Origin of the sequence: Streptomyces sp. NPDC014882, assembly GCF_043081325.1 — a bacterium.
GTDB lineage: Bacteria > Actinomycetota > Actinomycetes > Streptomycetales > Streptomycetaceae > Streptomyces.
Window position 1 is genome coordinate 1 of sequence record NZ_JBIBWL010000020.1, and the last position, 57671, is coordinate 57671.

The window sequence follows — 57671 nt, forward strand, 5'->3', positions numbered from 1 at the left end:
GGCGCGCGGGGCGGGCCGGGGGCGCCGTCCCCGTGCGCGGGGGGCGGGGCGCGCCCGCGCGGCGCCCGCCCGGGGCCGGCCCCCCCCCCCCCGCCCCCCCCCCCCCCGCCCCGCCCCCCCCCCACGCCGGTGAACGTTCCCGGAGCCGATTCACCACCTGTACCAGCGGCCCCGGCCTCCCGCCGAGGTGGTTCCGCGCATCAGGAATCCCAGGAGCCAGATGACCAGAACCGCGATCGCGATCCACCAGAGCACTTTCACCGCGAATCCGGCACCGAAGAGAATCAGCACCAGAAGCAGTACCAGCAGGATGGGAACCATAGTCTCGAACCTCCTGCTGTCCGGGTTTCCCGGAATGACCGGTTCAGGCGTCCTTTTTGCACAGAATCTCCCCGTGCAGGACGGCGAACCAGCCGTCGTCGCGCCGTCCCCATTCCCGCCAGGCCTCGGACACGGCCCTCAGCCGTTCCGCGTCGGCGTGCCCGCCCCCGACGGCCCGTTCCGCGTAGGCGGAGGCCAGGGTGCGGTCGGCCCACAGGCCGCTCCACCAGGCCCGCTCCCCGGCGGTGCTGAACGTCCAGGTGGCGGAGGTGGCCGTGACGTCCGTGAAGCCCGCCTCCCGCGCCCAGGCCTTCAGCCGGCGTCCGGCGTCGGGTTCCCCGCCGTTGGCGCGGGCCACCGTGCGGTAGAGGTCCAGCCAGTCGTCCATCCCGGCCGAGGCCGGATACCAGGTCATGGCCGCGTAGTCCGCGTCGCGGACGGCGACGTACCCGCCCGGCCTGGTCACCCGCCGCATCTCGCGCAGCGCCCGCACGGGGTCGCCGACGTGCTGGAGCACCTGATGGGCGTGGACCACGCAGAACGTGTCGTCCGGGTGGTCCAGGGCGTGCACGTCGGCGACCGCGAAGTCGACGTTGGTCAGACCGCGGCCGGCGGCCGTGGCCCGCGCCTGCTCCAGGACGCCGGCCGCGTGGTCGACGCCGGTGACGTGGCCGTCGGGGACGAGGGCGGCCAGGTCGGCGGTGATGGTGCCCGGACCGCAGCCGACGTCCAGGATCCTCATGTGCGGCTTCAGTGAACCGAGCAGGTACGCCGCGGAGTTGGCGGCGGTCCGCCAGGTGTGCGACCGCAGCACCGACTCGTGGTGTCCGTGCGTGTAGACGGCGGTCTCCCGGGCTTCCGGCATGGCTCGGCCCTTTCCTCACGGTCCGGTCCCCGGGCTCCGCGGAGCCCGGGGGCTGATGCGTGTCACCGTACGCCCGCAACCGCATGGTGAGACAGTTCGTTCCGAATGATGGACTGACCTGTCGTCGTGGAAGCGCGGCGGTCCGGTCCCGGCCCCCTGGGGCGGACCCCGGGCGCGGCCTCCGGGCGGGCGGGGTGCCGCCGCCGGCCCGCGGGGGCGGCGCCGGCGGGGAAGCGATACGGGTTTGCCGCATCCCGCGGACGGCCAGCACAATGCACCCCCATGGGACATCTGGAAGCCGCGCACCTCGAGTACTACCTCCCCGACGGGAGGGCGTTGCTCGGCGACGTGTCCTTCCGGGTGGGCGAAGGGGCCGTCGTGGCCCTGGTCGGACCCAACGGCGCCGGCAAGACGACCCTGCTGCGGCTGATCTCCGGCGAGCTGAAACCGCACGGCGGCACCGTCACCGTCGGCGGCGGGCTCGGCGTGATGCGCCAGTTCGTGGGCTCCGTACGGGACGAGACGACCGTACGGGACCTGCTGGTGTCGGTGTCCTCACCGCGCATCCGGGAGGCCGCGAAGGCCGTCGACGCGGCGGAGCACGCGATCATGACCGTGGACGACGAGGCCGCGCAGATGAACTACGCGCAGGCCCTGTCCGACTGGGCCGAGGCGCACGGGTACGAGGCCGAGACGCTGTGGGACATCTGCACCACGGCCGCCCTCGGCGTGCCCTACGACAAGGCCCAGTTCCGCCAGGTGCGCACCCTGTCCGGCGGCGAGCAGAAGCGTCTGGTGCTGGAGGCGCTGCTGCGCGGCACCGACGAGGTGCTGCTGCTCGACGAACCCGACAACTACCTCGACGTGCCGGGCAAGCGGTGGCTGGAGGAGCGGCTGAAGGAGACCCGCAAGACGGTCCTGTTCGTCTCCCACGACCGCGAACTCCTCTCCCGCGCCGCGGAGAAGATCGTCTCCGTGGAGCCGGGACCGGCCGGCGCCGACGCCTGGGTGCACGGCGGCGGCTTCGCCACCTACCACGAGGCCCGCCGCGAACGCTTCGCCCGTTTCGAGGAACTGCGCCGCCGCTGGGACGAGAAGCACGCCCAGCTGAAGAAGCTCGTCCTGAACCTGCGGCAGGCGGCCTCCGTCAGCCACGAGATGGCCTCCCGCTACGCGGCCGCCCAGACCCGTCTGCGCAAGTTCGAGGAGGCGGGCCCGCCGCCCGAGCCGCCGCGCGAGCAGGACATCACCATGCGCCTCAGGGGCGGCCGCACCGGCGTGCGGGCCGTCACCTGCAAGGGCCTCGAACTGACCGGCCTGATGAAGCCCTTCGACCTGGAGGTCTTCTACGGCGAGCGGGTCGCCGTCCTCGGCTCCAACGGCTCCGGCAAGTCGCACTTCCTGCGCCTGCTGGCCGGCGACACCGTCGCCCACACGGGGGAGTGGAGACTGGGGGCGCGGGTCGTCCCCGGCCACTTCGCCCAGACCCACGCCCACCCGGAGCTGCTGGGCCGCACGCTCCTGGACATCCTGTGGCAGGAGCACTCCCAGGACCGCGGCGCCGCCATGTCCCGGCTGCGCCGCTACGAGCTGACCCAGCAGGCCGAGCAGGCCTTCGAGCGGCTGTCCGGCGGGCAGCAGGCCCGCTTCCAGATCCTGCTGCTGGAACTGGAGGGGGTCACCGCCCTCCTCCTCGACGAGCCGACCGACAACCTCGACCTGGATTCCGCCGAAGCGCTCCAGGAGGGGCTCGAGGCCTTCGAGGGCACGGTCCTCGCCGTCACCCACGACCGCTGGTTCGCCCGCTCCTTCGACCGCTACCTGGTCTTCGGCAGCGACGGCCGGGTCCGCGAGACCCCGGAGCCGGTGTGGGACGAGCGCCGCGTGGAGCGCGTCCGGTAGCGGCCGGGGCCTGCCGCCACCCGGGAAGGGCCGGCGAAGGCCGGAGGGCGGGCCCGGGCGGGCCGGCGAGGGTCGGAGGGCGGGCCCGGGCGGGCCGGGGAAGGTCCGCACGCCCGCCGCAGCCGGAGGCCCGGGAGCCGGATTGTTCGTACAGTGGACTCAAGGACGCGAGATCCATGGCCCCTCCCGGATTGCCGGCCGGACGTCCGTGCCGCGCGGGCGGGTACCCGGACCCCATGGACGCACACGACGAGTGGGGTACCACGATGACCGGAGTCGACCCCGACCGGCTGGACGACCAGCAGCTCATGAAAGAGCTGGAGACGATCCACCGCACCCGCCACGACACCCTGCTGTACGGCTCGAACGACGCCCTGCGCGCCCACAACGACCGGATGGCGAAGCTGGAGGGCGAGTACCTGCGCCGCAACCCGCGCCGCTTCGTCTCGCCCGGCCGCACCCGCGACGGCGCCCGGGAGCGCGCCGGCCGGGCCGACGGCACCGAACGCCCGGGCACGTCCGTCGGCAACCCCGGCACCCCCGTCGGCAAGTGGGGCCCCGGCACGGCGAACGGCCCCGGCCGGGTCTGAACCCGCCGGGGCCGCGGTGCGCGGAGCCGCTCAGGCGGCCTCCCGGGCGAACACCTCCAGGAAGGTCTCGCAGAACGCCTTCAGGTCGTCCGGCTTGCGGCTGGTCACGAGCTTGTTCGGGCCGTGGTCGCAGACCTTGACCTGCTCGTCGACCCAGTCGCCGCCGGCGTTGCGGACGTCGGTCCGCAGGCTCGGCCAGGAGGTCAGCACCCGGCCGCGGACGACGTCCGCCTCGATCAGCGTCCACGGGGCGTGGCAGATCGCGGCGACCGGCCGGCCCTGCTCGAAGAACGCCCTGACGAACGCCACCGCCTTGTCGTCGGCGCGCAGGAAGTCGGGGTTCGCGACCCCGCCCGGCAGGACCAGACCGCCGAAGGAGTCCGCCGAGGCCTCGCCGACCACCTCGTCGACGGGGAAGGTGTCCGCCTTGTCGAGGTGATCGAAGGCCTGGACCTCACCCGGCCCGGTCGACACCAGCACGGGCTCGTGTCCCGCGTCCACCGCCGCCTTCCAGGGGTCGGTCAGCTCCACCTGCTCGACCCCCTCGGGGGCCGTCAGAAACGCGATGCGCATGATCGTTCAACGTCCTTTCCTGGGTATGTCCGCTCCTGGTGCCCGCACTCCCGGTGTCCGCGCTCAGGCACCGCTCCCGGTCAGGGTCTCGGCCAGCTCCTGCACGGTGGCGTAGCGCTCCTTGTGCGGCAGCCGCCGCACCGCCTCGACGAGCGCGTCCGGCGCGTTCTTGCGGCGCAGGGTCCCCGCCAGCTCCTGAGGGCCCGCGGGGAACGAGCTGCGGCCCAGGATGCGCGCCAGTTCCAGCCGCACCGTCGCCAGCGACGCCCGCGCGTCCCCCGGCACCACCGGCCCGCCCCACACCTGCGGATCGTCCTCCGCGGACGGCTCGGGGTCGTGCCATTCCTCCGACCGCGTGGGGTGCCCGGACCTCAGCAGGCCCTGCAGCTCGTGCTTCATCTCGTCGTCCCGGTGGACACTCAGCCGGTCGCTGCCTCGCTGCATGTCTCCCTCCACTTCCTCGGATTTCTCGGATTTCTCGGGTCCCTGGAATTCCTCGGTCTTCTCGGGTTTCTCGGGTTTCTCGCGTGCAGGCCCTCCGCGTACCCGAGGGGCCGGAACCGACACGGGGCGTCCGCCGCCGAAGTCGCGGACGCGGTCACCTCCGCCCGCGCCCCGGCAGGAACTCCTGGATCTTCGCCATGACCCCCTGCCTGATCACCGCGCCCCCGTCCGCGTCGCCCCGCAGGACCGCCGCGGCCGTCGACTCCAGCTGCTCCCACGTCGCGTGCGGCGGCACCGGCGGCACCGCCGGGTCGGTGAGGAACTCCACGACCGCCGGCCCGTCCGCCTCCAGCGCCGTGCGCCAGGCCGCCGTCACGTCCTCCGGCCTCTCCACCCGCACCCCGGTCAGCCCGAGGCCGCGGGCGAACGCCGCGTACCCCACGTCCGGCAGCTCCTGCGACGGCAGGAACGACGGGGCGCCCCCCATGGCCCGCATCTCCCACGTCACCTGGTTGAGGTCCCGGTTGTTCCACACGGCGACCACCAGCCGCCGGTCGGCCCAGCGGTCCTGGTACTTCGCCGCCGTGATCAGCTCCGCCAGCCCGTTCATCTGCATCGCCCCGTCCCCGACCAGCGCGATCACCGGCCGGTCCGGATGGGCGAACTTCGCGCCGATCGCGTACGGCACCCCGCAGCCCATCGTCGCCAGCGTGCCGGACAGCGAGCCGCGCATGTCGCCGCGCATGGTCAGGTGCCGCGCGTACCAGTTCGCCACCGAACCCGAGTCGGAGGTGACGATCGCGTCGTCCGGCAGCAGCGGGTCCAGGGCCCGCGCCACGTACTCGGGGTTGACCGGGTCGGCCGGCACCCGCGCCCGCCGGTCCAGCACGTCCCGCCAGGTGCGGACGTTGTCGCACACCGTGTCGAACCACTCGCGGCCCCGCGTCTCCTCCGACGTCAGCATCGGGATCAGCCGCCGCAGTGTGTCCCGCGCGTCACCGACCAGGTTCACCTCGTACGGGTACCGCATCCCCACCATGTGCGGATCGAGGTCGATCTGCACACCCCGCGCCTTGCCGAACTCCGGCAGGAACTGCGAGTACGGGAAGGAGGACCCGATCGTCAGCAGCGTGTCGCAGTCCCGCATCAGCTCGTACGACGGACGCGTGCCGAGCAGGCCGATCGAGCCGGTGACGTAGGGGAGTTCGTCGCTGAGGACGTCCTTGCCGAGCAGCGCCTTGGCCACGCCCGCGCCGAGCAGTTCGGCGATCCGCTCCACCTCCGCGCGGGCCCCCGCCGCGCCCTGCCCGACCAGGATCGCCACCTTGTCGCCGGAGTCGAGGACCTCCGCCGCCCGCCGCAGCGACTCCTCCGAGGCGACGGTCGTCCACTCGCCGAGGTCCAGGCTGGAGGGCACCATCTTGAACTCGTGGGTGGGCGGCGCGTAGTCCAGCTCCTGCACGTCGCCGGGGATGATGACCGCGGTCGGGCAACGGCGGGCGTACGCGGTCCGGATCGCCCGGTCCAGGACGTTCGGCAACTGCTCGGGGACCGTCACCGTCTCCACGAAGTCCGAGGCGACGTCCTTGAAGAGGGAGTGCAGGTCGATCTCCTGCTGGTACGAGCCGCCCATCGCGCTGCGGTGCGTCTGGCCGACGATCGCCAGCACCGGGACGTGGTCGAGCTTCGCGTCGTACAGGCCGTTGAGCAGGTGGACGGCGCCCGGCCCCGAGGTCGCCGCGCACACGCCCAGCCGGCCGCTGAACTTGGCGTAGCCCACCGCCTGGAACGCGGACATCTCCTCGTGCCGGGACTGCACGAAACGCGGCTGGTCGTCGGCCCGTCCCCAGGCGGCGAGCAGCCCGTTGATCCCGTCACCGGGATAGCCGAAGACCTGCTCCACACCCCATTCGCGCAGCCGGCGCAGGACGTGGTCGGAGACCTTGGTGGTCATGGCGGGATCCTCCCCGGGGCGTGGGACGGCACGGAATCGTCCGGTCCCCTCCGGGTGACCCCGCACCCGGCCGGAAAACCTGGGCCGAAGCGTGCGGGGCCGCCCGCCGCGCCCGCCGCCTCCCCCGCGCCACGCCCCTCACCCGATCGGGTGCGGCCGTCCCGCCAATGGACCGCGGCCACGGGCGGTGGCGGACCGCGCGGGCTGTGATGGCCGGGAGGCACGGACATGTGCCTCGCAGCCGTCGGCCGAAGGAGCCGTCCCATGCGCCCCACCGCCCGTGTCCTGTCCGTCGCCGCCCTGGCCGGTGCCGTACTGGCCGGCGTCGCCCCGGCCGCGTCCGCGGACCCGGCGGCGGAGATCAGCCCGGCCACGGCCGCTCCGGGGGGCAGCGTCACCGTCACCGTCACCTGCGACCCCCTCGGCGCGCCCGCCCCCCGGACCATCGACGCCGCCTCGGACGCCTTCGAGGAAGGCACCGCCGAGCTGACCCTGGAGCCCGGCGGCGACGAACTGACCGGCCCCGCCTACCGGGGCACCGCCCGGATCGCCCCGGCCGCGGACCTCGACGTACCGGCCGACGCGGCCGGAGCGGACTCCGCCTGGACCGTCGACGGCACCTGCCCGGCACCGCCCGGCGGCCAGGGCAGCCCCTGGAGCGCCACCTACGACGTCCCCCGCACGGGCGGCGGTGCGGGTGGTGGCACGAGCGGCGGTGCAGGCGGTGCGGGCGGTGCAGGCGGTGCGGGTGGTGGCACGAGCGGCGGCGCGGGCGGTGACGCGGGCCCCGGCGTCCCGAGCTGCGCCCCCGCGCACCCCACGGCCTGCGCCACGCCCCCGTCCCCGCCGTGCGCCTCCGGCCACCCCGCTCCCTGCCCCACCCGCCCCGCGCCCCAGCCCTGCACCACCTCCCGCGACACCGCCCCCTGGGGCACCACGCCGCACGGTGCCGCCCCCCACGACAGCACGTCGCACGACACCGCCTCCCGCGACAGCGCGTCGCACGGTGCCGCCTGTCCCGGTGCCGCCGTCCAGCACGGCGTACGGGCCGGCGCCGGCGGCACCTTCACCGACTCCGTGCCCGCCCTGGTCACCGGCGGGCTGCTCATCGCCGGCGCACTCGGCGCGGCCGTCCACCGGCTGCGCCGCCGGGACCGTACGGCGGGCGTCTGACCCCGGCCGGCCCGCCGGGCGGGCGGCACGGCCCCGGCCCGCTGCCATGGGGCGACGGCACACGGGGTACTCGTCCCCCGAGGGCCCGCCCGGCCCCGGACGACCCGTCCCGCACCACCCGGACCACGGACGACGTCCCGCCGCCGCACCGCGGGTCCGGCGGCCTGCGGCACAGGGCACCAGGCACCGACGGCGCGGAGGACGGCATGCGGGGCACGGAACCGGAAGGGCACGGCCCCGTCCGCTTCGGGCCGGAGCTGCCCGCGGACGGCCTGCCCGTACTGCCCGACCTCGCCGCCGTCCTCGCCGCGGCGGCCGAACGCCCCGAGGGCGAACCCGTCGGCGGCGGCCGCGCCCTCCTGGACGCCGCCTGCGGCTACTGGGAACGGCGCGGCGCCCCCACCGGGCCGGAGCGGGTCGTGGCGGGACCCGGCGCCCCCGCCCTGCTGGTCGCGCTGACCGCCGCCCTCGGCGGCGACGTCCTCGTGCCGAGGCCCTGCGCGGCCTGGTGGGCGCCGTACGCCCGCCTGCTGGGGCGGCCCGTCTTCCACGTGCCCACCCCCGCCGAGTGCGGCGGCGTCCCCGACCCCTACGCCCTCCTGGAGACCGTGCGCCGGGTCCGCGCCGAGGGCGGCGACCCGCGACTGCTGGTGCTGTCCGTCGCCGACGACCCCACGGCCACCGTCGCCCCGCCCGAGGTGCTGCACGAGGCCGTGGAGGCCGCCGCCGGCGAGGGCCTGCACCTGATCAGCGACGAGACCTGGCGCGACACCCTGCACGCCCCGCACGAGACCGTCCTGGTCGGCCCCGCCGAGATGCTGCCCGACCGGGTCACCGTCGTCAGCGACCTCGCGGGCGCCCTGCTGCCCACCGGCTGGCCCGCCGCCGTCGCCCGCCTCCCCGCCACCGCCGGCGGGGACGACCTCCACGCGCGCGTGCTCGACGTCCTCACCGCGCTCGACGCGCGCGTCGCCGCCCCCGTCGCCGCGGCCGCCGCCTTCGCGCTGACCGAACCCGAGCCCGTCACCACGCGCGTCGAGACCGCCGTACGGCTGCACGCGCGCGTGGCCGCCGCCGCGCACGGCGCCGTCGTCGCCGCGGGCGCCCTCGCGCTGCCGCCGCGCGCCGGCCGCCACCTCTACGTCGACCTCGGGCCGCTGCGCGAGGAGTCGGCCGCGCGGGGCGCCGGCGACGCGCAGGACCTGGAGGACCTCCTCACCGCCCGGCTCGGCATGCCCGCGCCGGGCGGCCACCGCTTCGGCGACGACCTCGGCGCGCCGCGCGTACGGCTCTCCACGGGCATGCTGCTCGGCAGCACGCCCGCGCAGCGCACGGAATGCCTCACGTCCCCCGACCCGTTGGAACTGCCGCACGTGCAACGCGCCCTGGTCCGCCTGAAGTCGGTCCTCGACGACCTCCGTGACGACGCTCAGCGATGGGAGCCTCCTCGATGACGCAGCAGTCCGAGTCGACCACCCCCGCGCCCGTACGGGACACCGGCGCCCCGCCGGTCGAGTCCCCCGTGACCTCCCCCGTCCCGCCGCTCGCCGAGCCGCGCCCGCTCGGCGAACCCCGGGAGTGGCCGCGCACCTTCCACGACCGGCTGACCGCCCCGCTGCCCGGCCTCAGGGCCCTCGCCCGCTTCGCCCGCGAAGGCGCCGTGCGGCCCGGGAAGGAAGGCCTCGCCGACGTCCCGCTCCTGCCCTTCGAGCCCGGCCCGCTGCCCCGCGTCGACACCCGCACCGTCGCCGTCACCTGGGCGGGGCACGCCAGTTGGGTGGTGCGGATCGGCGGGCTGACCGTCCTGACCGACCCGGTCTGGTCCCGCCGCATCATCGGCACCCCGGCCCGCGTCACTCCCGTCGGCGTCCCCTGGGAGGACCTGCCGCCCGTTGACGCCGTCGTCATCAGCCACAACCACTACGACCACCTCGACGCCCCCACCCTGCGCCGACTCCCGCGCGACACCGCGGTGTTCGTGCCCGCCGGGCTCGGCCGCTGGTTCCGGCGCCGCCGGTTCACCCGCGTCACCGAGCTGGACTGGTGGGAGGCGGCCGAACTGTCCGGAGTGCGCTTCGACTTCGTGCCGGCCCACCACTGGTCCAAGCGCAGCCTCACCGACACCTGCCGCACCCTGTGGGGCGGCTGGGTGCTCACCGACGCCGACGGGCACCGCGTCCACTTCGCGGGCGACACGGGCTACGGCCACTGGTTCTCCCGCATCGGGCAGCGCTACCCCGGGATCGACCTCGCGCTGCTGCCCGTCGGCGCCTACGAACCCCGCTGGTGGCTCCGCGACGTCCACTGCGACCCGGAGGAGGCGGTACGGGCGGCGCGCGACCTGGGGGCACGCCGGATGGCACCCATGCACTGGGGCACCTTCGTCCTGTCCGCCGAACCCGTCCTCGAACCCCTCCTCCGCGTCCGCGCCGCCTGGGCCGAGGCCGGCCTGCCCCGCGAGGACCTGTGGGACCTGGCGGTGGGCGGCTCACGGGTGCTGTAGCGCCGCGCCGGGCTCGGGCGGGGAGACGGGAGGGGGAGGGGGAGGTGGAGGCGAGGAAACGGAGACGGGGGACGGGGGACGGGGGGCGGGGGGACGGGGGGAGAGAGCCGGGCGAGGGTGGGGGTGGGTGCGGCTCGGGCGTGCGGCCTGCGCCCCCGCGCCCCCGGTGCTCACCCCGTCGACCGCTCCCGCAGCCTGCGCCACAGACCCGGTACCGCGCCGATCACCAGTGTCAGGGCGACCGCCGCCACGACGCCCTCCCACGGCTCGGGGAACAGGGAACCGCCGAGGATGCCGATCAACTGGTAGGTCACCGCCCACGCCAGGCAGGCCGGCAGGTCGCCCCGGGCGAACCGGCGCAGCGGCCACTCGGCCATCAGGCAGGCCAGCATCACCGGGATGCGGCCCGCGGGCACCAGCCGGGACAGCACGAGGACGGCCGTGCTGTGGTCGGCGAGCTTCTCCTGGGCCCGCGCGAGCCGCTCCTCCGGCGCCCGCGACCGGATCGCCGCCAGCCAGCGCGAACCGTTCTTCGACCGCATCCCGCGCCGGCCCAGCCAGTACAGCCCGACGTCCCCGCAGAACGCGGCCAGCGACGCCGTCGCGAACACCAGGGCCAGCGCGAACGGCGCCGTCTGGTGGAAGGCGACCACGGCCGCCGAACTCACCAGCGCCCCCGTCGGCACCACCGGCACCAGCGCGCCGATCAGCACCAGCAGGAACAGGGACGGGTAGCCGAACGCCTGCTGCGTGGACTCCGTCGGTACGACCGTCGTGACGGTGGTCAGCGGCGTCACCGCGCGACCTCGGGGCGCACGCTCTCCCCGTGCCCGAGCCGGTGCACCACCACGTCCGGCGCGCGCTCGGCCGCCAGGCGCACGAACTCCTCGCCCGGCGCGTGGAACTCGTGGGGGCGCACGGCGTCCATCCCGATCGGCCAGTACGTGCCGTAGTGCACCGGCACCGCACTGCGCGGCGCCAGCCGGGCCAGCGCCTGCGCGGCCCGGCCCGCGTCCAGGTGCCCCTCACCGAGGTACGGGCCCCAGCCGCCCACCGGCAGCAGCGCCACCTCGACCGGCCCCACCTCCTCGGCCATCGAGTCGAACAGGCCGGTGTCCCCGGCGAAGTACGTCCGCGACTCGCCCTCCACGACGTACCCGAGCGCGGGGGAGCGGTGCCGGCCGACCGGCAGCCGCCGCCCGTCGTGCCGCGCGGACACGACCCGTACGCGCAGGTCACCGAGGGTCGTCTCGTCCCCGGGCGCCACCTCGGTCAGCCGCAGGTGGCGCAGGCGCCGCAGGCCCGGGACGGCGCGCGGCGCGCCCCGGGGCACCAGCAGGCGCGTGCCCGGCGCGAGGCGCGCCAGCGAGGGAACGTGCAGATGATCGGAGTGCAGGTGCGACACGAGCGCCACGTCCGCGCGCCAGGCGTCGGGCGGGGGCGGCGCCCCCCGGCGCCGGCGCAGATGCGCGAGCCGGCGGGCGAACAGGGGATCGGTCAGCACACGGACGTCCGAATCCGTGATCGTGCAGGTGGCGTGACCCCACCACGTGATCTCCACCGACACCTCTTCGCCCCCTTCGCGCGACTCCCCCGAAGCCTACGGGCAGGAGTAGGGTCGGCGGCGAAACCCGGAGGTGAGGGGGACGCCATGGGACCGGTGCGGGTCACGGCGATCGCGAGTCTGACGCCGCTGGAGGAATTGGACGCCGATCCCTTCCTGGTGGATTCCCGCGGTCAGCACGCGATGTGCGCGCGGTGGGCCGCGGAACGGGGTTACGTCGTCAGCCGCGAGCTGCTGGTGCGCGGGCTGCGGCCGGACCACTGCGTGCTGTGGGACGGGGTCAGACCCGGCGTCGACCTCTTCGTCGCGCCCAGCCGGCGGGTGCTGGAGAGCGCCCTGTCGTCCGTGGACGAGTTCGCCGAGGAGTGCGCGCGGCGGGGGGTGCGGGTGGAGACGGTGGGCGTCGCCGAACCCGCCTACGACGCGCAGATGAAGGCGCGGGTGCACCGCAGACTGTCGATGCCGACGGCCGGGTACGACGGACGCTGACCGCCCGCACCGTCCCCGCCCCGCACCGTCCCGCCCCGCACTGTCCCCGCCCCGGACGGCGGTGCGCCCCGCGGCTCCCGTCGGGGCGTCGCCGCCGACAGTCCGTGTGACAAGGTGATGGGGCAGAGGGCCGCGCCGACGACGGCCCGGGACGTGAGGTGTACGAGGCGTGGGTCAGGGGCGTTGGCGGCGGGCCGTCAGTCAGGCCGGGCGGAGCGTCGCGGTGTGGGGCGTCTCCACCGTCACGATGCTGGTGCTCGCGGGCATCCTGCCGGACTTCCGGCTCCAGTCGCCCGACGGCGACAGCGCCACCACCATCGCCGTCACCGCGGCCGTCGGGGCCGGTGTCTTCGGCGTGCTGTCGGCGCTCGCCTGGCCGCTGCTGGTCCGCCTGCTGCTGCTGGTGCCGGCGCTCGTCCTCGGCCTGCTGGTGTTCTTCCTCAACGGTTCGCTGCTGCTGCTCGCCCTGCGGCTCAACCCGTCGGGCCAGAGCGAGGCCGCCCCCGAGACCGCCGTCATCGTCGCCGCCGTGATGTCCGCCGTCGCCTCCGCCACCGGCGGCGCCCTCGCCGTCCGCGACGACGAGGCCTACCGGCGCCGGCTGTACCGGCTCGCCGACCGCCGCCGCGGCCGCCGTCCCGCCTGCCCCACCACCCACGGCACCGTCTTCATCCAGCTCGACGGCGTCGGCCACGACGTGCTGGACGCGGCCGTCCGCAAGGGCCTGATGCCGACCGTCGCCAGGTGGCTGGGCGCCGGACCGGGCGCGGCGGCCCGCCCCACCCACCGCCTCACCCCGTGGCGCACCGACTGGTCCAGCCAGACCGGGGCCAGCCAGCTCGGCATCCTGCACGGCAGCAACTTCGACGTGCCCGCCTTCCGCTGGTACGAGAAGGACAGCCGCGAGGTGATGGTCTGCAACCGCCCCACCAGCGCCGCCGAACTCCAGCGCCGCGCCGTGGAACGCACCGGCGACGGCGGGCTGCTCTCCGCCGACGGCGCCAGCCGCGGCAACCTCTTCGGCGGCGGCGCCGGCGAACAGGCCCTCGTCCTGTCCATCGCCACCCGCCGCAGCCGCGCGACCCGTTCCCGGGCCGGGTACTTCGCCTACTTCTCCGACCCCGCCAACGCCGTCCGCACCGCCCTGTCCTTCGTGGCCGAGGCCGGCCGGGAGATCGTCCAGTCCACCCGCGCCCGGCTGCGCAAGCAGCGGCCGCGGGTGGCCCGCGGCGGTCTGTACCCGTTCATCCGCGCCTTCGCGACCGTCGTCGAGCGCGACGTCGTCGTCGCCGCCGTGACCGGCGACATGCTGGCCGGCCGCAGCGCCGTCTACGCCGACCTGGTCGCCTACGACGAGGTGGCCCACCACTCCGGGCCGCTCGGCCGCGACACCGAGCAGGTCCTCGCCCGCCTCGACCGCTCGCTGGCGCTCGTCGAGAACGTCGCCGAGCACGCCCCGCGGCCGTACCGCATCGTCGTCCTGTCCGACCACGGGCAGAGCCCCGGCGAGACCTTCCGCGCCCGCTACGGCCTCACCCTCGCCGACCTGGTCCGGGCGGGCTGCGGGCTGCCCGTGCCGCGCCGGGCGCGGCGCACCCGCAGCGGCGCCGAGGCCCGCGCGGCCGTCCGGGCCGCACTGCACAGACCCGTCGAGGAGGGCGGCGAACAGCACCGCCCGGCCCCCCGCTCGGAACCGATCGTGCTCGCCTCCGGCAACCTCGGCCTGGTGTCCTTCCCCGACGTGCCGCACCGGATGAGCAAGGAGGAGATCGACGCCCGCCACCCCGCCCTGCTCACCACGCTCGCCAACCACCCCGGCATCGGCTTCCTCCTCGTCCGCAGCGAGGAGCACGGCGGAGTGGTCCTGGGCCCGTACGGCGCCGAGATCCCCGTCGACCGGCTCGACGAGGACCCCGGCCCGCTGGCCGGGTTCGGGCCGGGCGCCGTCGAGGCCGTGCGCCGCACCCACTCCTTCCCGCACACCGCCGACATCATGGTCAACTCCTTCCACGACCCCGCCGACGGCGAGGTCCTCGCCTTCGAGGAGCAGATCGGCTCCCACGGCGGCCTCGGCGGCGCCCAGTCGAAACCGTTCCTGCTGTCCCCGCTCGCCCTGTCCGCGCCGGCCGGGGACGGAGCCGACCTGACCGGCGCCGAGCAGGTCCACCGCGTCCTGCGCCGCTGGCTGCGCGAGTCGGACGGGCCCCAGGTGCCGCTGGAGACGGCCCCCGGGGAGCGCGCCGCCTGAAAAACCGGCTGCGACGACGGGCCCGTACGCACACACTGTCCGGGAACCGCGCATCCGCGCGCCCGCCCGGACCCCCTGGAGCCACTGCGTGCAGGCAGCCGTCACCGTCACGCCCTCCCGCATCCCGGACCTGCTGCTCGGCCTCGCCACCGTGCGGCCCGTGTTCCTCTGGGGCGCGCCCGGCATCGGGAAGTCCTCCCTGGTGCGGGACTTCGCCGAGTCCCTCGGCCTCGAGTGCGTGAGCCTGCTCGGCACCCAGCTCGCCCCCGAGGACCTGATCGGCGTGCCGCAGATCCGCGACGGGCGCTCGGTGTTCTGCCCGCCGGAGGCGATCGCCCGCGACGAGCCGTACTGCCTGTTCCTCGACGAACTGAACGCGGCCACCCCGGACGTGCAGAAGGCGTTCTACTCGCTGATCCTGGACCGCCGCATCGGCAGCTACGAACTGCCGAAGGGCTCGATCGTCATCGGCGCCGGCAACCGGGCCACCGACAACGCCCTCGCCCGCCCGATCGCCTCCGCGCTCGTCAACCGCCTCACCCACGTCCACCTGGAGGCCTCCGCCGCGGACTGGCTCACCTGGGCGGTGGACCACGGCATCCACCCGTGGGTCCTGGACCACCTCACCGACCGGCCCGACCACCTGTGGTCCAAGCCGCCGAAGACCGAGGAGCCCTTCTCCACGCCCCGCTCCTGGCACATGCTCTCCGACGCCCTGCACTCCTTCGGCCCGGACCTCGACGAGGACACCCTGCGGGTCCTCGCGCACGGCACGCTGACCCCCGCGCACGCCACCGCCTTCTGCGGCTACGTCAAGATCGTCCGCAGCCGGTACGGCATCGAGGCCGTCATCAAGGGCGACGCCCCCTGGCCCCACCGCCCGCAGGACCGCGACCTGCTGTACTACCTCGCCGAGTCGTTCCGCGGCCGGCTGGTCAAGGAGCTCCCCGCCGTCAAGGAGCACATGTCGGCGAACGGCCGGCAGACCGCCTACCGCGCCAAGTCGCTGCTCGTGCAGCTCGCCGAGATCTCCGTCGAGGTCGCCCAGAGCGTCATCGCCCCGGACGACGACGGCAACCCCGTGCTGCCCGCCTGGTTCCTGATCGAGGCGGCCCGGGACATGCCCCGCCTGGTGGAGGCGCGCCGGTGAGCCGCGGCCGGGGCCGCCGCGGCAAGCGCGACCTCGCCGGTGAGGCGTTCACGGAGGGCGTGCGGCTGCTGCGCGCCAACCCGGCGCTGGCCGCCGTCGACTTCGACACCTGCCGCCACGAGGACTGCCGTCTCGCGCCCCGCGCCGGCCTGCTGCGGGTCGACTCCGACGGCACGGTCCACGCCCGCCACGACCGGATCGCCGAGCCCGCCCGGTGGGCCTGGTCGCTCGCCCACGCCGCCCTCCACCTCGGCTTCGGGCACCTTCCGGCGGCCAAGGGCGAGCGGACCCCGCCCGACCGGTACGAGCTGGCCGCCCGCTGCACGGTCGTCAACCGCTTCCTGCTGACCTTCCCCGTCGGCACCGCCCCGGACGACCTGCCGACCGCCTACCCCGACGGCGACGAGGAGCAGCTCGCCGACCGCTGGCGGCGCACCGGCCTCCCGGCCGCCTACGCGCACTGCGGGACGGCGGGCGCGGAACCCGACCAGCTGCTGCTGACGTGGGACGCCTGGCGCTCCGCGCGGCCGCCCGACCGGCAGCTCGCGTTCGCCACCGCCCTCACCCGGACCGTGTCCGCCGCGATGGACGTGGCGGGCGGCCGCCGCGACGCCCTCGACGGGGAGGAGCCGGGCCGGCGCCCCTGGGAGAAGGCGCTGAGCTGGTTCGTCTCCTCGTACCCGCTGCTGGGCGGCATCGCGGCCGGCATCGAACTCGTCGCCGACGCGGAGCTCGCCCGCGCGCACGGCATCTCCGTCGCCGCCGTGAACGCGGAGGCCGGCGAGGTCTACGTCAACCCGCTGCGGACGCTGGAGGACGAGGAGTGGCGGTTCGTCCTCGCCCACGAGCTGCTGCACGCCGCCCTGCGCCACGGCGACCGCTGCGGCACCCGCGACCCCTACCTCTTCAACGTGGCCTGCGACTACGTCGTCAACGGCTGGCTGCGCGAGATGCGGGTCGGCACCATGCCCGACGGCCTGCTGCACGACCGGGAGCTGGCCGGCCTGTCCTCCGAGGAGGTCTACGACCGGATCGCGGGCGACCTGCGCCGGATGCGCCGCCTGGCCACCCCGCGCGGCAAGGGCGTCGGCGACGTGCTCGGCGCCCCGCTCGGCCCGCCCCGCGACCACGTCGACCTCGACGGCTTCTACCGGCGCGGCCTCGCCCACGGCCTCGACCTGCACGAGCGCCAGGAACGCGGGTACCTGCCCGGCGGCCTCGTCGAGGAGATCCGCGCGCTCAGCCACCCGCCCCTGCCCTGGGACGCGCGACTGGCCCGCTGGTTCGACGAGTTCGTGCCCCGCCCGGAGCCGCTGCGCTCCTTCGCCCGGCCCTCCCGCCGCCAGTCCGCCACCCCGGACATCCCGCGCGCGGGCCGCTGGTTCCCGCCGGAAGAGGTCCCCCGCTGCACCTTCGGCGTCGTCCTGGACACCTCCGGCTCGATGGACCGCACCCTCCTCGGCAAGGCGCTCGGCGCCATCGCCTCCTACGCCGAGGCCCGCGACGTGCCCGCCGCCCGGGTCGTCTTCTGCGACGCGGCCCCGCACGACGCGGGCTACCTGCCGGTCGCCGAGATCGCCGGCCGGGTCAGGGTGCACGGCCGCGGCGGCACCGTCCTCCAGCCCGGCATCGACCTCCTGCACCGGGCGGACGACTTCCCGCGCGACGCGCCGGTCCTCGTCGTCACCGACGGCTGGTGCGACGTGCTGCGGGTCCGGCGCGAGCACGCGTACCTCGTCCCGCAGGGCCGCCGGCTGCCGTTCACCCCGCGAGGGCCGGTCTTCCGGGTGCGGTGACCGGGAGTGTGATCGGATGGGCGCGGAAACCCGTCGTACCGTCGTACGGGAAACACGCGAAAGGAAGAACCGTGGCCACCACGCGCTCCGCACACACCGTCTGGGAAGGCAGCCTGACCGAGGGGAACGGCGTCGTCACCTTCGACACCTCCGGTGCCATCGACGAGCAGCCCGTGACGTGGGCCGCCCGCACCCAGGAGGCGAACGGGAAGACCAGCCCGGAGGAGCTGATCGCCGCCGCCCACTCCAGCTGCTTCTCCATGGCCTTCTCGCACGCCCTGACCGGCGCCGGCACCCCGCCCACCAAGCTGGTCACCTCCGCCGACGTCACCTTCCAGCCGGGCGAGGGCATCACGGGCGTCCACCTCACCGTGGAGGGCACCGTACCCGGCCTCGACAACGACGCGTTCGTCGCCGCCGCCGAGCAGGCCAAGGTCAACTGCCCGGTCTCGCAGGCCCTGAAGGCCGTACCGATCACCCTGTCCGCGAAGCTCGCCTGAGCCACCGGGCGCCCGGCCGGTCGCGCCGACCGCGCGACCGGCCGGGGTTCCGGGATCTCCGGGGGGTAGGCACGTCCGCCGTGCCCCCACCGCGTCCGCCGTATTCGCCATATTCGTCGCATCCGCCGCATCCGCCGCGTCCGCCGCGTCCGTGAGGAGGAGGGATGACACGACCCGCCGTCTCCGCCCACCGCGGCGGCAGCGAGCACCGGCCGGCCGCCGGCCTCGAGGCCTACGAGGACGCGCTCTCCTCGGGCGCCGAGTACGCCGAGTTCGACGTCCGGCGCACCGCCGACGGCGTGTTCGTCGTCCACCACGACCCGCGCGCCGCGGGCGACGGGCCCCTGCTCTCCCGCCTCACCTACGCCGAGCTGTGCGCGCGCACCGGACGCGCCGTCCCCCTCGCCGAGGAGGTCATGACGCTGGTGGCGGGCAGGCTGATCGGACACCTGGACCTCAAGGACACGGGCCACGAGCGGGAGTTGATCGACCTCGCCGTGACGCTGCTCGGCCGGGACGGGTTCGTCGCCACGACGCTGGAGGACCGCTCCGTCGCCGCGATCACCGGCGCCTTCCCCGGCGTGCGCACCGCCCTGTCGCTGGGGCGGGACCGCCGCGAGGTCACGACGGCCCGGCTGGCCGGGACCCGCGCGAGCGAACTGTTCCCGGCCCGGCGCCTGCGGGCCTGCGGGGCCCACGGCGTCGCCGTCCACCAGCGGCTGGCCCGCGCCACCGTGCTGCGCGGGGCGGCCCGGCGGGGCCTGTTCACCCTGGTGTGGACGGTCAACGACGACGCCGGACTGCGGGCCTTCCTCGCCGATCCCCGGGTGGACGTGCTGGTCACCGACCGGCCGCGGCACGCGGTGCGGCTGCGCGGCGAACTCCGCCGTGACCTTCCGGCGGCCGGCCCGCCCCGGTGAACCGCCGGCGGCGGCCCGTGCCCCCGGGCGGTGCCCGGACCGAAGCCACGTGCCCACGGTCCCGCGTGCCGCGGCCGGCAGCGTGGCGCACACGGCGTTCAGGACCGACGCGTACGGTGCACCGAAGCCGGTGAGCCGGGAGCGCAGCCGCTCCAGGCCGGCCCGGTGCCCGGCGTCCGGTGCCCGGCGTCCGGTGGTCTCAGGCCTTGCGGGCCACGCCCGCGTACACCGGCACGATGCCGTCCGCCTGCAGGGCGACGTCCTCGGGGTCGGGCCGCCAGCCGGAGACCGGGATCACGCCCGGACCCAGCAGCTCCAGGCCCTCGAAGAAGCGGGAGAACTCCGCCAGCGAGCGGGGGTGGAAGGGGGTGCCGCTGCGCCGGAAGTGGTTCGCGGCGTTCTCGATCGCCTCCGGGTTCAGATCGGGGGTGACCTGGGAGAGGATCAGGTGGCTGCCGGGTGCGAGCGCGTCGACGTAGCGCTTCAGCAGCCCGTACACGTCGTCGCCCGCCGGGTCCTCGTCCAGGTAGTGGGTCAGGGCGACCAGGGACAGCGCCACCGGCCGCCCGAGGTCCAGGAAGCCGGCCGCCCGGTGCAGCAGGGTGTCGACGTCACGGACGTCGGCGTGCACGTACTCGGTGGCGCCCTCGGCCGAGCCGTGCAGCAGCGCCTGGGCGTGCCGCAGCACGATCGGATCGTTGTCGGCGTAGACGACCCGCGACTCGGGGGCGACGCCCTGCGCCACCTGGTGCAGGTTGGGCTCGGTGGGGATGCCCGTGCCGATGTCCAGGAACTGGCGGACGCCGGTCTCGGCGACCGCGCGCACGGCCCGCTGCATGAACCGGCGGTTGGCGCGCGCCCCGCGCAGCACCGTGCCGTCCACGGCGAGGATCCTGCGGGCCAGTTCCTCGTCCACGGGGTAGTTGTCCTTGCCGCCCAGCCACCAGTCGTACACCCGTGCCGGATGCGGCCTGCTGGTGTCGATGCGGACGGTGGCCTCGGGCTCGGCTCCGGTCATGCGCGGTCTTCTCCTGACTGACGGCTGATGGCTGATGGCTGGTGACTGGTGACCGGTGACCGGTGGGCCGTACGGCCGGAAGGCCGGTGGCGTCGGTGGCGTCCGGCGGGCCGGGGTCAGAAATCGCCGCGGACGTCACGCAGCAGTTTCCTCGTGTGCTGCGCCGACGCGGCGTGCGTCGTCATGTGGTCGAGCACCTCCAGGTGCGCGGAGACCTCCCGGCGCGAGTCCAGGTACAGCGCGCCGGACAGGTACTCGGTGACGACCATGTCGGGCAGTTCGGGTTCGGCGAACCGGAACAGCGAGAACGGCGCGGACGTCCCCGAGTGCGGCCCGTTCGCGAACTCCGCGACCTGCAGGGTGATCCGGTCGCGCTCCGCCAGTTCCAGCAGCTTGTCGACCTGCTCGTACATGACGTCGGCGTCGACGCTGACCGGCCGGCGCAGTACCGTCTCGTCCATCACGACCCACAGGTGGGGCGGGTCGGTTCCTTCGAGGAGCCGCTGCCGGGCCAGGCGCAGCGACACGTGCCGCTCGACGGCCGCCGGGCCGCTCCGGCCGACGGTCCCGGCCTCCAGCACGGCCCGCGCGTACCGCTCCGTCTGCAACAGGCCCGGCACGAAGTGGGGTTCGTAGGAACGGATGAGGCGGGCCGCGCCCTCCAGGCTGACGTACAGGCTGAACCATTCCGGCAGGACGTCGTGGAACCGCTGCCACCAACCGGGCCGGTTCGCCTCCTCGGTGAGTGCGACGAAGGCGTCGGTCTCCGCCTCCTCCACCCCGTAGGTCTCCAACAGCACCTGCACGTAGGGGACTTTGAGTGAGACCTCGGCCGTCTCCATGCGCCGTACGGTCGCGGGGGCCACGCGCAGCGCGCGGGCCGCCTCCTCACGGCTGAGGCCCGCCGCCTCGCGCAGCTCCTGCAGCCGTCTGCCGAGCACCACCTGGCCCACGGTGGGCGCCGGCCGCCTTTCACTCACGCCACGTCTCCCCTACGTGTCGAAGCACGCCGGCCAGTGTGTCATGTTCCGGTTGTGCTCCGACAGGGACACCGGGGACACCTGGGACCTCGGGGGGCACCCGGGACACGGGGGTGCCGGCGAGCGGTGCGAGGGCGGTGCGATGGGCGGTGCGGTGGGCCCGGCGTCTCCCCGGCGTTTCCGACGCACACTCAGTTCACCAGTGAGTGGAGGTACTTGACGGTCGCCGGGTCGGCCGGGAGCAGTGTCTCGATGGCCAGTTCGGCGACCGTCACGTCCATCGGGGTGTTGAACGTGGAGATCGACGAGATGAAGGACAGCGTCCGGCCCTCGTGCTCGATCAGCATCGGCAGCGCGAAGTACGGCACCGGCTCGACGGGTTCGGCCTCCGGCGCGGTCCGCGGGACCGGATAGGCGGCGACCTCCTCGTACAGCGTCCGCAACGGCGCGGAGCGGTGCAGGGCGATCTGCCGTTCCATCTGGGCCAGCAGGTGCCCGCGCCACTCGGGCAGGTTGCGGATGCGCGGCGCGAGTCCCTCCGGGTGCAGCGTCAGCCGCATGGCGTTGAGCGGCGGCGCGAGCAGCGACTCCGGGAGGTCCGCCAGCAGCATGCTGATGCCGCGGTTGGCGGCCAGCACGTTGTACGTCGCGTCCACCACCAGCGCCGGGTACGGCTCGTAGCCCTGGATCAGGCGTTCCAGGCCGGCCCGCACCGCGTCCAGCGCCGGGTCGTCCAGCGGGGTCTCGCGGTAGCGGGGGGCGTAACCGGCCGCCACCAGGAGCGCGTTGCGCTCGCGCACGGGTACGTCCAGGTGCTCGGCCAGCCGCAGCACCATCTCCTCGCTCGGGCGGGAGCGGCCCGTCTCCACGAAGCTGATGTGCCGGGCCGAGGAGTCCGCGCGCAGCGCCAGTTCCAGCTGGCTGACCTTGCGCCGCTCCCGCCAGGCCCGCAGCAGGGGGCCGACGCCCCGGTCGGCGGGGGCGGCGGAGGCGGAGTCCGGGGTGCCGGTCGCGAGAGGGGTCATGCGGACGACCGTAGCGGAGCCGGCCGGTCGACAGCGGCGTGCGGACCGTGCGGACCCGTGGTGGCCGTGGTGGCCGGAGCCCGGGCCCCGCGGACCTCACGCGCGCCGGGCCGGAGGCCGCCCGCCCCGGCCGGTGGGCCGTGGGGCACGGGGCGTGGGGCACGGGGCGTGGGGCCGTGGGGTCGGTGGGAACCCTTCCGGCCGGGGCCGGCACGGCCGTCCTGTGCCAGGCTGGACGGGTACCCGACGCCCACCGCAGGGAAGGGAGCCAGTCATGGCCGTCGTACCGCTGTCGCAGGAGGAGATCGACGACCGGCTCGCGGAGCTGCCCGGCTGGTCCCACGACGCGGGCCGGCTCACCCGCTCCTACGAGCTGGGCTCCCATTTCGCCGCGACCGCGCTGGTCGTCCACGTGGCCCGGGTCCAGGAGGAGCTGAACCACCACTCCGAGCTGACCCTCGGCTACCGCACGGTGTCCCTCGCGGTGAACACCCACAGCGTGGGCGGCGCGGTCACCGACCTCGACTTCGAGCTGGCCCGCCGGGTGCGGGACCTGGCCCCGGCGCACGGCGCGCACTGAGACGCGCGGCGGACGGGACGGGGCCCCACGTGCTGGACTACGACGAGGAAGCCGGACGCTACGACGCCGCACGCGGCGGCGAACCCCGGGCTGCGGCCGCCGCGGAAGCCGTCCTGGCCCTGCTGCCGGACGGGACGCGCGGCCTGCTCGACGTCGCCTGCGGCACCGGCATCGTCACGCGCAGGATCGCGGCCGGACGCGACGGCCTGCGGGTGACCGGCGTCGACCTCGCCGCGGAGATGGTCCGCCGGGCCGCCGTACGCCTGCCGGGTGCCGTCGTGCGTGCCGACAGCCGCCGACTGCCCTTCCGCGACGGTCAGTTCGACGCCGTCAGCAGTGTGTGGCTGCTGCACCTCGCGCCGACCGACGCGGACGCGCGGGCGATCGTCGCCGAGTGCGCGCGGGTGCTGCGGCCCGGCGGCGTGTACGTCACCACCGTCGACAAGGCCGCCTCCCACAACGTGGGCAGCGACATCGACGCCGTCCTCGCCTCCCGCCCGCCCGGCGCGGCCCGCGACGAGGCGTCGCTCGTCGACTCCCACGCCGCCGGCCACGGCCTCGTCCCCGCGGGCCGGGGCCGCTTCCCCGGCCGGGGCCAGGGCCGCAGTCCGCGCCGCACCGTCGCCGACCTGCGGCGCGGCTGGTTCGTCACCCTGCCGCCGGGGGAGCGGCGGGCGGAGGCGTTCGCCGCGCGCCTGGCCGAGCTGCCCGACCAGGACCGGCCCCGCCCCGACCCCTGGTTCACCCTGAAGGCGTACCGGAAGCCGGGGACGTCTGCGGACGCGTGAGGTCCGCGGCCCGGCCCTGACCCAGCCCGTGGCCCGGCCGGGCGGTCCAGCCGGCCGATGCCGTCGATCCCGTCGGTCGTCCGGCTGTCCCCGACGGGCGGCCTGGATCACCTGGGCCGCCGGGGCCGCCCGGGGCGTCCGAACCGCCCGGCCCCGCGTCTCCGGCCCCCGGACGGGCCCGCCCGGACCGCGACCACACGCCGTCCGAGCACCGTGGCGCCCCCCTCGCTGAGCGCTCGGCGCTCGCGGGAAGCCGACGAGAAAGGCCCGGCGAACCCGGCAACCTCCCTGCCGTCGGCGGCGACTGGGAGAGCGGAACCCGTCCGTCCTCCCGGGAGGTACCCCTCGTGCAGCACCCCCACCCGCACACGCCTGCGCCACGGCCCCCGCTGCGTCCCCCCACGCACCGCCGGAGGCGCGGGGCCGCTGTCCTCGCCGCGGCGGTCGCCGTGACCGGTCTCGTCGGCGCCGGACTCACCACGCTCACCCCGGGCAGCGCCGAGGCGGCCACCGCCCGCCAGGTCGAGAAGCTCGACCGGGGAGTCGTCAGCGTGCACACCGACAGCGGCAACCTGGTCAGCTGGCGCTGGCTCGGCACCGACCCGGGCGACGTCTCCTTCAACGTCTACCGGGCCGGCACGAAGGTCAACGCGACCCCCGTCACCGGCTCCACGAACTTCTTCCACGCCGGCGCCCCGGCCCAGGCCGACTACACGGTCCGCGCGGTCGTCGGCGGTGTCGAACAGGCTGACTCCGTCCACGCCGTCCAACTGCGCACCGGTTACAAGGACGTGCCGATCAGCCCGCCCGCCGGCGGCACCACCCCCGACGGAGTGGCCTACACCTACGAGGCCAACGACGCCTCCATCGGCGACCTCGACGGCGACGGCGCCCTGGAGTTCGTCCTCAAGTGGTACCCGACCAACGCCAAGGACAACTCGCAGTCCGGCTACACCGGCAACACCATCGTCGACGCCGTCAGGCTCGACGGCACCCGCCTGTGGCGCGTCGACCTGGGCCGCAACATCCGCTCCGGCGCCCACTACACGCAGTTCCAGGTGTACGACTACGACGGCGACGGCAGGGCCGAGGTCGCCATGAAGACCGCCGACGGCACCAAGGACGGCACCGGCGCGGTCATCGGCAGTTCCGGTGCCGACCACCGCAACTCCAGCGGTTACGTGCTGTCCGGCCCCGAGTTCCTCACCATGTTCGACGGGCGGACCGGCAAGGCCATGGGCACGGTCGACTACGTGCCCGCCCGCGGCACCGTCTCCTCCTGGGGCGACTCCTACGGCAACCGCGTCGACCGCTTCCTCGCGGGCACGGCCTACCTGGACGGCACCCGCCCCTCCCTGGTCATGGCCCGCGGCTACTACACCCGCACGGTGATCGCGGCCTGGGACTGGCGGGGCGGCGCCTTCACCCGCCGCTGGACCTTCGACACCAACTCCTCCACCAACTCCGGCAAGGGCTACGACGGTCAGGGCAACCACGCCCTGTCGGTCGCCGACGTCGACGCCGACGGCAGGGACGAGATCGTCTATGGCGCGATGACCGTCGACGACGACGGCAGCGGCCTGTGGACGACCAGGCTCGGCCACGGCGACGCGGCCCACCTCGGCGACCTCGTGCCGTCCCGGCCCGGACCGGAGTACTTCAAGGTCTCCGAGGACAAGAGCAAGCCGGGCTCCTGGATGGCGGACGCCCGCACCGGTCAGATCCTCTGGCAGACGGCCTCCGGCGCGGACAACGGCCGCGGGGTCGCCGCCGACGTCTACGCCGGCAGCCCCGGGGCCGAGGCGTGGTCCGCCTCCGACACCACCCTGCGCTCGGCGACCGGCGCCTCCCTCGGCCGCGAGCCGTCCAGCATCAACTTCGTCACCTGGTGGGACGGCGATCCGGTCCGCGAACTCCTCGACGGCACCCGCATCGACAAGTACGGCACCTCCGGCGACACCCGCCTGCTGACCGCCTCCGGCGTCCACTCCAACAACGGCACCAAGTCCACCCCGTCCCTGTCCGGGGACATCCTCGGCGACTGGCGCGAGGAGGTCGTCTGGCCGACGACGGACAACAAGGCCCTGCGGATCTACTCGACGCCCGTCGAGACCGGCACCAGGATCACGACCCTGCTCCACGACACCCAGTACCGCACCGCCCTGGCCTGGCAGAACACCGCCTACAACCAGCCGCCGCACCCGAGCTTCTTCATCGGCGACGGCATGGCGACGGCCCCGCGGCCGACGGTCTACACACCCTGACCGACCGCACGCGAAGGGCGCGTGCCGTTCGCGGCACGCGCCCCACCGGTCCGACGGCCTTTCAGCTCACCTCAGTTCACCGCGCAGGTCTGCTCGCCCAGCGTGAAGGCGGCCGGTTTCGCGTTCGCGCCCGACCAGGTGCCCGTGAAGCCGAAGCCCACCGAGGAGCCCGCCGCCACGGTGCCGTTCCAGCCGGTGTTCCTCACGGTCACCGACCCACCCGACTGGGTGTACTCGGCGTTCCACAGCTGGGAGACCTTCTGGCCGCCGGTGAAGGCCCAGTTCAGGGACCATCCCGACCAGGCGCTCGTCCCCGTGTTGGCGAGCTTCACGTCCGCCTGGAAGCCCCCGGCCCACTGGTTGGTGACGGTGTACGTCACCGCGCAGGCGCCCGTCGGTACCGGGTCCGTGCCGCCGCCCCCGTCGTCCCCGCCTCCGGGAGCCGAGGTGTCGCCGTAGACCACGCCCCGGCCGTTGGTCGAGACGTAGACGCGGCCGTAGACCCGCGGGTCACCCGTGATCGCGGCGCCCGTCCAACCCCACTGGTGGGCGTCGTCGTTGATCCGCGTCCAGCTCACGCCCTCGTCCGTGGAACGGAAGACGCCGCGCACCCCGGCGATCTTCGCGCTGGTGTACAGCGTCTGGTACGAGGCGCCCGGGGCGGCCTTGCCGAAGCCGATCGTGTCGGCCTGCTCGACACCGGACAGCTTGGTGAAGCTCCTACCGCCGTCGGTCGAGTGCCACAGCCCGTACGCCCCGTTGCTCGCCCCGCCGGCCAGCCAGATGTCGCCCTTCGTGCCGGGAAGTGCCTGGAACCGCACGCTGTCCCCGCTGGGCAGACCGGTCGCCGGGGACGCGGCGAAGGTCGCGCCGCCGTCCGAACTGACGTAGAACCTGCCCGACTTGAAGCCGTAGAACGTCTTGGCGTCGACGCGGTCGGACTCCACGAGCGCGCCGGCCGGGATGCCGCTCGACGCCGACCAGGAGGTGCCGAAGCCCGTCGTGTGGTGCACCCCGGTGCCCGCCGGGCTCCACACGAAGCGGCTGCCGTCCGCCGCCGCGGCCACCGTCCCGCCGCCGCTCACGCCCGAAGGGTCGGTGCCCGCGAACCAGTTGGCGCCGTTGTCCGTCGAGAACGCCACGTGCGGACCAGAGTCGAGGTCGCCGGTCCGCACGACCGTGTTCGGATCGGACCCGGCGAAGTCCAGGCTCGTGGTGGTGGTGAAGTTCGGCGAGGTGAACATCATCGACGGGACCTTGGTCAGGTCGGTGTGCCGGAAGCCGCCGACGTCGCCGAGCGCGCTGAGCAGCGGGGCGCCGGCCGGGGGAGAGGCGAGGTCGTTGACCGCGGTCTCCTCCAGCCCCTGCACCATGGGCTTGACGGTGAACCTGCCGCCGGAGTCCCAGGCGGTGAGGTTCTCCGTGCCGTAGACCGTCGCGCCCGTGCCGTACATCATGCGGTTCGAGTCGAAGGGGTCGATCTCCAGCGACTCCGTCATCCAGCCCAGCTTCGGGGACTGCTCGGGCGGTGACGGGTTCGCCCCCCAGGTCAGCCAGGGGGAGGAGGAGACGTCCATGGTGTACCGGTTCTCGCGGTTCGGGTACGACGTGTAGTCCCACGCCTTCGTCCAGGTGCCGCCGCTGTCGGTGGAGCGGAAGATCTGGGTGTCCGGCCACCAGGAGCTGTAGGCGGTCGCCATCACCGTGCCGGGGCGCTGCCGGTCGAGCGTCAGTCCGCTGAAGCCGTAGTAGGTGTCGGCCTCGGCGACCGGGCTGATGTCGGTCCAGGTCCCGGTCGCCGTCGTGTACCGGTACAGCCGGCCCTTGCCGCCGTCGTACGGGCCGCCCTTGTCGCTGTACGCGAGGTACAACTGGCCGTTGACGGTGTCCAGGACGCCCTTGTGGGCCAGGTACCCCGTCGGCTGCCCGGCGAGCCGCGACCAGGTCGCTCCGGCGTCCGTCGAGCGGTACACCGCGTTGTCCGTGTCCGCGACCCCGACGTAGACCGTCTTCGTGGCGCTGCCCGACGTCCCGGTCGACTCGTCGAAGGTGACCCAGACGATGCCCTGGTTGTCGGAGGCGTAGCCGCTCGTGTCGCTCGGATCCTGCACGTAGTTCCCGACGTTGGGGAAGTTCGCCACCTGCGACCAGGTGACGCCCGAGTCCGTCGACCGCCACAGCCCCTTGCCGCTCGGCGCGCCCAGGTACAGCACGCTGTTGCGGTTCGGGTCCACGGCGAGGCGCTCGCCCATGCCGCGGCCGGGCATGTTGCCGCCGAGCTTGAACGGCAGGTCCGTCCGCTGCCAGCTCGCGCCCCGGTCCGCCGAGCGCATGACCGCCCCGTTGCCCGGGTCCCAGCTGTTGGTGTACGTGCCGACGGCCGCGTACACCCGGTTCGGGTCGACGGAGTCGGAGGCCAGGCTCACCACGCCCGTGTGCCCCCACTTGTCCCAGCCGACCGAGTCCAGCAGCGGCGTCCAGGTCCTGCTGCCCTGCTGCCAGCGGTAGGCCCCGCCGATGTCGGTGCGGGCGTAGGCGAGGTTCTTCTCCTTGCGGTTGAAGACGATGCCCGGGACGAAACCGCCGCCGTCGATCCGGGCGTTCTTCCAGGTGTACGACTCCGCCGCCAGGGGCGCCGGCGCGGCGCCGTCGGCGGCGAGCGCGGGCGGGGTGCCGGCGAGCAGGCCGGCCGCGAGCGCCAGCGCGGCCGTGAGGACACGGGTTCTTCGCACAGTGGGGTCCTTCCTCGAGAAGCCATGTCAAGGAATGTGCGGGGTGCGCGGGGTGCGCGGGGTGCGCGTATCACCGGGTGGTGCGCGCGGTGTGGGGACGCGCGGGACGGCACGGAACGCGCCGGGGAGGTGCGGGGACGTGCGGGGAGGCCGGACGCGACGACCGGGCGGTCCCCTGTACGGGTGGGGACCGCCCGGCGCGGTACGCGGAGCCTTAGCGGGGGCTTATTCGAGAAGCTCCGCGTACGAGCCCATGGCCATGGCGATGTCCGCCTGGGCCCAGAACCGGTGGTACGTGAACACGGGCGCGGCTCCGCCCGCGAGATAGTCCTCGATCTTCGACCAGGACGGGTCGTCCTCGTAGAAGGACCTGATCGACGCGAAGGTCGAGGAGGCGCTGATCGCGTCGCCGTTCGGCATGGTGCCGGTCCAGCCGCTCGGGACGTACAGGGCGTCGTCGAAGCGGTTGTAGTCGGTGCGGGTCTCGGGGACCGCGATGCCGAGGGCGTCCTGGTTGTTGTTCCACATGCCGTCCAGGAGCGCCTTGGCGGTCGACTTCGCCTCCGCGTCGCCGGACTTGGCGGCGTAGTACGTCAGGGTCCTGGCGTACGCGGCGGCCACGCCGACGTCGTTGGTGTAGTCGGCGACGGTGACGTGGAGTCCCGTGTTGGCACCGGGGCTCGCGGCGTTCCAGGTGTCGGGCTGGCCCGACCACTGGAGGGTGGAGGGGATCAGGAACGTGCCGTCCGGGTTGACCGTGGTCTCGGACAGGGCCCAGTCGACCCACTTGTCCAGGACCGCCTTGGCCTTGGCGTCACCCGACTGCTGGTAGTACTCGGCGACCCGCTCCATCGACCACGCCTGGAAGCCGAACCACTGGTTGGACGGCGGGTCGTGGTAGACGGGCTTCTCGTCGTAGTACATACCGTAGAAGGTCGACTTCCCGGCCGGGGGAGTCGCGTAGCGGCCCGCCCAGCTGTTGGTCGCGCCGCCCGCGATGGCGCCTTCGCTGGACTGGAGCCACCGGTAGAACTCCACCTGCCGGGTCAGCGACTTGGCCCAGTCCGCCTGTCCCGTGGCCGACTTGGGCTTGAGGTCGGCGTAGCTGCTCAGCGCGTAGGCGGCCAGGGGGTTCTGGTAGCCGCCGTGCGCGTGGCTGGAACCGATGCGCCAGGCCCAGCCGGCGCTGGTGTCGGTGGCACCGCCCCACGCGTAGTACCAGGACAGCAGGTAGTGCGAGGCGTCCTTGCCGGTGCCCGCCGGGCAGGCGGACGGACCCACGCAGTTGCCGACCTTCTTGAAGTACTTGTCGTACATCGCGTACCGCAGGTAGTCGCCCATCTTCGCCGCCTTGGCGACGGTGGCCGAGACCTGGCTGCCCTTGCCCTGCTGCTCCGCCCAGACGTCCGCCCAGTAGGCGGCCTGCACGGCGCGCGCGTCGGCGTCCGGGGCGTTGGTGAACTTCCACTGCTTGGCATAGGAGGAGTCACCGGTGAACAGGTCCAGGTAGCCGTTCTTCCCGCCGTACTTGAAGGCGTCGCAGGTCGGCTGCGGCACCGTCTCCCACACCGACTCCTGCGCGCCGCGCTGGAAGGTGTTGATGTACGACGGTCCGGTGTCGGACGGACCGGCCTCGCACTTGCCGGGGGAGTTGCCGTAGCCGTAGACGTTGTCGACGTCCTGGAGCCAGTGCATGGCGTAGACGTCGTCCGTGCCGTACGCGGACTTCAGCTCACCGGCGATCGGGTCCGGTCCCACCGACACCGCGCTGTCCAGCTTCGCCGGATATTCGTTGGGCGTGTCCAGTTCCGGCGCGTACGTCGCCGGCTTGGACGCGTTGTAGAAGGAGTTCGTCGGCTGGTCGGCGTGGGTGGGGATCATGTACTTCTCCATGGTCTCCCAGGCGCCGTTGAACTTGGTCCAGTCGCCCGTGACCTTGCCGTACATCGCCTGCAGCCAGAGCAGGTAGCTGTACGCCTCCGACGTGGTCTCGTGCCCGTGGTCGGGGGCCTCGACGATCAGCGTCTCCACCGAGTGGTAGGGGATCCCCTCGGGCGAGAAGTAGCCGTTCGCCGGGTTGGTGATCTTCCCGTACAGCTCCAGGAAGCGCGCGTCGTACGCCTTGGACGCGGCGATCTGGGTGACCGTGACCGCGGTCTTCGCGTGCCCGTTCGCCGTCGACTCGAAGGTCGCCGCGCCCGTGCCGGAGCTGTCGGCCGTGACGGTCACCTTCTGCGCGGTGTTCCAGTTCGACGGGGTGAAGGTCAGGCTCGCGCCCCCGGTCACCGTGAGTCCCGTGTTGCCGCTCGCCCGGGCGGTCGTCACGGTCACGTTGGCCGACGGCTGGGTGGAGAGCCGCAGCTCGTACGTCCCCGTCTTGCCCTGCTGGACGGCGAGCTGGGTCGTGGAGGCCACCACGGCCGGTCCCGAGGCGACCGTGATGCCGACCGGCGTGGACGACGCGGAGGCGCCCAGGCTGTCGTAGGCCTTCGCCACCAGCGAATGACTGCCCACGGTCAAGCCAGAGGCCGACAGCGAGTACGGCGCGCTGGTGTCCGTGCCCAGCAGGGTCGTGTCGTCGTAGAACTCGACCTTGCTGACGGTCGCGCCGTCCGCGGCGGCCGCGGTGGCCGCGAGCGGCACCGCGTCCCCCTGGGTGTAGACCGCACCCGCGGCCGGGCTGGTCAGCACGGTGATCGGCGGCTGGTGGGCGCCGGTGCACGGGGTGCCGTTGACCGAGAAAGTCGTGGGAGCGGCGTTGCTGCCGCTGTAGGTGAACTGCGCCCCGGTGCCGACCGACGCGCCGGCGGCGACCGTCCCGTTGTAGGAGGCGTTGGTCACCGTGATCTGCTTGCCGGACTGCGACCAGCTGCCGTTCCAGCCGTTGGACAGCTTCTGGTTGCCGGCGTACGTGTACGCCAGGGTCCAGCCGTTGATCGCGTCCGTGCCGCGGTTGGTGAGGGTGAGATCCGCGGTGAAGCCGGATCCCCAGTCGTTGGTCTTGTAGTCGACGCTGCACTGGAGCGCCGCGGCCTGGGCGGGGGTCGTGCCGGTGCCCAGCATGGTCAGGGGGAGCGCGAGGGCCGCCACGGCGGCGGTCCACAGTCGCCGCGCCGTGCGGCGTCTGCGTGAGGGATCCATGGTGCCGGTTCCTCCTTGCGGCTCGGAGAAGGGGGGAGGAGCAACAAGCCTTGAACCAGTGGGAGCGCTCCCATAGTGGGGATGCGGGTGGGAGCGGTCAAGGTGCTTGAAGAGTCGAAAATGTTCGACACGCGAGGTTGAGAGAAAGTCGGCAACCCTCTGTTCTTTGCCGTCACTTGGCGCTAGCTTCGTTGGCACCAGTGGGAGCGGTTCCATCAGTCGACGCGTCCGTACCGACGTGCCCGAGCTGTGAGGACTCGCTCATGCGACACCCCCCGCGTTCAGTACTTTTAGCCGTCGTCGGCAGGGTCGCCCCCGCCGGCGCGGTCGCCCTCGCCCGGGGCGCCGCGCTGCCGGTCCCGACGGCGCGGGCAGCCACGGCCGCTCGACCGGTGGAGCACTCCGTCACCGGACGGCGGGACGCCGCCGTCCGGCCGGCCGCGGACCGGCACCTCGGCACCGCCCGCACCCCCCGCACCTCCCGCACCTCCTCGGACGAGGAACGCCGGCCCGGCCTGTCGCGCATCCGGCCCGGGCGCGGCGGCGCGCACCGCGACGGGACGCCCGCCGCGTACGGCGCCGGGCCGCGCGATCGTCCGCGCGCCCTCGACGGCTGACCCCGGTACCGCCCCACGACCACTTCACGACCACGACCACTTCACGACCACGACCACTTCACGACCACGACCACTTCACGACCACGACCCCCAGGGAAAAGCGCGTCACCCCACACCCGCAACCGAGAAGGAACACCGCACCCATGAGCCGTAGCAGAACTGCGATACTCGCCGCGCTGGCGCTGGTCGCCGGTGCCTCCGGGACGGCGCTCGCCGTCGTCCCCGGTGACGCCGGCATCGCCGCCGTGCCGTGCACCGTGGACTACAAGGTGCAGAACGACTGGGGCACCGGCTTCACCGCCAACGTGACCGTCACCAACAACTCGGCCGCAAAGTCGAGTTGGGCCGTGAAGTGGTCGTACGCCGGGAACCAGAAGGTCACCAACGCCTGGAGCGCGAAGCTCACCCAGTCCGGCACGGCCGTCACCGCCGCCAACGAGAGCTACAACGGCACGCTGGCGACGGGCGCCTCCACCAGCTTCGGGTTCCAGGGCACCTACAGCGGCAGTAACGCGCTCCCGACGACGTTCACCCTCGACGGCGTCACCTGCAACGTCGACGGCGGCGGCCCCACCGACCCCGGTCCGACGGACCCGACCGACCCGGGCACCCCCGGCACCAGGGTCGACAACCCCTACGCCGGCGCCAAGGTGTACGTGAACCCCGAGTGGTCGGCGAACGCCGCGGCCGAACCCGGCGGCAGCCGCGTCTCCAACCAGCCCACCGCCGTCTGGCTCGACCGCATCGCCGCGATCAACGGCGCCAACGGCAAGATGGGCCTGCGCGCTCACCTCGACGAGGCGCTGAAGCAGAAGGGCTCCGGCGAGCTCGTCGTCCAGTTCGTCATCTACAACCTGCCCGGGCGCGACTGCTCCGCCCTCGCCTCCAACGGCGAACTGGGCCCGACGGAGATCGACAAGTACAAGACGCAGTACATCGACCCGATCAAGGCCATCATGGCCGACTCCAAGTACGCCGGGCTGCGCATCGTCAACACCGTCGAGATCGACTCGCTGCCCAACATCGTCACCAACACCGGCAGCCGGGCCACGGCCACCCCGCAGTGCGACGTGATGAAGGCCAACGGCAACTACCAGAAGGGCGTCGGCTACGCCCTGAACAAGCTCGGTGACGTGCCCAACGTCTACAACTACGTCGACGCCGGTCACCACGGCTGGCTCGGCTGGGACGACAACTTCGCCCCCAGCGCCGCGATCATGAAGGAGGCGGCCACCAGCGAGGGCGCCACCGTCAACGACGTCCACGGCTTCATCACCAACACGGCCAACTACAGCGCCCTGAAGGAGAACAACTTCTCCATCAACGACAACGTGGCCGGCAAGTCGGTCCGCGAGTCGAAGTGGGTCGACTGGAACCGCTACGTCGACGAGCTGTCCTACGCCCAGGCCTTCCGCAACCAGCTGGTCACCGCCGGCTTCAACTCCAACATCGGCATGCTGATCGACACCTCCCGCAACGGCTGGGGCGGCACCGCCCGGCCCGCCGGACCGGGCGCCACGACCAGCGTCGACACCTACGTCGACGGCGGCCGCTACGACCGCCGCCTCAACACCGGCAACTGGTGCAACCAGGCCGGTGCCGGCCTCGGTGAACGCCCGCAGGCCGCTCCGGCCGCCGGGATCGACGCCTACGTCTGGGTCAAGCCGCCGGGTGAGTCCGACGGTGCCAGCAGCGCCATCTCGAACGACGAGGGCAAGGGCTTCGACCGGATGTGCGACCCCACGTACACGGGCAACCCGCGCAACAACAACAACATGTCGGGCGCCCTGGCGAACGCGCCGATCTCCGGGCACTGGTTCTCCGCCCAGTTCCAGGAGCTGATGAAGAACGCCTACCCGCCGCTGCCGTAACCGCGTGACCCGCCGAGGGCGCACCACCGGCCCTCGGCGCGGTACCCGGCCGCTCCCGTCCATTGGGGGGCGGCCGGTCGGCGTTTCCCGGAAAAACGCCACCGGGTTTTTTGCCGCCCCGGCAACGGGGATGGCCTCCGGCCGGTGCGTCGGCGCACGCTGTCGGCACCACGGACGAGAGGCTGACCACCATGGCGCACGAACAGCACGAACAGCACCAGCAGCACGGGCACGACGACCCGGGACACGGACACGGGCACGGACACGGACACGGGGACGGCACCGAGATCGACTGGGCCGAGATGGCCCCGCACCTGGAGGCCCAGGCCGAGCTGTTCGCGCCCCTGTACGAGAAGGCCCTGTCCTGGCTCGGGAAGGAGGTGACCGAACCCGGGCTGATCGTCGACGCGGGCAGCGGCCCCGGCGTGGTGTCCTGCCTGTTCGCGGAGGTGTTCCCCGGCGCGCGGGTCCTCGCCGTCGACGGCTCCGGACCGCTCCTGGAACGGGCGCGGGCGCGGGCCGGCCGACTCGGACACGCCGACCGCTTCGGCACGCTGACCGGAGAACTCCCGGAAGTCCTCCAGGAGTTGGACTACCCCGCCGACCTGATCTGGGCCGGCCGCAGTCTGCACCACCTGGGCGACCAGCGCGCCGCCCTCGCCGCGTTCGCCGAGCGGCTGGCGCCCGGCGGCACGTTGGCGATCATGGAGGGCGGTCTGCCGAGCCGGTTCCTGCCGCGCGACCTCGGGTTCGGCCGCCCCGGCCTGGAGGCACGGCTCGACGCGCTGGAGGCGGAGTGGTTCGCCCGGATGCGTGCCGACCTGCCCGGAGCCGTCGAGGAGACCGAGGACTGGGCCGCGCTGCTGAGCGCCGCGGGCCTGACGCACACCCGCACCCGCAGCTTCCTGCTCGACCTGCCGGCACCGGCCTCCGACCGGGCCCGCGCCTACGTCGCCGCCTCCCTGGGCCGGCTCCGGGACGTCTTCGGCGACACGCTCGACGCGGACGACCGGGCCGCGCTCGACCGGCTGCTCGACCCGCGGGACCCGGCCGGTGTGCACCGGCGGCCGGACGTGTTCGTGCTGGCCGCCCACTCGGTGCACACCGCGGTCAAGCCGGTGCGGTGACGAGGGACTCGGGGAACGGTGCTCGACGAGGGACTCGGGGAAAGGCGCTCGACGAGGGAGCCGGCGTCGACACCGTCGTCGTACGGCCGGACAGCCGGACAGCCGGACAGCCGGACAGCCGGACAGCCGGACCGACGCGCCGGGGGCGCCCCTCGACGGGAGGGGCGCCCCCGGCGCGTGCGGTTGCGCTCAGCCGATGTCGAACGTGGCCGGGTCGGGACCGATGCGCCGGTCCTCGTTCAGCGCGCTGATCGCGGCCAGGTCCTCGGTGTCCAGGCTGAAGTCGAACACCTCGATGTTCTCCTTGATCCGCGACGGCGTCACGGACTTCGGGATCACGATGTTGCCGATCTGGAGGTGCCAGCGCAGCACGACCTGGGCCGGGGTGCGCTCGTGCTTGCGGGCGATGGCGACGATCGCCGGTACTTCCAGGAGCCCCTTGCCCTGGCCCAGCGGGGACCAGGCCTCGGTGGCGATGCCCTGCTCCGCGTGGAACTCCCGCGAGGCGTGCTGCTGGAGGTGCGGGTGCAGCTCGATCTGGTTGACCGCGGGGATGACCGAGGTCTCGGCGATCAGCCGCTCCAGGTGCTCCGGCAGGAAGTTGGAGACGCCGATGGCCCGCGTGCGGCCGTCCGCGAGGAGCTTCTCGAACGCCTTGTAGGTGTCGACGTAGGAATCACGGGCCGGCAGCGGCCAGTGGATCAGGTACAGGTCGACGTGGTCGAGACCCAGCTTCTCCAGCGAGGTGTCGAACGCGCGGAGCGTCGCGTCGTACCCGTGGTCGCTGTTCCAGAGCTTGGTGGTGACGAAGAGGTCCTCGCGGGCCACGCCCGAGGCGGCGAGCGCCTTGCCGGTGCCCTCCTCGTTGCCGTAGATCGCCGCTGTGTCGATGCTGCGGTACCCGGCCTCCAGGGCGGTGGCCACCGCCCGCTCGGCCTCGTCGTCCGGCACCTGCCAGACGCCGAAGCCCAGCTGGGGCATCTCGACGCCGTTGTTCAGGATGATCGGGGGGACCTTGCTGCTCACGAGCTCTTGATCCTTCGGTTGTCCGTCAAGTGGTACTCCCATGGTCAACGATCACGGGGCGTCCCGCATTCCTGACCCCGGAATCCGTCGGCCGGGGCTCACGTCCGGTACAGCGCCTCGACCTCGTCGGCGTACGCGTTCTCGATCGCCCTGCGCTTGAGCTTCAGGGACGGGGTCAGCAGGCCCTGCTCCTCGGTGAACGGCTGGGCGAGGATGCGGAAGGTGCGGATCGACTCCGCCTGCGAGACCAGCGTGTTCGCCGTCACCACGGCCCGGCGCACCTCCGCCTCCAGGTCCGGGTCGCGCACCAGTTCGGCGGGTGCCGGTCGCGGTTTGTCGCACATCTGGAGCCAGTGTTCGACGGCCTCCTGGTCGAGGGTGAGCAGGGCGGCGACGAACGGCCGGTCGTTGCCGACGACGATGCACTGGTTCACCAGCGGATGGTCCCGGACGCGTTCCTCCAGGAGCCCCGGTGAAACGCTTTTGCCGCCGGAGGTGACGAGGATCTCCTTCTTGCGGCCGGTGATGGTGAGGTAGCCGTCCTCGTCGAGGGCGCCCAGGTCGCCGGTGGCGAGCCAGCCGTCGTGCAGGGCCTCGTCGGTGGCCTCGGGGTTGTTGAGGTAGCCCTGGAAGACGTTGTCGCCGCGCAGCCAGATCTCGCCGTCCTCCGCGATGCGCACGGTCGTGCCGGGGATGGCCTGGCCGACGGTGCCGTAACGGGTGCGGCCGGGCGGGTTGGCGGTGGCGGCCGCGGTGGTCTCGGTCAGGCCGTAGCCCTCGTAGATCCGCACGCCCGCGCCCGCGAAGAACAGGCCGAGCCTGCGGTCCATCGCCGAGCCGCCGGACATGGCGTGCCGGACCCGGCCGCCCAGGGCCGCGCGCATCTTGGAGTAGACGAGCTTGTCGAACAGCTGGTGCTGCACGCGCAGCCCCGCCGAGGGGCCCGGCCCGGTGCCCCACGCCTTCGCCTCGACGGCCTCCGCGTAGTCGACCGCCACCTCGACGGCCTTCCCGAACGGACCGGCCCTGCCCTCCCGTTCGGCCTTGCGGCGCGCCGCGTCGAAGACCTTCTCGAAGATGTACGGCACGGCGAGGAAGAACGTCGGCCGGAACGCGGCCAGGTCGGGCAGCAGGGCGGAGGCCTGCAGCTGGGGCTGGTGGCCGAAGCGGACCCGGCCGCGGACCGCGGCGATCTGGACCATCCGGCCGAAGACGTGCGCGAGCGGCAGGAACAGCAGGGTCGCCGCCTCCTCGCCCTTCCTGGAGCGGAACACCGGTTCCCAGCGCTCGATGACGGTGTCCGCCTCGAACATGAAGTTGCCGTGCGAGACGACACAGCCCTTGGGACGGCCGGTCGTCCCCGACGTGTAGATGACCGTCGCGGTCGACTCGGGGGTCACCGCCTTCCGGTGCCGGTGCACCACCTCGTCCTCGACGGAGGCGCCGGCGTCGTACAGCTCCTGCACGCACCCGGCGTCGAGCTGCCACAGCCTGCGCAGCCGGGGGAGGCGGTCGATGACGGTGGCGATGGTCATCGCGTGGTCCTCGTGCTCGACGACCGCGGCGGTGACCTCGGAGTCGTACAGCATCCAGAGGCACTGCTCGGCCGAGGAAGTCGAGTAGACGGGGACGACCTGCGCGCCGATGGTCCACAGGGCGTAGTCGAAGAGGGTCCACTCGTAGCGGGTGCGGGACATGATCGCGACGCGGTCGCCGAACCGGACGCCCTCGGCGAGGAGCCCCTTGGCGAGGGCGAGGACCTCGTCGCGGAACCCGGCGGAGGTCACGTCCCGCCAGTCGCCCCGCTCGTCCTTGCGGCCCAGCGCGACGTGCCGCGGGTCGTCCCGGGCGTGCTCGAAGACGACGTCGGCCAGACCGCCCACCGGCGGTGCCGACGCCGACGGAGGGTTGGTGAACTCCCGCAAACCCCGCACCCCGCTTCTCATGGCCGGCCGCACAGCGCCGTGAAAGCTACCCCACGCCCGCACGGGACGGGAGGGGGCCGGAAAGCGGGCGATGTCCTCGTCCGCGCTGGTCAGTACGAGAAAATGGGCTCACATGCGGAAGGGTCGGACACAAAACTGACGGAAGAGTAAGTTCCGGCACCGTAATCTCCACCGGATCTGCCCGACCCGCTCACGCCGCCGAGCCCCGGCGCACCGGGCGGCCGGGCCTCCGCGCACCGGGCGGCCGAGACCCGCGCACCGCCCTGTCGAGCCTTCGCGCACCGGGCGGCCGAACCTCCGCGTGCGGGCGGCCGGGCCCCGGAACCCCGGGCCGGTCCCTCAGCGGTTCTCGTCCGGCCGGTCCGCGGCCGCCGGGCGGGGGCCGCGCCGGTGCAGGCGGTCGCCGCCCGCCAGGATCGCCGCCGCCAGCGCGTCCGCGGCCCCCTGCGCCGCCGTCCGCCGCCGCCCGTGCACCAGGACGAACTCCACCCGGCCCAGCTCGGGCAGGCCCGCCCGCTCCGGGACCCGTACCAGGCCCGGCGGGATCAGACCCCGCGAGTGCGCCATGACGCCCAGGCCCGCGCGGGCCGCCGCGATCAGCCCGTTCAGGCTGCCGCTCGTGCACACGATCCGCCACGCCCGCCCCTGGCGCTCCAGCGCCTCCAGGGCAAGGGCACGGGTGATCCCCGGCGGCGGGAAGACGATCAGCGGCACCGGCCGGTCCGGGTGCAGCCGCAGCCGGTCCGCGCCGATCCACACCAGTTCGTCGTGCCGGACCAGTTCGCCGTGCGGGTCCTCGGGGCGCCGCTTGGCCAGCACCAGGTCCAGCTTCCCGGCCGCGAGCTGCTCGTGCAGCGTGCCGGACAGCTCCACCGTCAGCTCCAGGTCGACCTCCGGGTGGTCGTGCCGGAAGCCCTCCAGGATCTCCGGCAACCGGGTCAGCACGAAGTCCTCGGACGCGCCGAAGCGCAGCCGGCCCCGCAGCCGCGTGCCCGTGAAGTACGCCGTCGCCTGCTCGTGCACCTCCAGGATCCGCCGCGCGAACCCCAGCATCGCCTCGCCGTCCTCGGTCAGCTCCACCGAGTGCGTGTCCCGGGTGAACAGCGTCCGCCCCGCGGCGTCCTCCAGGCGGCGCACGTGCTGGCTGACCGTCGACTGGCGCAGCCCCAGCCGCCGGGCGGCCTGCGTGAAACTCAGGGTCTGGGCGACCGCCAGGAAACTGCGCAGCTGGGACGGCTCGTACACACCGCCCACCGTAGCGGTCACCGGGCCGGTCATCACGTCGCGCGATCACAGTGAGAGCGGTGTACCGGATTCCCGATCACGGGGCCGAGGGGGACGATGGACAGCCGAGGGGGACGATGGACAGGGGTCCGCGGCCCCACGACACCCGTACGAACGGGCACGTGACGAACGAGCAAGTGGAGCACCGTGAAACGTCTGCGCCGGCCGAGCCGGATGCCGATCGACCCGTACGTCCTGCTGCTGCTCGGGACGGTCGGCCTCGCGGCGCTCCTGCCGGCCCGCGGTGCCGCCGCCGACGCCGCCTCCGGCGCCTCCACGGCGGCGATCGCCTTCCTGTTCTTCCTGTACGGCGCCCGCCTGTCCACCCGGGAGGCGCTCGACGGACTCAGGCACTGGCGCCTGCACGTCACCGTCCTCACCTGCACCTTCGTGATCTTCCCGCTGCTCGGCGCGGCCACCCGGGGCCTCGTCCCGGTGGTCCTCACCGAGCCCCTCCAGCAAGGACTGCTGTTCCTGACCCTGGTCCCGTCGACCATCCAGTCCTCGATCGCCTTCACCTCGATCGCCCGCGGCAACGTGCCCGCGGCGATCTGCGCCGGCTCCTTCTCCTCACTCGTCGGCATCGTCGTGACGCCGCTGCTCGCGGCCGCCCTGCTCGGCAACAGCGGCGGCGGCTTCTCCGCGGACTCCGTCGTCGAGATCGTGCTGCAACTGCTCGTGCCCTTCGCGGCGGGGCAGGTGCTGCGCCGCTGGATCGGCGGGTTCGTCACCCGGCACCGGAAGGTCCTCGGTTACGTCGACCGCGGCTCGATCCTCCTCGTCGTCTACACCGCGTTCAGCGAGGGCATGGTCCAGGGCATCTGGCACCAGGCCGGCCCGGACCGGCTCGCCGCGCTGCTGGCCGTCGAGGCCGTACTGCTCGCCGTGATGCTCGCGCTGACCTGGTACGGCGCGAAGGCGCTGCGGTTCGGCCGCGCGGACCGGATCGCGATCCAGTTCGCCGGGTCCAAGAAGTCCCTGGCCTCCGGCCTGCCCATGGCGAGCGTCCTGTTCGGCGCGCACGCCTCGCTCGCCGTGCTGCCGCTGATGCTGTTCCACCAGATGCAGCTCATGGTCTGCGCGGTCATCGCCAAGCGCCGCTCGCACGACCCGGAGGCGGAGGCGGCCGAGACGGGGGCGGCCCAGGCGGAGGCGGCCGGGACGGAGACGGGGGCGGCCGACGCCGTCGAGGCGGCCCCGGCCCCGGCGCCACGGCCCCCGTCGGCCGGCCCGGGGCCGGCCCGGCACTGAGGCGGGACACCGCGTACCCGGAGGCGGAGCGGGGGACTCCGATCTGGGAGCGCTCCCATCGCCGTGCCCGTGCTGCCCGGTCACCGCGCCGCGGGCGGCGGTCGGCCCGTGCCCCTCCCCGTGCGCGGCGGACCGGACCCGCGGGTCCGACCCGGACGGAAGAACCTAGCCCCGCGCGGCCGCGGCCCGCAGGGCGATGCGGTCCTCGCCCGCGTACACGTTCATGGAGCTGCCCCGCAGGAAGCCCACCAGCGTCAGTCCCGTCTCCGCCGCCAGGTCCACCGCGAGGGAGGACGGCGCCGACACCGCCGCGAGGACCGGGATGCCCGCCATCACGGCCTTCTGAGCCAGCTCGAACGAGGCCCGGCCCGACACGAGCAGGATCGCCCGGGACAGCGGCAGGCCGCCGTTCTGCAGGGCGCGGCCGACCAGCTTGTCGACCGCGTTGTGCCGGCCGACGTCCTCGCGGACGTCCAGCAGCTCGCCGTCCTCGGAGAACAGGGCCGCCGCGTGCAGGCCGCCGGTGCTGTCGAAGACGCGCTGGGAGGCGCGCAGCCGGTCGGGGAGGGCGGCGAGGAGTTCCGGCGCGACGCGGAGCGGGGGAGTGTCGGCGACGGGCCAGCGGGTCGTCGTGCGCACCGCGTCCAGGCTGGCCTTGCCGCACAGGCCGCAGGACGAGGTCGTGTAGACGTTCCGCTCCAGGGTGATGTCGGGGACGGTGACGCCGGGCGCGGTCCGCACGTCGACGACGTTGTACGTGTTCGAACCGTCCGCGACCGCCCCGGCGCAGTAGACGATGTTCTGCAGATCGGCCCCCTCCGCCAGGACGCCCTCGCTGACCAGGAAGCCGGCGGCCAGGGCGAAGTCGTCGCCGGGCGTGCGCATGGTGATCGCGAGGGACCTGCCGTTGAGCCGGATCTCCAGCGGCTCCTCCGCGACCAGGGTGTCCGGGCGGCTGGAGACCGCTCCGTCGCGGATGCGGAGCACCTTGCGCCGTTCGGTGACTCGTCCCATGTCGTCAGCCCCGGTTCCGTACGTGCTGGTGGCCGAAACGGCCCTTGATGCAGAGGTTGCCCGCAGGCCGCCGGGTTATCGTGCGGCGAGGTGACCTGCGTGGCCCCATTGTCCCGCACGCGCGGCGCCGGGACGTGGCCCGGCACCGGCGTGAGAGGGCGGGGTCCGCCGCCGGTCTCCGCGCGGCACCGTCGTTCACCGCATCCCGCATCCCGCATCCCGTTCGCCGCGCACGACCGATGCCCCGGCTTCCCCGCTCCCGCCCGACCGGCGGCGTCCGGCACACACTCCCCGGAGGGGACACCCTCGGCCGCTTTGCCGGAACCGCCCCGATATGCCTGATGCCGGGCGGCCCTCCGCCTTGCGATCGCGTGCACCCGACGCCGCCGGGCCCGCCCTTCGGGCGGACGACGTCCCTCGGGAGGCACCCCTAGCGGGAAGCCGACAAGCCCGGTGCCGGTTTCCTGTCGCTTCACGTGCCCGCCTACCCGTGAGTCACTGATCAGACTGGTGGATCCCGCTATCCAAGGCAACGAGGGGGACCCCCCAATGAACGGCTCGCGCATCACCGCCGTCGGTCACTACCAGCCCGCCAAGGTACTCACCAACGAGGACCTCGCGGAACTGGTCGACACCAATGACGAGTGGATCAGGAGCCGGGTGGGCATCCGCACGCGCCACATCGCGGGTCCCGACGAGCCGGTGGACGAGCTGGCCGGACACGCCGCCGCCAAGGCGCTCGCGGCGGCCGGTCTCACCCCCGCGGACATCGACCTGGTCCTGGTCGCCACCTCCACCGCCGTGGACCGTTCGCCCAACATGGCGGCCCGGGTCGCCGCCCGGCTCGGCATCCCCGGGCCGGCCGCGCTGGACGTCAACGTGGTGTGCGCCGGGTTCACCCACACGCTCGCCACCGCCGACCACACGATCCGTGCGGGTGCCGCGACCCGCGCGCTGGTCATCGGCGCCGACAAGATGTCCGAGGTCACCGACTGGACCGACCGCACCACCTGCGTCCTCGTCGGCGACGGAGCGGGCGCCGCCGTGGTCGAGGCCTGCCCCGCCGGGACCGAGCCCGGGATCGGGCCCGTGCTGTGGGGGTCGGTGCCCGAGATGGGGCACGCCGTGCGCATCGAGGGGCAGCCGGCCCGGTTCGCGCAGGAGGGGCAGAGCGTCTACCGGTGGGCCACCACCCGGCTGCCGGCGCTCGCCCGGCAGGCCTGCGAGCGGGCCGGCCTCGCCCCGGAGGACCTGGCCGCCGTCGTGCTGCACCAGGCGAACCTGCGCATCATCGAGCCCCTCGCGGCGAAGATCGGCGCCGTCAACGCCGTGATCGCGCGCGACGTCACCGAATCGGGCAACACCTCGGCGGCGAGCATCCCGCTCGCCTTCTCCAAGCTGGTGGAGCGGGGCGCGATCTCCAGCGGGGATCCGGTCCTGCTGTTCGGTTTCGGCGGCAACCTGTCGTACGCGGGGCAGGTCGTGCGCTGCCCCTGACGGGCGCTGCCGCGGATCCGGGCGGCGGCGTGACGCGCTCGACCCCATCCGGGCGGGGTCCGCGCCCGCACGCCAGGACCGCACCCCGCGTCGGCGGGGAGGACGCGCCCGGGCCGGTTCCGCGCCCGCACGCCCGGACCGGCTCCCGCCCGTGCCCAGGCCGGCTCCCGCCCGGGCCGGCCCTCGCGGCAGGTCCGGCCGCCTCGCCGCCGTCCCTGCCTCCGCGCACCCGTGCCCTGCGTGCCCTCGACGTGCCGCGGGACATCTCTTTGTCCTGTGAGTGGAGAAAGTCGACGGCAATCCGTGCACGACTTCTTCCCACCCCCGGCGACCGCTGCTACGTTCCCTTCGAAAGCACGACACCGGGCGGCCGACTGAGGCGGGAGGGATCCGTGAGACGTATGACGGCACGGCCCGCGAACGCGCATCAGGCCCGGCTGCTCAGGCTGTTGCGTGACGGAGGTCCCAACTCCCGCGCGCAGCTCGGCGATCAGGTCGACCTCTCACGGTCCAAGCTGGCCGTGGAGGTGGACCGGCTGCTGGAGACGGGGCTGGTCGTGGCCGACGGGCTCGCCGCCTCGCGCGGCGGCCGCCGTTCGCACAACGTCCGGCTCAATCCCCAACTCCGTTTCCTGGGCGTGGACATCGGCGCGACCTCGGTCGACGTCGCCGTCACCAACGCCGAACTGGAGACGCTCGGACACCTCAACCAGCCCCTCGACGTACGTGAGGGACCGGTCGCGGTGTTCGAGCAAGTACTGGCGATGGCAGCGAAGTTGAAGGCCACGGGACTCGCCGAGGGCTTCGACGGCGCGGGCATCGGCGTCCCCGGCCCGGTCCGCTTCCCCGAAGGCGTACCGGTCGCGCCGCCGATCATGCCCGGCTGGGACGGCTTCCCCGTGCGGGAGGCGCTCAGCCAGGAGCTCGGCTGCCCGGTCATGGTCGACAACGACGTGAACCTCATGGCGATGGGGGAGCAGCACGCGGGCGTCGCCCGCACCGTCGCCGACTTCCTGTGCGTCAAGATCGGCACCGGCATCGGTTGCGGCATCGTCGTCGGCGGCCAGGTCTACCGCGGCACCACCGGCAGCGCGGGCGACATCGGGCACATCCAGGCGGTGCCCGACGGCCGGCCCTGCGCCTGCGGCAACCGCGGTTGCCTGGAGGCCTACTTCAGCGGCGCGGCCCTGGCCCGGGACGCCAGGGAGGCGGCCCAGCAGGGGCTGTCGGCGGAACTCGCGGCCCGGCTGGAGGCGAACGGCGGCCTCACCGCAGTCGACGTCGCCGCCGCGGCGGCCGCGGGCGACGCCACCGCCCTCGACCTGATCCGCGAGGGCGGCGACCGGGTCGGTCAGGTCATCGCCGGACTCGTCTCGTTCTTCAACCCCGGTCTGGTCGTGATCGGCGGCGGGGTGACCGGCCTCGGCCACACCCTGCTCGCCGCCATCCGCACCCAGGTCTACCGCCAGTCGCTGCCCCTGGCGACCGGCAACCTGCCCATCGTCCTGGGCGAGCTGGGCCCCACCGCCGGCGTGATCGGCGCGGCCCGCCTCATCAGCGACCACCTGTTCTCTCCCGCGTAGCCACTCCGTTAGTACCGGCGACCCGTCCTCCTCCGCGCAGCCACCGTTCGTACCGGACGTCCGCCCAGTTCTCCGACGAACCCGCCAGCCCGCTTCGCACGGCACCACCGGCACAGCGCCCTGCCCGGCCCCGCTCTCCCCGTCCCGCCCGGCCCTGCTCTCCCCGTCCCGCCCGGCCCTGCTCTCCCCGTCCCACCCCGCGCTGCCTCGCACCGTCCTGCCCCGCCTCGTCCTCCGCTGCCCCGCGCCACCTCAGGAGCGCCCGATTCCTGGCGTTCCGCCCTGACTCCGGCCCGCACGCCCGCCGAGGGGAATCCACATGGCACCAGAACCACCGCTGCTCAGCATGTCCGGCATCACCAAGTCGTTCCCCGGCGTCCGGGCCCTGGACGGCGTCGACCTCGACGTCCAGGCCGGTGAAGTGCACTGCCTGCTCGGCCAGAACGGCGCCGGCAAGTCCACCCTCATCAAGGTGCTGGCCGGCGCCCACCAGCCCGACGGCGGCACCATCCGCTGGCGCGGCGAACCGGTCGTCCTGCGCTCGCCGATCGCCGCGATGCGCCTCGGCATCGCCACCATCTACCAGGAACTCGACCTGGTGGAGCACCTGTCGGTGGCGGAGAACGTCCACCTCGGCCACGAGCCCACCACCGCGGGATTCGTCGTCCGCGCCGGGGCGGCCCGTCGGGCGACGGAAGCCCTGCTGCGGCGGCTCGGGCACGCGGAGATCGACCCGGCCGCTCCGGTGGGGGAGCTGTCCGCGGCCCAGCAGCAGGTCGTCTCCATGGCGCGGGCCCTCTCCCACGACGTCCGGCTGATCGTGATGGACGAACCGTCCGCCGCCCTCGACCCCGACGAGGTCGACAACCTCTTCCGCATCGTCGGCGACCTGACCGCGGACGGCGTGGCCGTCGTCCACATCTCCCACCGCCTGGAGGAGATCCGCCGCATCGGCGACCGCGTCACGGTGCTCAAGGACGGCCGGGCGGTGGCCGGCGGCCTGCCCGCGAAGTCGACACCCACCCGCGAGGTCGTCGCGCTGATGACGGGCCGCGACGTCGCGTACGTCTTCCCCGAGCGGCCCGCGGCCGGCGTGCCGGCCACGGACGGGAAGCCCCTGCTGGAAGTGCGCGGGCTGGCCCGGGAGGGCGAGTTCGAGCCGCTCGACCTCGACCTGCGGCCGGGGGAGATCGTCGGACTCGCCGGGCTGGTCGGCTCCGGCCGCTCCGAGATCCTGGAGACGATCTACGGCGCCCGCCGTCCCACGGCCGGTCACGTCACGGTGGACGGAAGGCCGTTGAGGCCGGGCAGCGTGCGGGCCGCCGTACGCGCCGGACTGGGTCTCGCCCCCGAGGAACGCAAGGCCCAGGCCCTGCTGATGCTGGAGTCCGTCACCCGCAACGTCTCCGTCTCCTCCCTCTCCCGCTTCTCGCGCGGCGGCTGGATCGACCGCGGCGCCGAACGGGGAGCGGCCCGCGCGGCGACCCGCGAACTGTCGCTGCGCCCCGACAACCCGTCCGCACCGGTACGGACCCTGTCCGGCGGCAACCAGCAGAAGGCCGTCCTGGCCCGCTGGCTGCTGCGCGGCTGCCGCGTCCTGCTGCTCGACGAACCCACCCGCGGGGTCGACGTCGGCGCCCGCGCCGAGCTGTACGCGGTCGTCCGCCGACTGGCCGACGAAGGACTCGCCGTGCTGCTCGTCTCCAGCGAGGTGCCGGAGGTCCTCGGCCTCGCCGACCGGGTCCTGGTGCTCCGGGAGGGACGCGTGGTCCACACCGCGCCCGCCCGCGAACTGGACGAACACCGCGTACTCGACCTCGTCATGGAAGGAAGTCCGGCGTCATGACGCAGCCCGTCTCCCCACCGCGGGACGGCACCGGAAAGGTGCCGTCGGCCGCCGGAACGCCCGCCCGGCGCACCGTGCCGTTCCGCACCGACGTCCGCACCCTGTCGCTGCTCGGCGTGCTCGCCGTACTGGTCCTCATCGGCGGCGTCACCAGACCGGACGAGTTCCTGGACACCCGCAACCTCCAGCTCGTCCTCACCCAGGCCTCCGTCATCGGTGTCGTCACCGTCGGCATGACCTTCGTCATCATCTCCGGCGGCATCGACCTGTCGGTCGGCGCGATCGTCGCCCTCGCCTCGGTGTGGGCGACCACCGTCGCCACCCAGGAGTACGGCTTCGGCGGCATCCTCCTCACCGCCGTCCTCGTCGGACTGGGATGCGGCCTGGTCAACGGGGTCCTCATCGCGTACGGCGGGATGGTCCCGTTCATCGCCACCCTCGCCATGCTCGCCTCCGCCCGCGGCCTCGCCCTGCAGATCACCGACGGACGGACGCAGATCGTCACCGTCGACGGCGTCCTCGACCTCGGCGAACGCGACTCCTACGTGCTCGGCGTCCCGCCGCTGGTCCTGGTGTTCGCCGCGGTCACCGTCATCGGCTGGCTGGTCCTCAACCGGACCACCTTCGGCCGCCGCTCCGTCGCCGTCGGCGGCAACGCGGAGGCCGCCCGGCTGGCCGGCATCGACGTACGCCGCCAGCGGCTCCACCTCTACCTGCTGTCCGGGCTGTGCTGCGGCATCGCCGCCTTCCTGCTGATCGTGCTGGCCGGCTCCGGCCAGAACACCAACGGCAACCTCTACGAACTCGACGCCATCGCCGCCGCGATCATCGGCGGCACCCTGCTCACCGGAGGCCGCGGCACCATCGTCGGCTCCGTCCTCGGCGTCCTGATCTTCACCACGATCACCAACATCTTCGCCCTGAACAACCTGCAGAGCGACGTCCAGCAGATCGCCAAGGGCGCGATCATCGTCGCCGCCGTGCTGGTCCAGCGCCGTACCGCGAGCACGACCTGACGAAGGGGTTCACCGCCATGCCAGAGTTCACCAGCCGCAGAGGACTCCTCTTCGGAGCGGCCGCCGTGTCCGCCGGCGCCCTCGTCACCGGCTGCACCAGCAACGAGTCCGGCGACGACGGGCCCGCCGCGAACGACCGGCCGGCCGCCGACGACAAGCCCGGCAAGCAGGTCACCATCGGCTTCGCCGGACCGCAGGCCGACCACGGCTGGCTCAACGCCATCAACGACAACGCCGAGAAGCGGGCGGAGAAGTACTCCGACGTCACCCTGGAGATCACCGAGGGCTCCAACGACACCGCCCAGCAGATCGGCCAGATCGAGACCCTCATCAACAAGAAGGTCGACGTCCTGGTGATCCTGCCCGCCGACGGCAAGGCCCTCACCCAGGTCGGGCTGAAGGCGATGCGCGCCGGCATCCCCGTCGTCAACCTCGACCGGATCTTCAACACCCCCCAGGCGTACCGCTGCTGGGTCGGCGGCGACAACTACGGCATGGGCCTCAACGCCGGCCACTACATCGGCGAGAAGCTCAAGGACAAGCCGGACGCCAAGGTCGTCGAGCTCGCCGGACTGGACAACCTGGAACTGACCAAGCAGCGCACCCAGGGCTTCGACGACGCGCTGAAGAACTACCCCAACATCCGGAAGGTGGCCCGCCAGGCCGCCGAGTTCACCGTCGAGTCCGGCCAGGCCAGGACGGCCCAGCTGCTCCAGGCCCAGTCGCGGATCGACGCGCTGTGGAACCACGACGACGACCAGGGCGTGGGCGCGCTGCGCGCCATCGAACAGGCCGGACGCGACGAGTTCCTGATGGTGGGCGGCGCGGGCGCGCTCGCCGCCTTCCAGGCCATCAAGGCCGACGACGGAGTCCTGAAGGCCACCGTCCTGTACCCGCCGACGATGGCCGCCTCCGCGATCGACCTGGCCCGCGCCCTCGGCCAGGGCAAGGGGGTCGGCGGCCTCGCGGAGTTCGAGATCCCCTCGTCGGTGACCTGCTACTCGGCCGTCGTCGACAAGGAGAACGTGGACCGGTACATGTCCACCGGCTTCCGGTGAGGAGCCCCGCCCCACGGGCCTGACCAGCCCACGGGCGGGGCCCGTCCCCGCCCGCCACGACGACGAGGAGGACATCCGAATGGCACAGCCGCAAGCGTCCGACGGGGCCCGTGAGGGGAAGCCGCCGCTGCGCATCGGCATGGTCGGCTACGCCTTCATGGGCGCCGCCCACTCCCAGGGCTGGCGCACCGCGGGCCGCGTCTTCGACCTGCCGCTGCGTCCCGAGACGGCCGTGCTCTGCGGCCGGGACGCCGACGCCGTGCGCGCGGCGGCCGACCGGCACGGTTGGGCGCGGACCGAGACGGACTGGCGCGCCCTCGTCGAACGGGACGACGTCGACCTCGTCGACATCTGCACTCCCGGCGACAGCCACGCCGAGATCGCGCTCGCCGCGCTCGCCGCGGGCAAGCACGTGCTGTGCGAGAAGCCCCTCGCCAACACCGTCGCGGAGGCCGAGGCGATGACCCGGGCGGCAGAGGAGGCCGCGGCCCGGGGACAGCTGGCGATGGTCGGCTTCAACTACCGTCGCGTCCCCGCCACCGCGCTGGCCCGGCGCATGGTCGCCGAGGGCCGGCTCGGCCGCCTGCGGCACGTCCGGGCGTCGTACCTCCAGGACTGGCTCAACGACCCGCGGTTCCCGCTGACCTGGCGGCTGCTGCGGGAACGGGCGGGATCCGGCTCCCTCGGCGACCTCGGCGCGCACATCGTCGACCTGGCGCAGTACCTGGCCGGCGAGCGGCTGGCGGGCGTCTCCGCGCTCACCGAGACGTTCGTACGGCGGCGGCCGCTGCCCGGCGGGCCGACCGAGGGCCTGACCGCCGGGGGCGACACCACCACCGGTACCGAGACCGGTACCGGTGGTGGTACCGGCACCGCAACCGGTACCGGCCCCGGCCCCGGCCCTGGTCCCGGTTCCGCCACCGGTACCGGGACGGTCACCGTCGACGACGCCGCCGTGTTCACCGGCCGCTTCGCCTCCGGCGCCCTCGCCTCCTTCGAGGCGACCCGCTACGCCACCGGCCGCAAGAACGCCCTGCGCCTCGAACTCAACGGCGAACGCGGCTCGTTGGCCTTCGACCTGGAGCGGCTCAACGAGTTGTGGTTCCACGACGCCACCGAGCCCGGCAGCCACGCCGGCTTCCGCCGCATCCTCGTCACCGAGCCCGACCACCCCTACCTGGAGGGCTGGTGGCCGCCGGGCCACGGCCTCGGCTACGAGCACACCTTCGTCCACCAGGCCCGCGACCTCGTCCACGCGATCGCCGAGGGCGGCGGACCACAGCCCTCCTTCGCCGACGGCCTCCAGGTCCAGCGCGTCCTCGCGGCGGTCGAGGAGAGCGCCGAGAAGAACTCCGTCTACACGCCGATCGCCGACTGAGGGGACTTCCAGCATGCCGCGCAGGTTCACACTCTTCACCGGCCAGTGGGCGGACCTCCCCCTGGAGGAGGTCTGCCGGCTGGCCCGCGACTTCGGCTACGACGGCCTCGAACTCGCCTGCTGGGGCGACCACTTCGAGGTGGACAAGGCGCTCACCGACCCCTCGTACATCGCCGGGCGCCACCAGCTCCTGGAGAAGTACGGCCTGAAGTGCTGGGCGATCTCCCACCACCTGGTGGGGCAGGCGGTGTGCGACGCCATCATCGACGAACGCCACCGGGCGATCCTGCCCGCCCGGATCTGGGGCGACGGCGAACCCGAGGGCGTCCGGCAGCGGGCCGCCGCCGAGATCGCCGACACCGCCCGTGCGGCGGCCGCGTTCGGCGTCGACACCGTCGTCGGTTTCACCGGCTCCGCCATCTGGCACCTGGTGGCCATGTTCCCGCCCGCCCCCGAGGCCATGATCGAGCGCGGCTACGAGGACTTCGCCGAGCGCTGGAACCCGATCCTCGACGTCTTCGACGCCGAGGGCGTGCGGTTCGCCCACGAGGTCCACCCGGGCGAGATCGCCTACGACTACTGGACGACCGTGCGCGCGCTCGACGCGGTCGGCCGCCGGCCGGCCTTCGGCCTCAACTTCGACCCCAGCCACTTCGTGTGGCAGGACCTCGACCCGGTCGGTTTCCTGTGGGACTTCCGCGACCGCGTCTACCACGTGGACTGCAAGGAGGCCCGCAGACGCCTCGACGGCCGCAACGGCCGCCTCGGCTCCCACCTGCCCTGGGGCGACCCGCGCCGCGGCTGGGACTTCGTCTCCGCCGGCCACGGCGACGTCCCCTGGGAGGACGTCTTCCGGATGCTGCGCTCGATCGACTACCGCGGTCCGGTCTCCGTGGAGTGGGAGGACGCCGGCATGGACCGGCTCCAGGGCGCCCCCGAGGCGCTGAGGCACCTCAAGGCCTACGACTTCGAACCGCCCAGCGCGTCCTTCGACGCCGCGTTCAACAGCTGAGCCGCACCCGACGGCAGGCCGGGCACGGGGACCGGCACATCCGCCGGTCCCCGGACCCGACCCGCCCGGATCCCGCCCTGTCCTGAGCCGGGGAGAACCCCGGCCGGAGCCGGCCCCGGGGGTCTTCGCTCCGGAAGGCCCCCGGAAGGCCTCCGGAAGACCTCCGGAAGAACGCGGTCGCCGTCCCCGAAGTGCTCAGGACACCCACGCCTCCGGGGTGACGGCGCACCCCGGCGTCCGCACGCACCGCACGCACTGCACGCACTGCACGCACTGCACGCACCGCACGCACTGCACCTCCTCGCACCTGTTCCGTACGGCCCCATCCCGTTCCCGGAGGGACTTCGTGCACAGAAGCAGACTCACATCCACCCCCACCACGAGGCGTCGTCCAGGACTTCGCACCGGTCTCGCCCTGGTCACCGGCCTGCTGCTGGCCGTGGGCGCCCCGGCGACCGTCGCCGGCGCCCACCCCGGCCACCCGGAGCACGACGAACCGGCACTCGCCGAAGGGCAGTTCCAGCAGGTGCCGCTCGCCAAGGGCGAGCCCGAGACGGGCGAGCCGATGTCGCTCGCCGTGCTCCCGGACCGCAGCGTCCTGCACACCTCGCGCGACGGCACGCTGCGCCTCACCGACCAGGGCGGCGTCACCAAGGTCGCCGGCAAGCTCGACGTCTACAGCCACGACGAGGAGGGCCTCCAGGGCGTCGGCATCGACCCGGACTTCGAGAACAACCGGGCGATCTACCTCTACTACGCCCCGCCCCTCGACACCCCGGCGGGCGACGCCCCGGAGACCGGCACCGCCGAGGACTTCGAGAAGTTCGACGGCGTCAACCGCCTCTCCCGGTTCGTCCTCAACCCCAACGGCACCCTGGACCGGGCCAGCGAGAAGAAGGTCCTGGACGTCGCGGCCTCCCGCGGCACCTGCTGCCACGTCGGCGGCGACATCGCCTTCGACGCCGAGGGCAACCTCTACCTGTCCACCGGCGACGACACCAACCCCTTCTCCTCCGACGGCTTCACGCCGATCGACGAGCGGGCGAACCGCAACCCGGCCTTCGACGCCCGCCGCAGCGCCGGCAACACCGACGACCTGCGGGGCAAGATCCTCCGCATCAAGGTCGCCGAGGACGGCTCGTACACCGTCCCGGAGGGCAACCTCTTCGCCCCCGGCACCGAGAAGACCCGCCCCGAGATCTACGCGATGGGCTTCCGCAATCCGTTCCGGATGAACATCGACAAGAAGACCGGCGTCATCTACGTGGGCGACTACGGCCCCGACGCCGGCGCCGCCGACCCGAACCGGGGCCCGGCGGGACAGGTCGAGTTCGCCAAGGTCACCAAGCCCGCCAACTTCGGCTGGCCGTTCTGCACCGGGAACAACGACGCCTACGTCGACTACGACTTCGCCACCGGGGAGTCCGGCGAGAAGTTCGACTGCGCCGCGCCGAAGAACACCTCGCGCCACAACACCGGCCTCGTCGACCTGCCGCCCGCGCAGGCCGCCTGGATCCCCTACGACGGCGGCTCCGTACCCGAGTTCGGCAGCGGCTCCGAGTCCCCGATGGGCGGCCCGGTCTACCGCTACGACCCCGGCCTCGACTCCTCGGTGAAGTTCCCCGAGGCGTACGACGGCGACTTCTTCGCCGGCGAGTTCGGCCGCCGCTGGATCAAGCGGATCGAGCAGACCGAAGACGGACCCGACGGCACGGTCGCGAAGATCAACGACTTCCCGTGGACCGGCACCCAGATCATGGACATGGAGTTCGGCCCCGACGGCGCGCTCTACGTCCTCGACTACGGCCTGTCCTGGTTCCAGGGCGACAAGGACTCCGCGCTGTACCGGATCGAGAACGCCGAGGACGGCTTCTCCCCGATCGCCGAGGCCGACGCGGACAGGACGTCCGGCGCGGCCGGGCTGAGGGTGAAGTTCACCGGCAGCGCCAAGGACGCCGACTCCCCGGACCTCACCTACGGCTGGGACTTCGGCGACGGCACCACGGGCGAGGGCCTCACCCCCACCCACAAGTACAAGAAGGCCGGCACCTACACCGCGACCTTCACCGCGAAGGACCCCGAGGGCAACACCGGCAACGCCAGCGTCCGGATCGTCGTCGGCAACACCGAGCCCACGGTGAAGATCACCGTGCCGGGCAACGGCAGCCTGGCGGCCTTCGGCGAGCCCGTGCCGTTCAAGGTGACCGTCACCGACCCCGAGGAGACCGTCGACTGCTCCAGGGTCAAGGTCGCCTACAGCCTCGGCCACGACTCGCACGCCCACGAGCTGACCAGCGAGACGGGCTGTGAGGGCACCCTGAAGCCGCCCGCCGGCGATGGCGGTCACGACCCCAACGCCAACATCTACGGCGTCGTCGGCGCCGGCTACACCGACGGCGGGGCGAACGGCCAGGAGGCGCTGACCGGCACCGCCCGCACCGTGCTCCAGCCGCTGCACCGCCAGGCCGAGCACTTCGGCGCCCAGCAGGGCGTGTCGGTGATCGACAAGACCGGCGCCAACGGCGGCAGGACCGTCGGCGACATCGACGACGGCGACTGGATCTCCTTCAGCCCCTACAGGCTCGACGGGCAGAAGAAGATGACCGTACGGGCCTCCTCCGGCGGCGCGGGCGGCTTCGTCGAGCTGCGCACCGGCTCGCCCACCGGCACGCTGCACGGCTCGGCGTACATCCCGCCGACCGGCAGCTGGGAGACGTTCCAGGACGTCGACGTGCCCCTGCGGTCGCTGCCGAAGAAGACCACGGAGATCTACCTGGTCTTCCGGGGCGGCGAGGGCGCGCTGTACGACGTGGACGACTTCGAGTTCTCCGAGGAGCCGTTCACGGCCGGCAAGAAGGTCCTGGTGTTCTCCAAAACCGCGGGCTTCCGCCACGACTCCATCCCGGAGGGCGTCGCCGCGCTGAAGGAACTGGGCGCCCCGGCCGGCATCTCGGTCACGGCGACCGAGGAGGCCCGGCAGTTCACCACCGCCAACCTCGCCAAGTACGACGCGGTGGCCTTCCTGTCCACCACCGGTGACGTCCTGAACGCCGAGCAGCAGAAGGCGTTCGAGGACTACGTCAGGAACGGCGGCGGCTACCTGGGCGTCCACGCCGCCGCCGACACCGAGTACGACTGGGAGTTCTACGGCGGCCTCGTCGGCGCCTATTTCGACTCGCACCCGGCGATCCAGAAGGCCACCGTGCGCGTCCACGACCACGACCACCCGGCCACCGCGCACCTGGGCGACACCTGGGAGCGCACCGACGAGTGGTACAACTACCGCACCAACCCGCGCGAGCAGGCCAAGGTCCTCGCCACCCTCGACGAGACGACCTACAGCGGCGGCACCATGAAGGGCGACCACCCGATCGCCTGGTGCCAGAGCTACGGCGGCGGCCGGTCCTTCTACACCGGCGGCGGCCACACCAAGGAGTCGTACGCCGACGAGGCCTTCCGGGCCCACCTGCTCGGCGGCCTCCGGTACGCCACCGGCCAGGTGAAGGCGGACTGCAAGCCGGACAAGGGCTACCGGCAGATCTTCAACGGACAGACCCTGGACGGCTGGAAGCAGGCCGGCCCCGGGAAGTTCGTCGTCGAGGACGGCACCCTGGAGTCCGAGGGCGGCATGGGACTGCTCTGGTACCAGGCCAAGGAGCTGAAGTCGTACTCGCTCACGCTCGACTGGAAGATGCGGGGCGACGACAACTCCGGGATCTTCGTGGGCTTCCCGGCCTCCGACGACCCCTGGTCCGCGGTGGACAAGGGCTACGAGATCCAGATCGACGCCACGGACGCGGCCGACCGCACCACAGGATCCGTCTACTCGTTCAAGTCGGCGAACATCAAGGCCCGTGACCGGGTCCTGCGCCCGCCCGGCCAGTGGAACTCCTACGAGATCAAGGTCCAGGGCGAACGCCTCCAGGTGTTCCTCAACGGAGTCAAGATCAACGACTTCACCAACAAGGACCCCGAGCGGAGCCTGACCGACGGCTACATCGGCCTGCAGAACCACGGCGCAGGCGACCGGGTCTCCTTCCGCGACATCCAGCTGAAGGAACTGCCCTCCTAGGGTCTTTCGTTCGGATCAGGCCGGATCAGGGAGCGGGACCTGGTGCCGTTCGTCGCAAGGCGGAGGAGGGCGCCATGGCGGAGCCATGGCAACCGACGACAACGCGGCGAGGGACGGTGCCAGGCCCCGCGAGCCCGGCATGATCCAAACGAGAGGCCCCAGGGCGAACCGCCCCCTGACGAGGGGGCGACCGGAACGGCGGCGGGCGGAGGACGCCGGACCTCCGCCCGCCGTCCCGCCGGGCCCCGCGCCCGGCCCCCGCTCGTCCCCCTCCGGCGCTCGCACCGGGTTCGCGTACGACAAGGAGGCTGCCCATGTCCGCCGAACCGTCCCTCCCCACACCCGTCCCGGCCCCCCGCTTCGGCGTCTGGTTCATCGGCGCGCGCGGATCCGTCGCCACGACCGCGATCGCGGGCTGCGCCGCCGTCGCCGCCGGACTCCACCCGCCGACCGGCATGGTCACCGAGACCCCCGGCTTCACCTCCTGCGGTCTGCCGCCGTTGTCGTCCCTCGTCTTCGGCGGTCACGACACCGTCGACTGCCCGCTGCCCAAGCGTGCCGAGCACCTCGCCGACGGCGGCGTCCTGCCGCACGGCCTGCCGTCCGCGGTGCACGCCGAACTCGTCGCCGCCGACCGGGAGATCAGGCCCGGCGGCCCGCCGAGCGGTGACACCGGCCGCACCCGGGACCAGTGGATCGACGTGTTCGCGGCCGACATCCGCGACTTCGTGCGCCGCCGGGACCTCGCGGGCGCCGTCGTCGTCAACGTCGCCTCCACCGAGCCGGCCCCCACCGACGACACCCTGCCGCCCAGCTCCCTCTACGCGGCGGCCGCCCTGCGCGCCGGCTGCCCCTACGTCAACTTCACCCCCTCCACGGGCCTGCACCACCCGGCGCTGGCGCCGCTCGCCGCCTCCTCGGGCCTGCCGCACGCCGGCCGCGACGGCAAGACCGGGCAGACACTGCTGCGGTCCGTCCTCGGGCCGATGTTCGCCCAGCGCGCCCTCGCCGTGCGGGCCTGGTCCGGCACCAACCTCCTGGGCGGTGGCGACGGAGCCGCCTTGGCCGACCCGGCGGCCGCCGCGGCCAAGAACGCCGGCAAGGAACGCGTCCTCGCCGACACCCTCGGCACCACCCCCGAGGGCGAGGTCCATATCGACGACGTGCCCGCCCTCGGCGACTGGAAGACCGCCTGGGACCACATCGCCTTCGACGGTTTCCTCGGCGCCCGCATGGTCCTCCAGACCACCTGGCAGGGCTGCGACTCGGCCCTCGCGGCCCCGCTCGTCCTGGACCTGGCCCGGCTGACCGCCCGCGCCCGGCAGAAGGGCCTGACCGGCCCCCTGGGCGAACTGGGCTTCTACTTCAAGGACCCGGTCGGCGACGGCCCCGCGTCCCTGGCCGAGCAGTACACGGAGCTGAGGCGCTTCGCCGAGCGGCTGCGGGACGGCGCCGACGACCGCGAGGCCCGGCGATGAGCCGCACGACCGCCTCGACGAAGGCCACCCCCGCGCCGACGGCACCGACCTCGCCGACGGCACCGACCGGGCTGACCGGGCCGACGGTGGCAGCCGGCCCGGTCCGGGCAGGCAGGTGGGCCGGACCGCTGCGGCTGCCCGTGCTGTTCGCCGTCGCCGGGTCCGCCCTGGTGGGAGCGGCGACGGGCGCGGCGGCGGGCGGGACGGTTCCCGGGGACGGCGTCGCGTCCCGCCCCCCGCGCCCGCACGCGGGCCGCACGGGCGCCTGGGCCGAACTGCTCCGGCTGCCCGCCCTCTTCACCGTGCCCGGCGACGCCCTGGCCGGCGCGGCGGCGGCCGGTGCGCGCCCCGGGCCGCGGACCCTGCTCGCGATCGGCTCCTCCGTGTGCCTGTACGAGGCCGGCATGGCCCTGAACGACTGGGCGGACCGCGCCGAGGACGCCGTGGAGCGCCCGCACCGCCCGCTGCCGTCCGGCCGCGTCCGCCCGGCCGCCGCCCTCACCGCCGCCGGCGCCCTCACCGGCGCCGGGCTGGCGCTCGCCGCCGGCGCGGGACGGCCCGCCCTCGCGGTGGCCGCGTCCCTGGCGGCGACCGTCTGGGCCTACGACCTCGCCCTGAAGCACACGCCCGCCGGTCCCGCGGCCATGGCCGCCGCCCGCGGACTCGACCTGCTCCTGGGCGCCGCGGCCACCGGCGGCGGCACCCGCGCCGCACTGCCCTCCGCCGCGCTGCTCGGCAGCCACACCCTCGCGGTCACGGCCGTGTCCCGCCGGGAGACCACCGGCGGCTCGGCCCTGGCCCCACTGGCGGCCCTCGCGACGACGGGGGCGCTGACCCTGCTGGTCACCCACCGCCGCACCCGACCCCCGGCAGGCCGACGGGCAGCAGCCGCCCCCGGCCTGCCGGGCCCCGGCCCGGCCGAGGCCACGCCCCGGGCCACCGGCGTCCTCGCCACCGCCCTGGGCGCCGCCTACGCCGCCACGGCCGCCCGGCCCTACGTCCACGCCACGCTCAACCCCTCACCCCCGCTCGTCCAGCGCGCCGTCGGCGGCGGCATCCGCGCCACGATCCCGCT

The 57671-nt window shown here is 73.5% G+C and carries 44 protein-coding genes (1 of these 44 running past the window's edge); 28 read left to right on the forward strand and 16 right to left on the reverse strand.

Annotated features, from left to right (window positions below; all coding sequences use genetic code 11):
• Nucleotides 1-150: 150 nt before the first annotated feature.
• Both ACF09K_RS31705 and ACF09K_RS31710 read right to left on the reverse strand, forming a co-directional pair.
• Complete coding sequence (locus tag ACF09K_RS31705) at nt 151-321, reverse strand: hydrophobic protein (protein WP_392248770.1); 171 nt, start codon at nt 319-321, stop codon at nt 151-153.
• A gap of 43 nt (nt 322-364) precedes the next feature.
• Nucleotides 365-1186, reverse strand: a complete 822-nt coding sequence (locus ACF09K_RS31710) for a methyltransferase domain-containing protein (protein ID WP_392248771.1) — start codon at nt 1184-1186, stop codon at nt 365-367.
• Nucleotides 1187-1468: 282 nt separating this feature from the next.
• Between ACF09K_RS31710 and ACF09K_RS31715 the strand changes: the two genes are divergently transcribed.
• Together ACF09K_RS31715 and ACF09K_RS31720 are read left to right on the forward strand one after the other, a co-directional pair.
• Nucleotides 1469-3088, forward strand: a complete 1620-nt coding sequence (locus ACF09K_RS31715; RefSeq protein ID WP_392248772.1) for an ATP-binding cassette domain-containing protein — start codon at nt 1469-1471, stop codon at nt 3086-3088.
• Nucleotides 3089-3324: 236 nt separating this feature from the next.
• Complete coding sequence (locus ACF09K_RS31720) at nt 3325-3678, forward strand: DUF6158 family protein (protein WP_392248773.1); 354 nt, start codon at nt 3325-3327, stop codon at nt 3676-3678.
• A 30-nt stretch (nt 3679-3708) separates the two neighbouring features.
• Here ACF09K_RS31720 and ACF09K_RS31725 read toward each other — a convergent pair whose 3' ends face one another.
• The 3 genes from ACF09K_RS31725 to ACF09K_RS31735 all read right to left on the reverse strand — a co-directional run bounded on the left by ACF09K_RS31725 (nt 3709) and on the right by ACF09K_RS31735 (nt 6649).
• A complete protein-coding gene (locus tag ACF09K_RS31725; protein WP_392248774.1) occupies nt 3709-4251 on the reverse strand; it encodes a type 1 glutamine amidotransferase domain-containing protein in 543 nt (180 codons plus the stop codon).
• Between the two features lie 63 nt (nt 4252-4314).
• On the reverse strand, nt 4315-4695 hold the full coding sequence (locus tag ACF09K_RS31730) for a DUF2795 domain-containing protein (RefSeq protein WP_392248775.1): 381 nt from the start codon (nt 4693-4695) through the stop codon (nt 4315-4317).
• Between the two features lie 154 nt (nt 4696-4849).
• Nucleotides 4850-6649: a thiamine pyrophosphate-requiring protein gene (locus tag ACF09K_RS31735; RefSeq protein WP_392248776.1), complete on the reverse strand. Its 1800-nt coding sequence runs from the start codon at nt 6647-6649 to the stop codon at nt 4850-4852.
• Nucleotides 6650-6913: 264 nt separating this feature from the next.
• Between ACF09K_RS31735 and ACF09K_RS31740 the strand changes: the two genes are divergently transcribed.
• From ACF09K_RS31740 to ACF09K_RS31750, 3 genes are all read left to right on the forward strand, one after another.
• Nucleotides 6914-7822 carry a hypothetical protein gene (locus ACF09K_RS31740; protein ID WP_392248777.1) on the forward strand — a complete coding sequence of 303 codons (909 nt, stop codon included), beginning with the start codon at nt 6914-6916 and terminating at the stop codon, nt 7820-7822.
• Nucleotides 7823-8028: 206 nt separating this feature from the next.
• Nucleotides 8029-9276: an aminotransferase class I/II-fold pyridoxal phosphate-dependent enzyme gene (locus ACF09K_RS31745; protein ID WP_392248778.1), complete on the forward strand. Its 1248-nt coding sequence runs from the start codon at nt 8029-8031 to the stop codon at nt 9274-9276.
• Nucleotides 9273-10325, forward strand: a complete 1053-nt coding sequence (locus tag ACF09K_RS31750) for an MBL fold metallo-hydrolase (RefSeq protein ID WP_392248779.1) — start codon at nt 9273-9275, stop codon at nt 10323-10325. Before ACF09K_RS31745 ends, ACF09K_RS31750 begins: the two co-directional genes overlap by 4 nt.
• A 170-nt stretch (nt 10326-10495) precedes the next feature.
• Here ACF09K_RS31750 and ACF09K_RS31755 read toward each other — a convergent pair whose 3' ends face one another.
• Both ACF09K_RS31755 and ACF09K_RS31760 read right to left on the reverse strand, forming a co-directional pair.
• Nucleotides 10496-11122 (reverse strand): DedA family protein, encoded by a 627-nt coding sequence (locus tag ACF09K_RS31755; protein WP_392248780.1) that lies wholly within the window; start codon nt 11120-11122, stop codon nt 10496-10498.
• Complete coding sequence (locus ACF09K_RS31760; protein ID WP_392248781.1) at nt 11119-11892, reverse strand: MBL fold metallo-hydrolase; 774 nt, start codon at nt 11890-11892, stop codon at nt 11119-11121. Before ACF09K_RS31760 ends, ACF09K_RS31755 begins: the two co-directional genes overlap by 4 nt.
• A gap of 84 nt (nt 11893-11976) precedes the next feature.
• On the opposite strand from ACF09K_RS31760, the gene ACF09K_RS31765 reads away from it, so the two are divergent.
• The 6 genes from ACF09K_RS31765 (at nt 11977) to ACF09K_RS31790 (ending at nt 18992) form a co-directional block, all read left to right on the forward strand.
• Nucleotides 11977-12378 carry a hypothetical protein gene (locus ACF09K_RS31765; protein WP_366061483.1) on the forward strand — a complete coding sequence of 134 codons (402 nt, stop codon included), beginning with the start codon at nt 11977-11979 and terminating at the stop codon, nt 12376-12378.
• Nucleotides 12379-12547: 169 nt separating this feature from the next.
• A complete protein-coding gene (locus ACF09K_RS31770) occupies nt 12548-14626 on the forward strand; it encodes a phage holin family protein (protein ID WP_392248782.1) in 2079 nt (692 codons plus the stop codon).
• Between the two features lie 88 nt (nt 14627-14714).
• Nucleotides 14715-15776 (forward strand): ATP-binding protein, encoded by a 1062-nt coding sequence (locus ACF09K_RS31775; RefSeq protein ID WP_392248783.1) that lies wholly within the window; start codon nt 14715-14717, stop codon nt 15774-15776.
• Nucleotides 15773-17572, forward strand: a complete 1800-nt coding sequence (locus tag ACF09K_RS31780) for a hypothetical protein (protein ID WP_392248784.1) — start codon at nt 15773-15775, stop codon at nt 17570-17572. The genes ACF09K_RS31775 and ACF09K_RS31780 overlap by 4 nt, the downstream gene beginning before the upstream one ends.
• Before the next feature lie 71 nt (nt 17573-17643).
• Nucleotides 17644-18072, forward strand: coding sequence for an OsmC family protein (locus ACF09K_RS31785; RefSeq protein WP_392248785.1), 429 nt, complete (start codon nt 17644-17646; stop codon nt 18070-18072).
• A 164-nt stretch (nt 18073-18236) separates the two neighbouring features.
• Entirely contained in the window at nt 18237-18992 is a 756-nt protein-coding gene (locus ACF09K_RS31790; protein WP_392248786.1) for a glycerophosphodiester phosphodiesterase family protein, read from the forward strand.
• A gap of 199 nt (nt 18993-19191) precedes the next feature.
• Here ACF09K_RS31790 and ACF09K_RS31795 read toward each other — a convergent pair whose 3' ends face one another.
• The 3 genes from ACF09K_RS31795 to ACF09K_RS31805 all read right to left on the reverse strand — a co-directional run bounded on the left by ACF09K_RS31795 (nt 19192) and on the right by ACF09K_RS31805 (nt 22015).
• Nucleotides 19192-20010 carry an SAM-dependent methyltransferase gene (locus ACF09K_RS31795; RefSeq protein WP_392248787.1) on the reverse strand — a complete coding sequence of 273 codons (819 nt, stop codon included), beginning with the start codon at nt 20008-20010 and terminating at the stop codon, nt 19192-19194.
• 116 nt (nt 20011-20126) lie between these two features.
• The gene (locus ACF09K_RS31800) at nt 20127-20990 is read right to left on the reverse strand and encodes a helix-turn-helix domain-containing protein (RefSeq protein ID WP_392248788.1); all 864 of its coding nucleotides are present in this window, start codon (nt 20988-20990) and stop codon (nt 20127-20129) included.
• Nucleotides 20991-21181: 191 nt separating this feature from the next.
• Nucleotides 21182-22015, reverse strand: coding sequence for a helix-turn-helix domain-containing protein (locus tag ACF09K_RS31805; protein ID WP_392248789.1), 834 nt, complete (start codon nt 22013-22015; stop codon nt 21182-21184).
• 274 nt (nt 22016-22289) lie between these two features.
• On the opposite strand from ACF09K_RS31805, the gene ACF09K_RS31810 reads away from it, so the two are divergent.
• From ACF09K_RS31810 to ACF09K_RS31820, 3 genes are all read left to right on the forward strand, one after another.
• Nucleotides 22290-22595, forward strand: coding sequence for a 4a-hydroxytetrahydrobiopterin dehydratase (locus ACF09K_RS31810; RefSeq protein WP_392248790.1), 306 nt, complete (start codon nt 22290-22292; stop codon nt 22593-22595).
• Nucleotides 22596-22624: 29 nt separating this feature from the next.
• Nucleotides 22625-23383 carry a class I SAM-dependent methyltransferase gene (locus ACF09K_RS31815; RefSeq protein ID WP_392248791.1) on the forward strand — a complete coding sequence of 253 codons (759 nt, stop codon included), beginning with the start codon at nt 22625-22627 and terminating at the stop codon, nt 23381-23383.
• A 347-nt stretch (nt 23384-23730) separates the two neighbouring features.
• The gene (locus ACF09K_RS31820; RefSeq protein WP_392248792.1) at nt 23731-25647 is read left to right on the forward strand and encodes a rhamnogalacturonan lyase; all 1917 of its coding nucleotides are present in this window, start codon (nt 23731-23733) and stop codon (nt 25645-25647) included.
• Between the two features lie 71 nt (nt 25648-25718).
• On the opposite strand, the gene ACF09K_RS31825 is transcribed toward ACF09K_RS31820, so the two are convergent.
• The gene (locus tag ACF09K_RS31825) at nt 25719-28379 is read right to left on the reverse strand and encodes a cellulose binding domain-containing protein (protein WP_392248793.1); all 2661 of its coding nucleotides are present in this window, start codon (nt 28377-28379) and stop codon (nt 25719-25721) included.
• Nucleotides 28380-28604: 225 nt separating this feature from the next.
• Nucleotides 28605-31520 carry a glycoside hydrolase family 48 protein gene (locus ACF09K_RS31830; protein WP_392248794.1) on the reverse strand — a complete coding sequence of 972 codons (2916 nt, stop codon included), beginning with the start codon at nt 31518-31520 and terminating at the stop codon, nt 28605-28607.
• 392 nt (nt 31521-31912) lie between these two features.
• On the opposite strand from ACF09K_RS31830, the gene ACF09K_RS31835 reads away from it, so the two are divergent.
• From ACF09K_RS31835 to ACF09K_RS31845, 3 genes are all read left to right on the forward strand, one after another.
• On the forward strand, nt 31913-32137 hold the full coding sequence (locus ACF09K_RS31835) for a hypothetical protein (protein ID WP_392248795.1): 225 nt from the start codon (nt 31913-31915) through the stop codon (nt 32135-32137).
• Between the two features lie 143 nt (nt 32138-32280).
• Nucleotides 32281-34008, forward strand: coding sequence for a glycoside hydrolase family 6 protein (locus tag ACF09K_RS31840; RefSeq protein ID WP_392248796.1), 1728 nt, complete (start codon nt 32281-32283; stop codon nt 34006-34008).
• Nucleotides 34009-34199: 191 nt separating this feature from the next.
• Nucleotides 34200-35135, forward strand: coding sequence for a class I SAM-dependent methyltransferase (locus tag ACF09K_RS31845; RefSeq protein WP_392248797.1), 936 nt, complete (start codon nt 34200-34202; stop codon nt 35133-35135).
• Nucleotides 35136-35324: 189 nt separating this feature from the next.
• Here the strand turns inward: ACF09K_RS31845 and ACF09K_RS31850 are convergent, their stop codons facing one another.
• The 3 genes from ACF09K_RS31850 to ACF09K_RS31860 all read right to left on the reverse strand — a co-directional run bounded on the left by ACF09K_RS31850 (nt 35325) and on the right by ACF09K_RS31860 (nt 39352).
• On the reverse strand, nt 35325-36161 hold the full coding sequence (locus tag ACF09K_RS31850; RefSeq protein WP_392248798.1) for an aldo/keto reductase: 837 nt from the start codon (nt 36159-36161) through the stop codon (nt 35325-35327).
• A 98-nt stretch (nt 36162-36259) separates the two neighbouring features.
• Nucleotides 36260-38086, reverse strand: a complete 1827-nt coding sequence (locus tag ACF09K_RS31855) for an AMP-dependent synthetase/ligase (RefSeq protein WP_392248799.1) — start codon at nt 38084-38086, stop codon at nt 36260-36262.
• Nucleotides 38087-38446: 360 nt separating this feature from the next.
• Entirely contained in the window at nt 38447-39352 is a 906-nt protein-coding gene (locus ACF09K_RS31860; protein WP_392248800.1) for a LysR substrate-binding domain-containing protein, read from the reverse strand.
• 213 nt (nt 39353-39565) lie between these two features.
• Between ACF09K_RS31860 and ACF09K_RS31865 the strand changes: the two genes are divergently transcribed.
• Entirely contained in the window at nt 39566-40642 is a 1077-nt protein-coding gene (locus tag ACF09K_RS31865; protein ID WP_392248879.1) for a bile acid:sodium symporter family protein, read from the forward strand.
• Nucleotides 40643-40807: 165 nt separating this feature from the next.
• Here the strand turns inward: ACF09K_RS31865 and fdhD are convergent, their stop codons facing one another.
• On the reverse strand, nt 40808-41656 hold the full coding sequence (fdhD, locus tag ACF09K_RS31870; RefSeq protein WP_392248801.1) for a formate dehydrogenase accessory sulfurtransferase FdhD: 849 nt from the start codon (nt 41654-41656) through the stop codon (nt 40808-40810).
• Nucleotides 41657-42205: 549 nt separating this feature from the next.
• Between fdhD and ACF09K_RS31875 the strand changes: the two genes are divergently transcribed.
• The 10 genes from ACF09K_RS31875 to ACF09K_RS31920 form a co-directional block, all read left to right on the forward strand.
• On the forward strand, nt 42206-43153 hold the full coding sequence (locus ACF09K_RS31875; protein WP_392248802.1) for a beta-ketoacyl-ACP synthase III: 948 nt from the start codon (nt 42206-42208) through the stop codon (nt 43151-43153).
• A gap of 401 nt (nt 43154-43554) precedes the next feature.
• Nucleotides 43555-44736 (forward strand): ROK family protein, encoded by a 1182-nt coding sequence (locus tag ACF09K_RS31880; protein WP_392248803.1) that lies wholly within the window; start codon nt 43555-43557, stop codon nt 44734-44736.
• A 319-nt stretch (nt 44737-45055) separates the two neighbouring features.
• Nucleotides 45056-46582: a sugar ABC transporter ATP-binding protein gene (locus ACF09K_RS31885; protein ID WP_392248804.1), complete on the forward strand. Its 1527-nt coding sequence runs from the start codon at nt 45056-45058 to the stop codon at nt 46580-46582.
• The gene (locus ACF09K_RS31890; RefSeq protein ID WP_392248805.1) at nt 46579-47598 is read left to right on the forward strand and encodes an ABC transporter permease; all 1020 of its coding nucleotides are present in this window, start codon (nt 46579-46581) and stop codon (nt 47596-47598) included. Before ACF09K_RS31885 ends, ACF09K_RS31890 begins: the two co-directional genes overlap by 4 nt.
• Nucleotides 47599-47615: 17 nt before the next feature.
• Nucleotides 47616-48656 carry a substrate-binding domain-containing protein gene (locus ACF09K_RS31895; RefSeq protein ID WP_392248806.1) on the forward strand — a complete coding sequence of 347 codons (1041 nt, stop codon included), beginning with the start codon at nt 47616-47618 and terminating at the stop codon, nt 48654-48656.
• A gap of 79 nt (nt 48657-48735) precedes the next feature.
• On the forward strand, nt 48736-50034 hold the full coding sequence (locus ACF09K_RS31900; protein WP_392248807.1) for a Gfo/Idh/MocA family protein: 1299 nt from the start codon (nt 48736-48738) through the stop codon (nt 50032-50034).
• A gap of 13 nt (nt 50035-50047) precedes the next feature.
• A complete protein-coding gene (locus ACF09K_RS31905; protein ID WP_392248808.1) occupies nt 50048-51046 on the forward strand; it encodes a sugar phosphate isomerase/epimerase family protein in 999 nt (332 codons plus the stop codon).
• A 346-nt stretch (nt 51047-51392) separates the two neighbouring features.
• The gene (locus ACF09K_RS31910; RefSeq protein ID WP_392248809.1) at nt 51393-55118 is read left to right on the forward strand and encodes a ThuA domain-containing protein; all 3726 of its coding nucleotides are present in this window, start codon (nt 51393-51395) and stop codon (nt 55116-55118) included.
• Between the two features lie 314 nt (nt 55119-55432).
• Entirely contained in the window at nt 55433-56596 is a 1164-nt protein-coding gene (locus ACF09K_RS31915; protein WP_392248810.1) for an inositol-3-phosphate synthase, read from the forward strand.
• On the forward strand, nt 56593-57671 hold the 5' portion of the coding sequence (locus tag ACF09K_RS31920) for an SCO3242 family prenyltransferase (RefSeq protein WP_392248811.1). It continues 121 nt past the right edge of the window; 1079 of the gene's 1200 nt are visible here — the first part of the coding sequence; its start codon is at nt 56593-56595; its stop codon lies beyond the right edge, outside the window. Before ACF09K_RS31915 ends, ACF09K_RS31920 begins: the two co-directional genes overlap by 4 nt.

Bases quoted from the DNA above. Each gene is read 5' to 3' on its own strand.
- ACF09K_RS31705 (WP_392248770.1), bottom strand. From the start codon at position 321: ATGGTTCCCATCCTGCTGGTACTGCTTCTGGTGCTGATTCTCTTCGGT.
- ACF09K_RS31710 (WP_392248771.1), bottom strand. From the start codon at position 1,186: ATGCCGGAAGCCCGGGAGACCGCCGTCTACACGCACGGACACCACGAG.
- ACF09K_RS31715 (WP_392248772.1), top strand. From the start codon at position 1,469: ATGGGACATCTGGAAGCCGCGCACCTCGAGTACTACCTCCCCGACGGG.
- ACF09K_RS31720 (WP_392248773.1), top strand. From the start codon at position 3,325: ATGGACGCACACGACGAGTGGGGTACCACGATGACCGGAGTCGACCCC.
- ACF09K_RS31725 (WP_392248774.1), bottom strand. From the start codon at position 4,251: ATGCGCATCGCGTTTCTGACGGCCCCCGAGGGGGTCGAGCAGGTGGAG.
- ACF09K_RS31730 (WP_392248775.1), bottom strand. From the start codon at position 4,695: ATGCAGCGAGGCAGCGACCGGCTGAGTGTCCACCGGGACGACGAGATG.
- ACF09K_RS31735 (WP_392248776.1), bottom strand. From the start codon at position 6,649: ATGACCACCAAGGTCTCCGACCACGTCCTGCGCCGGCTGCGCGAATGG.
- ACF09K_RS31740 (WP_392248777.1), top strand. From the start codon at position 6,914: ATGCGCCCCACCGCCCGTGTCCTGTCCGTCGCCGCCCTGGCCGGTGCC.
- ACF09K_RS31745 (WP_392248778.1), top strand. From the start codon at position 8,029: ATGCGGGGCACGGAACCGGAAGGGCACGGCCCCGTCCGCTTCGGGCCG.
- ACF09K_RS31750 (WP_392248779.1), top strand. From the start codon at position 9,273: ATGACGCAGCAGTCCGAGTCGACCACCCCCGCGCCCGTACGGGACACC.
- ACF09K_RS31765 (WP_366061483.1), top strand. From the start codon at position 11,977: ATGGGACCGGTGCGGGTCACGGCGATCGCGAGTCTGACGCCGCTGGAG.
- ACF09K_RS31790 (WP_392248786.1), top strand. From the start codon at position 18,237: ATGACACGACCCGCCGTCTCCGCCCACCGCGGCGGCAGCGAGCACCGG.
- ACF09K_RS31795 (WP_392248787.1), bottom strand. From the start codon at position 20,010: ATGACCGGAGCCGAGCCCGAGGCCACCGTCCGCATCGACACCAGCAGG.
- ACF09K_RS31805 (WP_392248789.1), bottom strand. From the start codon at position 22,015: ATGACCCCTCTCGCGACCGGCACCCCGGACTCCGCCTCCGCCGCCCCC.
- ACF09K_RS31810 (WP_392248790.1), top strand. From the start codon at position 22,290: ATGGCCGTCGTACCGCTGTCGCAGGAGGAGATCGACGACCGGCTCGCG.
- ACF09K_RS31830 (WP_392248794.1), bottom strand. From the start codon at position 31,520: ATGGATCCCTCACGCAGACGCCGCACGGCGCGGCGACTGTGGACCGCC.
- ACF09K_RS31840 (WP_392248796.1), top strand. From the start codon at position 32,281: ATGAGCCGTAGCAGAACTGCGATACTCGCCGCGCTGGCGCTGGTCGCC.
- ACF09K_RS31845 (WP_392248797.1), top strand. From the start codon at position 34,200: ATGGCGCACGAACAGCACGAACAGCACCAGCAGCACGGGCACGACGAC.
- ACF09K_RS31865 (WP_392248879.1), top strand. From the start codon at position 39,566: ATGCCGATCGACCCGTACGTCCTGCTGCTGCTCGGGACGGTCGGCCTC.
- fdhD (WP_392248801.1), bottom strand. From the start codon at position 41,656: ATGGGACGAGTCACCGAACGGCGCAAGGTGCTCCGCATCCGCGACGGA.
- ACF09K_RS31875 (WP_392248802.1), top strand. From the start codon at position 42,206: ATGAACGGCTCGCGCATCACCGCCGTCGGTCACTACCAGCCCGCCAAG.
- ACF09K_RS31880 (WP_392248803.1), top strand. From the start codon at position 43,555: ATGACGGCACGGCCCGCGAACGCGCATCAGGCCCGGCTGCTCAGGCTG.
- ACF09K_RS31885 (WP_392248804.1), top strand. From the start codon at position 45,056: ATGGCACCAGAACCACCGCTGCTCAGCATGTCCGGCATCACCAAGTCG.
- ACF09K_RS31890 (WP_392248805.1), top strand. From the start codon at position 46,579: ATGACGCAGCCCGTCTCCCCACCGCGGGACGGCACCGGAAAGGTGCCG.
- ACF09K_RS31895 (WP_392248806.1), top strand. From the start codon at position 47,616: ATGCCAGAGTTCACCAGCCGCAGAGGACTCCTCTTCGGAGCGGCCGCC.
- ACF09K_RS31900 (WP_392248807.1), top strand. From the start codon at position 48,736: ATGGCACAGCCGCAAGCGTCCGACGGGGCCCGTGAGGGGAAGCCGCCG.
- ACF09K_RS31905 (WP_392248808.1), top strand. From the start codon at position 50,048: ATGCCGCGCAGGTTCACACTCTTCACCGGCCAGTGGGCGGACCTCCCC.
- ACF09K_RS31915 (WP_392248810.1), top strand. From the start codon at position 55,433: ATGTCCGCCGAACCGTCCCTCCCCACACCCGTCCCGGCCCCCCGCTTC.